The organism is Stenotrophomonas sp. HMSC10F07 (assembly GCF_001807895.1).
Classification (GTDB): Bacteria; Pseudomonadota; Gammaproteobacteria; order Xanthomonadales; family Xanthomonadaceae; genus Stenotrophomonas; species Stenotrophomonas sepilia.
Genome location: NZ_KV791446.1, coordinates 124,881 through 172,967 on the forward strand (window position 1 = coordinate 124,881; position 48,087 = coordinate 172,967).

Consider the following 48,087-nt stretch of genomic DNA (forward strand, 5'->3'; position numbering starts at 1 on the left):
CGGTGGCAAACGCGCCCATCGGCGTATTGACCGCGGCGCCGAGCAGCATGTTGGTGTACTGGGAACCGTTGGCGACTTGCAGGCCACCATACAGGGTCAGCCAATTGTTGATGCCTCTCTGGTACGTGCCCTCAAAGAAGGACATCGTGCTCTGGTTGAGGCTCGGATAATAGACTTGCCCCGCTGTCACTGCCCAGCGACCGACGCCGGGCCGAAGCAGCATCGGCACAGCAGAGAACGGCACAACAAAGGAGTGCGTATTGCCATTCGCCTCAAAGACGGTGACGGTGATGTCCCCGCCATAGCTGGTCGAGTAAAGGTCGTCAATAACGAACGGACCCGGCGCTACGGTGGTCTCGTAAATGAGCATACCGTTCTGGCGCAGCTCCACCCGCGCGCGCGTATTGGCCACGCCCCGTACAACTGGCGCGAACCCCTGCATGGAGTCCGGCAGCATGCGGTCATCGGAATATAGCGTCGCCCCACGAAATGGCGTGCTGTCGAAGATGATGCCTTGTGTGGCGGATTGGCCCAACGTCGCTTGTGCTTTGAGCGCCGTCACATCGTGCGACGCAGTAGAGCCAATGTTCGTCCACAGCGCACGGCCACTCTGTTGATCCCAGACGAGGTTACCCTGACTGCGCAAGCGCCAACCTCCTGCATTCAACCCCATGTTCAGACCGAGGTAGGCATTGACATTGTCGTATCCTCCACCGGAGCGAGCCGCCGTGAAACTACCAGGCCGCACCGGAACGTACCGCCCATCAGGGCTCAGCATGAAGCCACCGTTGTTGCTGGGCACGTATGTGCCGTCACTTCCCAAACGGAAGTAAGTCCCGTTCTGCACAGACACCGGCGCTCCATCGGGGCCAATCGCCTGGCCGCCGCTCGTGGAACCGCCCGCATATCGCTGATTCACCGAGTAAACGTTGAAGTTATAGCCCAACAGTAGGGCGGACTGGCCCTGGTCCCACAACTGCGGATCCACATAACCGCGGGCGCGGCGCACCATCGTCGCTTGAGGAATCGAGACATCCAAACGCAACGCGTTCACGTCCATTCGGGCGCTTGCATCGGGTTCGATGTCCTGAAGTGAAATGCACGTGCTCTGGGGGCCGACAGGGTGCTGGTCAAGCTTGTTTAGATTAATGCCCATCTGCAGCAGCATGTCGTACGTGAAGCAAGGTTGCGCAGCATCCTTTCCGGCAACCGTACGAAACACGATCGCAGGGCGCGCGATAAACTCCTCATTGACGAACAGGTCAACGCTGTACGTTCCCGGCAACACCGGGTTGCCTCGCTCGTAGCGCGAAATATCCATCTTTGACGTCGTCGTGGGGCCAAGAAAAGCCGTGTTGAATTCGACGTACGCCCCCGCAGCTGCCACTGCCTCGGGCTCGGCGAGGCTCGGCGCCGGAATCAGACCGAGCGCCCATGCTGCCGACCAAGCAAGCACGTGCGGTCGAAGTACCACACGCGGGGGCTGGGGCGAGCTGCAAGAAGCCAGACGATGACGCGGAGTGCTCCTTTTCATGTGCTTCTCAAATCAAGTCATAACAAGATTCAGCTCGTCACGGTCGAGAGACGCCCTGCCACGCGAACGCGGCGTCAATCAGGATGAAAGCGGAACGTTGGAGAGTCGCTCACGCGCGACGAAGAGGCGCGCGGGACCGAGCGTTAGGGGGAGAAAGTCGCTTCGTACGGAACGAATGCACCGTAGTCATTGACCACGGTGAGCACCAGTTGACCTGCGGCCGCGTTCGGGGAACCTGGCACTGGAAATTCCGCCACGCCCTTTGCGGGGCACATCCCGCCTTTGGAAACGCTCATGTTGGGCGGTGCATTCTTGAACGACACGTCGCTAAAAGACACATTGAACGGCGTGCCATTGGTGCACTCTAGAATGGACGCTCCACCGCGGCTACGCAGATGCCATACTAAATTCTTCACCGCCGTCTCAGGCGTACCTACCAACCCCTTGGGTCGGTAAAACAGCTTGATGCGTGTGCGGACCGCCATCTGCACATAGTTTTGTGGCGCGCCGCCATCGGCCTGCCTGGGCTTGGGCGGGATCTCCAATACATTCAGCCAATACACGCTCTCGCGATCCTGTGGAAGTGTTGCGTCCGACAGCATGATGCGTAGCGTTTGACCCTTGCCAGGATCGACTCGCGACATGGGCGGCGTAACGAGGAAAGGGGCCTTACTGTTTTCGGGGCGCTCGCTGATGTCGCCAGAATCGATCCACGCCTGCACCAAGCGCGCGTCGCTCCCATTGTTGACCATGCTCAACGATGCCTCGCGTTCACCTGCGGAATACACCACGCGTGTGGCGTTGAGTTGAATGCCCGCGTGCGCGACATCCGCCGTGATCATGGCCACGACCAGCGCGCACAGCATGTGGCAAAAAGTCTTCATCACATATTCTCGGCTTGCAAACAACTGCAAAGAGGAAAATGAAACACATGGGCAAGCCGACCTTGCGGCTTGCCCATGCGAAGGTCACAGGGACGATCAGTTGTACTGCATCGAATAGGTCAACGCGGTCTGCACGTTGCCTGCCGTGACGGACCCGGCCGCACCGGTGTTCACGTACTGGGCGATATACTTCAGCGTTGCGGTATTTCCCGCGATTGTGGCGGCAGGCTGGTTATTGCTCAGCACCGTCGCACCCGTAGTTACCACGGCGGGCTGACCCAGCTTGATCTGCTGGTTGGTATTACCGTTCAGCAGCTGCACCTGCACGTTCGAGCCGCCCACGGCCTGGTTCTTCAGATTGTTGGTGGTGGTATCCAAAGCGGCCGTGGACGCGGTTTCGACCCACATCGCGGCCGTCTGGCCGTTGGTGCAATTCGCTCCGCTCAATTTCAGCGCGAACGGGGTCTGCCCCGCAGTCGAATTGGCAGCCTGCAGCGCTTGCGTCGACACGGTTCCCATGGCGACCGTGATCGCCCCGTTCGTACCGGAGGCGCCGCTGGTACCATCGATGACGCAGCTGGCTGCGCTGATCTTGCCGTTGAACGTGATGGTGCCGTCAGCAGCTTGCGCCGACGATACGCCCAGTGTACTCACTGCACAAACTGCGGCAAGGACAGCAGGAAGAAGCATCTGCTTCATGATCATTACCTTTTCATGATTGAATTCCAGCGATCACCTGGAGGGTTGTTATTCGCCTGTTGATCGAAAGCCTCGGAGGCTGCAGAGCGTGCGTTCGGCGACCAGAGTCCACCTGAAAGCACGTAAGAGATTAAGCTCCCATTTTTCGCCCGACTATCAGGCGCGTCTGAAAGTGCACATCGTGCACGGCAGTCTGGACCATGTGCCTGCGTCGAGATAACAGCTATCCGGCGGTGTTGCGCCCCATCTCCCATCGCCAGGTACCACATAACGCAACGTCGAACGTGAAGACGACACGCGGCCTCCGAACAGAGGAAAGGACGTTGCCAACTGGAACGGGTATCCCATGAGTGCGCGCACAAAGAAAAGGGCGGCCCATGAAGGGGCCGCCCTGGGTACCTAGCGTGACAGGCAAATACTTACCAAGCGTATTTCACTGCCAATTGCGCCTTGCCGGCTGAGTAACCTTGCGAGCCCGATTCGAAGCCCAAGCTGCCGTACGCGGACAAGCGCTTGGTGATCTGTCCCTGGACACCCAGCTTGCCCTCGAACCGGTCGCGGGGCAGAGCGTCGGTTACCACGTCGGCATTGAAGCGCATGCTCTGCGCTCCCTTGCCGTGCCACCAGTTCACTTCGGCAAAGGGCTGAAGCACCGGAGCCGCATTGCTGTCCGAGGCATGTCCATGCACACGCACGCCCAAGCGGGTTGTGACACTCGATACCCCTTGGTTGCTCACGATCGTATTGCCCGCTTCCGTGTGATCGCCAGCGTTGTACCTGGTGTAGAGCAACTGCGCCTGCGGCTCTACAAACAGGCGGGTATGACCATTGTCAAAGACCGGGAGCGAGTATCCCGTTTCCAGAGAGGTATTCCATACCCCCGAGCGATATGACTCGGTCGCCAAGCCGCCCCCACCCACGGTGTTTCGGAAACCACCATAGGCTAACCACGCATCCACGTACGGACCGCTGAGCTGATCCTTATGTCCGAACCACGTCGCATACGCACCAGCGCTGTAGCCTTCCACCGTGCCCCGGGCCGAGCCAAGCGTGGTCTTGGACCAGTTGGTCGCACTGCCATAGGCGCCCATCACGCCGGCACGCACACTCCCTTGCGCCCCAACGTCCCAGCGCGCCAAGTCGCTACCCACGTGGATCAAGCGTCGTGCGTCGTCCAAACGCAAGCCTCCGTCGCTAGAACGGCGGCTTTCGGTACCGACGATACGTGCCCATCCGGTACCCTCGCCTCCGGCTTGAGCACTGGCAGCATAAGGGTCGGTGGCCTGCCCCTGTCGATCTCGCAGGGTATGTTGCATGAGTGTCTGGGCGGCGTAACGGTTGCCGAAATAGGCACCCACCTCCGGGCGAACGGGCGATGTCGGCGCGATAGGATCCGGGGCCGGCGTTGCTCCCGACTCGCCTTCACCAGGCGAGGACGGATCCTCCGGCGGCGGCACGTTGCTGGCAGACACGAGATACCAGTCGTCCGATGGTGCGCCTGTACGCGTGGTCGGCACCGATGCGGTGCCGCGCTGAAGTGCATAATCGTACGCGCCGGCGGCCAACGTGCCCTTGCCCTGACGGTAACCATCCGACCTCGGATCGAGCGTGAATGCGCCCGCATCCGTTGTGCCGCCGTTGACCGCCTCCACCACCCGTATGCCTTGTTGGGTCTGTGCCCCACCACCGCCAGTCTGAAGAACCACCAAGCCGGTCGTGCCGGATGCATGACCGCCATCGATCACCAACTTGTCCGTCGGTGATGTGTCATCCCCCATATACGTATTCAGCACAATCGTACCGTTCTGGCCCACGTAGTCGCCGCGAACCGTCAACGTCTTGGGACCGGCGTCTCCGGGCGATGCAAATGCCGCCGTTCCCGCCAGGTGCAAGTTGGTCATATCCGAATTGCCGGTGATCAGCCACCGGCTCGTCGAGTCGACACTCATCGTGTTACCGTTGCGCATCGCCCCTTGCAGTAGCGATCCATCAGCCAGATCGAGATTGATGAGGCTGCCTGTGGTGGCGATCACGTCGCCTCCAACGATAACGTTGCCGCGAGCCGAGACATCAAGCTGCCCCGGCACGCCACCCGGCCCACTGGTCACATTGATCGCCGTGGCCGTGCCACCGGCGATGACGGAACCATCTGTCAGCGCAATCTGCGACACGCCACCGACAGACCGGATGGCCTCGGCTTGCCCGCTATACACAGAGGTGCCTGCGAGGGTAACCTTGTTGGAAAACTGCATGTCTCCGCCACCCAGCAGAATGCCGGCGGCATCGTCGCCGTCACTCTGCAGCGAGCTTTGCGAGAGCACGACCTGGGCACCGTTGTGGACCCGAAGCGCTGCGGCGCCTTGGCCCGACGTAGCGACCTGAATGGTATCGGCCTGGATGCTAGCCCCGCTATTGACGGCGTACAGGCCATAAGCTTTCTCTCCCGACGTATTAACCGTTACCTGGCTAAGATTGACGCCGACCGCCGGGGACACACCTGCTGTCGCGGTAACATTCTCGGTCACGCAGGTATCTCCGGAACCCGCCTGCAAGCTGCATGCTTGCACACCGTAGGCCCCAGCACCGGAGGTGCTCACACGAATCAGTCCGTTGGTACCATCTGCGATCAACGTGGTCGGAGACATGGTGGCCCCGCCAGCCTGCGAGAGTAAGCCGATCGCGGAGTTTCCACTCGTCACCACGTCGCTGTTACCTGTCAATGTCAGCGCACCACCAAACTCCGCGACCACGCCCACCGCGGCAGTGCCGTCTGCGGCCAGCGCTCCACTGGTTTTGACGATGACATTGTTTGCGTTCAGCGACGCCTGCACTCCATTCGCGTCCAGGCCGTACGCGCCATTGCCCGACGTCTCCACTTGTACTGTGTCTAGGGACGCGGTGCCCTGCGTGACTCGCACGCCAGATGACTCACCGCCTTGAGTCGAGACCGTGGCATTTGCAAGCGATGCACTGCCGCCTTGATTGACGTTGAGTCCAGCAGCGAATGCGCCAGTCGTGGCCAATTGGCTGTTGGCAATCCGAAGTTCGCCGGCGTACGTTTGCGCGCCAGCCGCACCATCGCCACTGGTGCTCACATACAATCCGGAGGCATCGACGAGCGCGCCATTGCCATATGATTCCACGCCCGAAGCGTTGGCTCCTTGCGTCTGAATTGCCGTCGTGCCGCGCGCGGTGATTGCTGCGGGCACGGCACTGTCGTCAGTCTGTGCATACAGACCCACCGCGTGTTCACCGCTCGTCTCAATGGTGTTCGTACCATTCAGCATAACGGTACCGCCAAACTCGGCGACTACCGCGGCCGAATCTTGCATCAGCGAACCGTTTGTATAGACGCCACCCGCCGTCTTTATGGTGACGTTGTTCGCATTAATGCTGCCGCCATTTCTTGCATCGAGGCCCGTAGGAGCCGTCTGCATGGGTCTGAACGGAAGAATCGCTAATCGAGACGACGCTGGGACCTGCTGTCCCGGCTGAAGTGACGCCATTGCTATTGATGCCAGCGGTCTCAATAGACGAATTGTCGATCTGGATGGATCCGCCGCTGACGAGTATGCCCGTAGCACCTTTGCCGCCCGTAGTAATCGTGGATCCATCGATGCTGCCGCTGGATCCGCTGTCGACCAGTTGGACACCATGAGAACTCGCTCCCTGTGTGCTGATCGTAGTGTTCTGGGCAGTCAGGGTGGAAGCGCCGTTAACGGCCACACCTCGTGCACTTGAGCCATGGGTGAAAATCTGAGTGTCGCTCAGGAAGAGGTCGGAGTGGTTGAACACGCCAGCACCAGTTGCGTTAGCACCGTTGGTTTCAATGCGTCCGCTTTCCATCCCTACCACCCCGTAGGTATCCCCATATAGACCAACGCCATACGTCCCGCGAGTCAAAATCCTGCTATTCGACAAAAAAAGGTTGCCGCCATTTTCGGCCACGGCCCCCATAGATGACAGCGTGCCGGTCCGGTCTCCGAGAGTCAGAATTCCAACGTTACTGCCCTGAATCACCCCCCCGTTGTCGGCTAACAGACCGTACGACGACGCCCCTTGAGTGAAAATGGCGACCGATTGCGGAGTCGAACCACGTGAGTCGGCGTCCAGGAAGATACGCGCGCCGACGCCATTGGCGACCACCGCACCCGCGTTTACGCCTCCCGTACTGTAAGCACCACCATTGATGCTTAGATCGGTAAATCCTCCAGCGCCGGTTACCAGCACTGCCTCCGAACCATATCCAGTCGTAGTCGCTGTGACGCCGGTGAGCGTCGAGCTCACACCCAGTGGCGCCGAAAATGCCGGAGTGAAGTCGGTTGCCGTCGAGAGCTGCTCGTCATGCAGGTCTAGAGCAAAGGCAGACGAAGTAACACCCAATGCCGCAGCAACCGCACCGACGACCAAGCAGCGCTTGCCCGACGTCCTCACGCTTCGCTTGGCGATTTCGGGAACAACGACCCATCCGTGTAATGCGGTATTCCAAACAAGATTGTAAATTCGATTCATTAATCTGCTTCTCAGAGTTTTTTCCGCCTTAAAGGCAGCGTGCTAGAAATCCGAAGGTTTCGGTAGGCAGGTGATCGCCCTGATCCAGAGGAGGGACGATCACGCGCCTGTTGAACGAAAGAAACGAGAGCTCGTCGTTTCGCGCACTGCGAGTCGCAGGCGCGTGATACCCACTACGGGGTATCAAGGAGGACGGCCGCCCCCCCTACGGCGGAAGTGGGCGAGTGAAACTTCAGGATGAAAAGGATATGGGCAGGACACGACCCTGGCTATCAGGCGCGCCTGAAAACGCGTGCAAATGGGGAGCGCATGTGCTGCCAGGCCATCGTTATGCCCAAGGAGGGACATCGCCTAACAGCGCTGCTCCCTGTCTCGACTACCGGACGCGGCTGTACACACGTGGACGGTCGTCTGCACGCGCAGGTGCATGAAGGGGCCTCATGCGAGGCGCACAAGGCTGCCCCAATCCAACAGCGCGAGTGAGTGAGCGTTCCTGATCACCGGTTTGCCGTTTGTCGTCACCTACTCGAGGACAGCCAGCCAACGCATGTCCAGCGGCGCGCCGCCATGGCAGAACGGGGAACGGGATGCTGGCGAGCCGTGACCTGACACAGTTGGGCATTTGTTCTCGGGACCGCGTGCGCAAAGTCGTTCCCCAAAGCCAACGATAAATCCCGTGTACCCAACCAACATTGACGGCCTATCGCATGCCGGACTTGCAGCGAGCGAGCACCGACATTGACCATGCCGATCCCGCATTCGACACGGCCAGCTCATCGCGCTTGTGTTCCATGCATCCCCATACGATGGAGCTTAGATTCTGTAGCCTTAGGTCAGCAGGAACTCATCCGGATCCTTGTTCTTCATCCACGCCGGGGGTCTTCCACGCCCTGTCCAGGTTCGCCCCGAGACCGGGTCCATATACTTGACCGCTGCCTTGCGACTACGTTTGCGCAGTTTCCCCTTGGGCATCGCGTGCCGGATCTGCGACAGATCAATGTCGTACTCGGTCATCGTCCGTACGATGAGCGCCAATGCATCCCCGAGGGCACGCTGGCGCGCCTCGGCAACACGCTGCTCTAGTACGTGGTATTCGCGCAGTAGTTCGAGGTAAGTTTTTCGGACATCCGGCTCCCCGTTATCATCACTGGCTGTACGCTGTTCTTTCATATCGCCTCCTGCGTTAAAAATGCCTTCCGTGGCTTACGCTGATGTCGTTCCTACACTACTTAAACCAACGCGGCGCCACCGCAGCACGGTAAGAAGGCGCCTGTTCTTGATGATGAAAGAAAGCCGCCAGACAGAAGGCGGATGTCAGGAAGAAGTTCAAGTGGTGGCGCCCTAGGGCCTCGAAGCAATTCCCACATCACGAATGAGCGACCCTCGCGCCGCGGAAACAACGCTTCACTATTGTCTTGAGCAAGTCTTCGTTAGTCCGAGGTTCCGTGCCTGCCAATCGCGCCAGATACACTCAAGTAAGCATCGGGGTCGAAAGGCCGATCGTGAAAGCGTCAAACTCGTGCTAGATATAGGAAGTCAGCCCCTCAACTTGCCGAATAGTGTTCGCTCATAGTCATCCTCCTCCCCCTCGATCGGACCTTGAGTGAAAAAGAGAATCCAGCGGCCATGCTGAACACCCAGCGCATGTAGAGTCTGCAGTTGCTGTTGACTCCAATCGGAGCCCACCCTTACTTGGGGAGGTGAACCCTTCCCAGGCGCTAACAGCCGATAGAACCCCAAGGCCACACCTACCTGATAGGCAGAGAGGGCTTGGTCATCGCCGTGGCATCGCCAGTTGTTTTTGTGTGATTTCGCCAGACCGCGGCACGCCGCAAAGATCGCTTCAGCCTGTAATAAGCAACACTGCGCCCAGCTGACGCCATCGGCAGGCGGCAAGCGTCGGGGGTGCATTAACATCAAACTCTGGAGGCATGCTTGGATTGAGGCCACCCTGGCCGCTGTTAGAACGCAAGCTGGATCCTTTCGCCTATGTTTCACGAGTGATCTCCCTAGGTGCTCTGTGACGACTTCTTGCGGACCAACTTTGGGGGTGGCCCCTCAACGGGAGTGAGTCAGATCAGCCAGTGAAAGAACCGCCGCCAAACCTTGCCATACGGCCTCAATGCACACCCTCTCAGAAATTATCCGCAGCTCCCCCAAGAGGGTATGTCGCTCCATGACTATCAGATTCGATCGCACTCGACATGAGCTCGCTAGATGCATGCGCGTGCTGAGACCGGCATCCGATTCGCCTCTCTGCAGAAAGTCTGGTTTTCTATGATGTTTTTCAAACAATTGGCATGCAATAAGACGCGTCTGATTTTTTGGTCCCCGGTAGCGGAGCGGTCTCTTGCGCAGATAGCTGCGCTTGCGGCTCGCGTTAAGCGGGTCGCACCTCACAATCCGGCGATTTTTAGGATTCGCCTGATACTCGCGAGGCAGATGAGTCCGGATACTGTTCAAGGCTAGCTTTAATATCCACTCGGAGCCTCGATGATCACCCTGTCGCCCGTTCAAAGGCTTCGCAACCTCCAGGTCGCACTGCGGACGTTGGCAGCCAAGTACGATGAAAGAATTGAGAGCCTTTCGCGTGTCGACCCAACCAATCCGCGCCTTCCGGAAATGCGACAGCGGGCGGCTCAACTGAGACGGTCGACAGAGAAAGAACTGTGAAGACTTAGCTGGAACGTTCATTCTCAGCAACATCTTCCACAGAACACTGCCAGCGTGTAGATATCGCAAAGGCCACTTCCAGACCCCGAAAGACGATGTCACTGAGAGGGGCGGGATGCAGTTCCCTTTAGATGCCATGACTACTCGTGTGTGCAGTCAGCGATGACAATCAAGCACCATGCCAGGCTCAGGCGTCAACCGAGGCAATGCTTGCGACGGCAGCCGGCCTGTTCGGCAAGAGACTTCACACCAAGCTCCCACGAGGGCGCGCGCCTGCTAGCCCTAGAATTCAGATTTGCCTGATGTACACCACACATGTCGGCCTGCACACTATCGAAGCAGCACCATAGAAACTTACTTGCAGCCGATGAAGCATCTCAATCTCCACTCGCCAAATCGCGCGACGCAAAAAGATCGGACTCAATTGCGGTGGTTGCTGCGAAGCATTGGCACGGTCTCGGTTGCGCTGTCCGTCAGCATTCAAATGCTTGGCGTACAAGGTGCCTCCGTAAAGGCCTTTGCTGCCGTGCTGGCCTGTTACGGCGTAGTCTATTGCGTGCTGAGCCTGTTGAGGGGTAAGCCGACTCTCATTGATTGTATGCTGACACTTTTCAGTATCGCTAACTTGCTTTGGCTCATTGGATAGTTCGAGCGGCATCCAGAGAATGCAGCTCTTCCGTTCAAGCCGTTTTCAGCTGAAAGTCCTGTACGTACGACCTCCGACTTTTGTTTGCCCGTGTCCAGAACGCTGCTGCTCTGCGCTCGATGCCGCAGAGCGCACTTCGGTGACTGCGTATCACACAGTGGTCGCACGAAAAGCTCCACTGCGGTTTTGGCAGACTCCCTTGAACGTCAAGCGGCGGACGCGGAATCGGACCGTCAAAACATTGCAACACGCTAAGATCCTCGCCGAGTACGACCAAGGCTATGACGCAGTGCATGTGTAGCCGCACGATCTGCCGGCATCAATCGCTCCTCGATCAGGGTTCGTCCGTTCGGTCGCGCCGGATCAATGTCGACGATCCCGTACATGAATCATTCCACGTGCGTGTTCTGTCGCAATCTGCTACTCAGCGTCGAAGTCGCGCAGCGACTCACTGCCCACCCTGGCGCGCGTGGGCAAATTTCTCGGTGACGAGTCCTCTCCATCTATGGTGCGATGCTGGACTTAGCCCAAGAGCAGCTACTCTGATCAATGACTGTTTGCATCCGTAATGAGGACATCCGCAATGGCGATGAGCCGTTCGATAGCGGTTTTCGGCAGCGTTCTGCTCGGCGGCGGCTTCGTGGCGATAGGCCTTATCCTCCGGCGGATTCCATCAAAGCTTCGAAGTGACGCACATCTCGACCACCAGGGAAGAGAGCCGCATGTTGAGCAACGCCCATTGTTGCGGGACCGAGCGCCGTTGCTATTGATAGCTGCAGTTGCGGTTATCATTGGTATTACCTTGATATTTTCGTCTGTGCAAGCCGGCGAGCTCAGGTCCTGCGCAATGTCGCCTATCAACGAATGCCCACGGTGTCGAACGTGGGAGCACGATCGTGCCCGCATTCACCAGCGCGGACGCCCAGTTCGACCAAGAATGCCGGCAGCTTCCGCTGGCGCGCCACAAAGTCAAAATCCTCCTCGCTGACAGTCTCCAGCTCGGGAAAAGCCGCCAAGCAAGTGTGAAAGGCTCCCCAGACCATTTCGATGAAAGCAATTTCAGATTTGTCTGATGTCCCGCTTCGGATATGCAAGCTATACACTATTCAATGCGTCCCAGCGACCTTCTTGTAGCTCCATTTAGCAATGCACAGCCATCCACAGTGGCGGGAGCAGTGCGTTGCCTTACGTCATTGGCATTCCATGGCGATCCGGCCGGCACAGCAGTAGCGCCATCGCACTATCCCATGGCATATCGGAGGAGCTGACTTAATCCGTCGCTTTCCCCGAGGCATTTTTCGCTAGCGTTACTGTCGATGGGTGAGCCACACCTAGTTCCAGGCTCCTCGTCCCATCGGCTTACAAGAAGTAGGTCAGCGTTGCTAGCTGCTAGCAGTCTCGATCTACCGCAACGCGGCTTGGCCATGCAAAGGGCCGACGATACGCGTCAGGCCTATATATCGTCGAGTTCAGTCCGCTCTCTATCGAATGTCCTCGCCTATCGTACGGTCTTCGGGCCGTTTTCAGAGAAGTGGTTGCCATGGAGTTGCGGCACCTGAGGTACTTTGCTCGCTTGGCTGAAGAGTTGCACTTCACACGGGCAGCAGAGCGCCTTCACATTGAGCAGCCTCCCTTATCCCGGGCCATCAAGGAACTGGAGGGCGAATTGGGCGTAGTGCTATTTAATCGAGATCGGCGAGGAACCCAATTGACACCCGCCGGCTTGGCGCTCTTGCAAGACGTTCGCAGGCTATTTGCGCTGCTAGAACAGACCCGAGAGAACGTCAGGGCAGTAGCTGAGGGTCTGCGAGGTAGCGTGCGCCTGGCCATTTCTGACGGTGCATTCGATCGGCGGCTGTCTTCCTTCCTAGCGCATTGCCGAGAGGAGGAGCCAGATATTGAGGTGCGATTATCAGAGGTGTCATTGGCCGAACAATTGAAAGGACTACGATCAGGGTATTTCTTGGCCGGGCTTGCTCATACTGCGGAAGTTGGCGACGAAATCCTCGCGCAACCCTTGTGGCAGGCCCCTTTGATCGTGGCAATGCCCCAGCGGCATCCTCTACTTGCCAACAAGCGGGTCCCCCTTATCGAGCTCACGTGCTATCCGCTCGTGCTGTACGACCCGCATATGTTCGAGGGATATTATCGAGAGTTGGATCGCTTGCTGCATTCGCTGGAATGGAATTCAAGGGGCGTCGAACACGCGTCATCATTGGACATGATGCTTACGTTGGTGAGCGCGGGGTACGGGATCGGTTTCACCACGGCCGCAAGAATGGCGGTCAGTCAACGACCGGACATTGTTGTGCGGCCTTTGGCTCTGGATTCGGCGATGATCACTACCTACTTGCTTCAGCGGCGCAGCGGGCGTCCTCACCCTACGTTGGAAAGGTTAGTCGTCCGACTGCGTTCACAAGACGTTGCCTAGATGCTCCGCCCCATGGAATGCTGTTCTGCATGAATCAGAACGAGAATTCTAGGACTCATCTGTAGAGCCACGAGTCGCGTGACGACAAGTTATGACACTCGCAGGCAAGCCGTCGCAATAGTCCTCTTCCGGCGCAGGTTGCGCAGCAACCCCGACGAACGGCTCCGTCTTAGACATGCAGACGCCATTGATGACTCGGATGATTGCTGGCACGTTGGTCGGCGTGACCGCATCAATGGCCGCTCGATCACCCAGGTCGGGGTGCGGCTGGGTCAGCATGCGGTACAGGTCCCACGAATCCGCGTGCGGGCACTGGTTCATGAGCACTTGGGCCAGCTTGTGCTTGAGCGGCACCAGTTGCCAGTCGGGAACCCGCTGCCCCCGGTTGCCCAGGCTGATGGACAACAGCTTGCCCGCTTTCAGCTCGCGGCTGATCTGGTCCTTGGACTTCCCGGCCAGTTTGCCGAACAGCGGGACCGGCAGATTGTTCGGCGACTCGTAGATGGCCAGTATTTCCTCACGCTCGCGCTGGATGGCGGACACTTCCGGCTCTGGGGCATGCACCGGAGGCGGCGGCACCTGCGACAGCCGTTGGAACGTGACTCCACCGCTGTTCGGGGTCACGACGATGGGCGTGGCCACCACGGGCGGCAAGCCAGGGACAGCGGGCTCGGCAACCGCGGGGACCGCGCCCACCGCTTCCTCCGCTTCCGCCATCGCAGGCACCCCGTCGATGCGGATGGTCAGGTGCGCGCCCGCCGCTTCCACTTCGCCCTGTTCGAGCAAGTCGAGGCGATCGGCCCAGTCCTGCATCATCCGGCGGCGCGGCTCCACGTACTTCGCGTGGTTGTAGGCCGAGCTGACCTTGTTCGGGTCGGAGTGCGAAAGCTGCGCATCCACCCAAATCTTTGGGTAGCCGATCTCGTTGAGCGCCGTCGAGATGGTGCCGCGGATGCCGTGGCCCGTCAGGCGCCCCTCGTAGCCCATGAGCTGCACCGCCTTGTTGAGGGTGTTCTCGCTGATGCGCTTCTTGAGTTCGCTGCGATGCGACAGCAGGTACTTCTGCGCCGGCCGCATCACGCCCAAGAGATAGCGGACGATCTCGATGGCTTGCAGGGACAGGGGCACGATGTAGGGCGGCACGTCCTGCGGCCGCTTGCCGGCCTTGCGCATTTCGTCCTGGAGCTGCTTGACGACCTGCGGCGGGATGATCCACAAGCCGCGATCGAGGTCGAACTGCTCGGGTTCGGCCAGCCGCAACTCGCCCGTGCGCACCCCCGTCAAGAACAGCAGCCGGACGCCAAGCTGGGTCTGCCAACCGCGGGGGTTGTAGAGCCGGAGCTTCTGAAGGAACTCGGGTAGCTCGGGCAGGTGCAGGTAGGGATTGTGGGCCACCGGGGGCTTGGGCTCGGCCACCACGTCCAGATCCGCGGCCGGGTTGACTTCCAGCCCCTCGGCGATGACCAGGGCATAGCGGAACATCTGGTTGAGCCAGGTGCGCACCTTCTCGGCGGTGGTGAACGCCTTGCGCTTCTCGATCGCCGCCACGACGCCCACAAGCTGGGGCCGGCGAATGTCGTAGATCGACATCTTTCCCAGGGTGGGCAGTACGTCCTTGTTGAAGATGCGCAGGATCTGCGAAAGCGTGCTCTGGCGGCCTTCCTTGAGTTCCTTGCGGCGATGCTCGACCCAGGCATCAAAGACGTTCTTGAAGGTGTATTCGCCGGCCAGCTTGGCTGCGTGCCGGCGCTGGTCGCGTTCGATTTGGGGATCGATCCCCCTGGCGAGCAGGGCTTGGGCCTTGTCCCGCTCGGCGCGGGCCTCGCGCAGACTGAGGGCGGGATAGCCGCCCAGGGACATCCGCTTCTGCTTGCCCAGCCAGTAGTAGCGGAAGATCCACGACTTGCCGCCTGCGGCAGAGACCATCAGGCCCAGGCAGTCGTTGTCGGCGAGGGTGTAGCGCTTGCCGGTGGTCCTTGCCTGCCGGACGGTCAGATCAGAGAGTGCCATTTCGAGGCTCCTAAGTTATGACTTAGGCCTAATGCTCGTCATGGTTCCCGCTCAGCCCCAGCAACTATCCGGTAGCCGTCCCAACCGCATTCTTGTGCCTCAATTGGTCACTTAAAAACGGTAGCTGTGGGTGGATTTCCGTGGCGCTCGCTGGAATGAAAAAAGGGGCCGAAGCCCCTCTTTTCAACGACTTACAGACGTCAGTGGAAGTCTGTAGATCATAACTTGGAGCGGGAAACGAGACTCGAACTCGCGACCTCAACCTTGGCAAGGTTGCGCTCTACCAACTGAGCTATTCCCGCTTGGGAGGCGAAATTCTACCTATTCTGGGAATGGCGTCAAGCGGTTTTTTCGGGGCCTGCGAGGCGCCTTGCACCGCGTATCCACGCATGGCGTGGATCTACTACAGCATCCTCGCACACCGTTGGATCCGCATCATCCGTGGATGCAGCATTTCCAGTAGATCCACGCCATGCGTGGATGGCAGCAACCGTGGGGTCAGAGCCCTTTCCTGCGGAAAGGGATCCGACCCCGGGGCTCAGTTGCCCAGCTTCTTCTGCCGTGCACGCTCGCGCGCGGCGCGCTCGTCATCGCGCAGGCTCGGCCAGGCGGCGTGCAGGTACTGCAGGCCCGACCACAGGGTCAGTACCGCGGCAATCGCCAAAGTCCAGTCACCGATGTGGAACACCGGCCAGCCCATCCAGATGTCTTCCACCGGCACGTTGGGGGCCACCGAATACAGCAGGCACAGCAGCGCGACCATCTGCGCGGTGGTCTTGATCTTGCCGATCATCGCCACGCGCACCTTGGCGCGCTGGCCCAGCTCGGCCATCCACTCTCGCAGCGCCGATACCGCGATCTCGCGGCCGACGATCACTGCCGCCCAGAACGCCATCCACGGCGTCGGATGGCCCTGCACGATCAGGAACAGCGCTACTGCCACCATCAGCTTGTCCGCGACCGGGTCGAGGAACGCACCGAAGGCCGACTCCAGCTGGTAACGGCGTGCGATCCAGCCGTCGAGCCAGTCGGTGATCGCGGCCAGGCCGAAGATCGCCGCCGAAGCGAAGTTGGTCCAGGTGTAGGGCAGGTAGAACACCAGCACCAGCACCGGGATCATCACGATCCGCAACAACGTCAGCCAGGTGGGCAGGGTCAACTTCATGCTTGCGTGCTTCTCTCTCTACTCGGCCGCATCAGGCGTGGCCAACCCGTGCAGGTTAGCGTAGATACGTGCCGCGAGGGCGTCATTGATGCCTTCCACCTTGGCGATTTCCGCTTCGCCAGCGGCTTTCAGGCCCACAAGACCGCCGAAATGCTTGAGCAGGCTGGCGCGGCGGCGCGGCCCGATGCCGGGGATATCCTCCAGCTTGCTGGTCATCCGCGCCTTCTGGCGGCGCCCCCTGTGGCCGGTGATGGCAAAGCGATGCGCCTCGTCGCGCACCTGCTGGATGAACTGCAGCGCCGGGTTGGCCGCGCCCGGGCGCAGCTCGCGGCCATCGGGCATCACCAGCGCTTCGTGGCCGGCGCGGCGCTCCACGCCTTTGGCCACGCCCACCAGCAGCACGCCTTCCACGCCCAGGTCGGCCAGCGCGGCCTGCGCCTGCGCCAGCTGACCGGCACCACCGTCGATCAGCAGTACGTCCGGCAGCACGCCCTGCTCTTCCACCGCACGGCGGAAGCGCCGATCGATGGCCTGGCGCATCGCGGCGTAGTCGTCGCCCGGCTCGATGCCGCTGATGTTGAAGCGGCGGTACTGCGCGCGTACCGGACCGGCGGCGTCGAACACCACGCACGAGGCCACAGTGGCCTCGCCCAGCGTATGGCTGATATCGAAGCACTCGACCCGCTTGACCGGCTCGGCCAGGCCCAGCATCTCGCGCAGTGCATCGCTGCGCGCATGCTGCGCATTGCGGCTGTTGAGTTCAGTGGCCAGGGTGAGCTGCGCGTTGCGGCTGGCCAGCTCCACATAGCCGGCGCGCTCGCCGCGCACGTTCCACTTCAGCTGCACCTTGCGCTCGGCCGAGGCCGACAGCGCCGCGACCAGCAGGTCAGCATCGGGAATCTCGCGATCCAGCAGGATCTCGCGCGGCGGCTCGAATTCGATGTAGTACTGCGAGACGAACGCGGCCAGCACTTCCTCCGGACTCTCCTCGCCATTGGTGCGCGGGAAGAACGGGCGGGTGCCGAGGTTGCGGCCATCGCGGAAGGCCAGCAGCAGCACGCAGGCCTGCGAACCCTGCATGGCCACCGCCAGCACGTCCAGGTCGGCGGCGCGGCCGTCCACGTACTGGCGCGTCTGCATGCTGCGCAGCGAGGAGATCAGGTCGCGCAGGCGCGCGGCCTGCTCGAACTCCAGGGCCTCGCTGGCGGCCTGCATCTGCTCGCCCAGCTCGCGGGTCAGCTCGTCGCTCTTGCCTTCCAGGAACAGCGCAGCACGGCGCACCGATTCGGCGTAGTCCGCGGCCGGCACCAGCTCCACGCAGGGCGCGCTGCAGCGGCCGATCTGGTATTGCAGGCACGGCCGCGAGCGGTTGCGGAACACGCTGTCCTCGCAACTGCGCAGCTTGAACAACTTGTGCATCAGGTTCAGCGTTTCGCGCACTGCGGTCACGCCCGGATACGGCCCGAAATAGCGGCCGGGAATGGCGCGCGGGCCCCGATGCAGGGCGATGCGCGGCCAGTCCTCGCGGGTCAGCAGCACATGCGGGTAGGTCTTGTCGTCGCGCAGCGAGACGTTGTAGCGCGGCGACAGCGACTTGATCAGCTGATTCTCCAGCAGCAACGCCTCGGCTTCCGAGCGCGTCACGGTCACGTCCATGCGCGTGATCTGCGAGATCATCGACATGATCCGCGCGTTCTTCGGGCTGCCGTTGAAATAGCTGCCGACGCGGTTGCGCAGCGCGCGCGCCTTGCCCACGTACAGCAGGGTGTCGTCGGCCGCGTACATGCGGTACACGCCGGGGGCGGTGCTGAGCTGGGCCGCGAAGGCCTTGCCGTCGAAGGCCGGGGCGGGAACGTCGGTCATTCGCTGATCGGGACTTCGCTGAGCACGCCGCTGTCGGGGTCGAATCGCAGCACGGCATGGGCGTCGGTCTCGGCGATCCACACCGCACCTGCGCCCACGGCCAGGCCAGCCGGGCCGTGCAGGCGGCGCGGCAGCGGCTGGGTGGTCAGTTCACCGCCGCCCAGGCGCAGCGTGCGCAGGCGACCGTTGCCGGTGTCGGCGATCCACAGCAGCGGGGCGTCCGCGCCCAGTGCGATCGCCTGCGGGAACTGCAGGCTGGCCTGCGCGCGCGGGCCGTCTTCACTGCCGAAGCGCCACGGCCCCTGCCCGACCAGTGTCTGCACCAGGTCACCACGCAGTTGCAGTGCACGGATCGAGGATCCCAACGCATCGGCGACGTACAGCACCTGCTGCACCACGGCCAGCGCGGTCGGTTGCGCGAAGGCAGCCAGATGGCCACTGCCATCACGCTCGTCGATGGAACCACTGCCGGCGCGCCATTGCAGGCTGCGCTGGCCCAGGTGGTAGCTCCAGATGCGGTTGTCGCCGGCCATTGCGATGTGCAGCTGGTTGTCGGCGATGGCCAGGCCAACCGGATGGTCCAGCGAGACCTGCCGCGCCTGCGCCACCGGGCCCTCCACCGGCGCGCCGGGTCGCCCGTTGCCGCACAGCGTGTCGACGATGCCGGTCAGCAGATTGATGCGGCGCACGGCATGGTTGCCGGTATCGGCGACGTACAGCGAATCGCGCTCCAGCACCAGCGCCTGCGGGCGGTGGAACGCTGCTTCGGCGAGATTGCCATCCATGAAATCGGCGGTGCCGAGGCCGAACTGACGAAGGATGCGGCCGCCATGGCTGCATTCGAGAATGCGGTGATGGCCGCTGTCGGCGATGTACAGGCGTTCGGTGCTGACCGCCAGGCCCTGCGGGAAGCGCAGGGCCTGGCGCGGTTCCGGATGCAGTTCGCTGCCGCCACGCGGCGGCGCCGAAGGTGCACCCTGGCACAGCGCGTTCAAGGCGCGCTCCAGTTCACCGGGCGCGCCCTGCCCGACCAGCCGTTGCTGTTCGCGGCCCTGCGCGTCCAGCAGCACCATCGTCGGCCAGGCGGTAACGCCGAAGCGGCGCCAGCCATCCCAGTCGGCATCGAGCAGCACGGGCATGCTCAGGCCCTGACGGCGCAGCAGCTTCAGTGCGGCCGTGGCATCGCGTTCGAAATCAAAACGCGGCACCTGCAGCACCAGCGGCTGCAGCTTGCCCGGGTGGCGCGACATCCATTGACCGAACTCGGCCAGGCGTTGCGCACTCCAGGCGGAGGCCGCATTGACGAACAGCAGCGCGACCGGCCGGCCGCGCAGTTCGGTCAGGGTGCAGGGGGTGGCATTGAGCCAGGTGGCGAATTCGGGCAGGTCCGGGACGGGCTGGACGTTCATGACCTGATTATGCCGGAGTCGGCGTCATGCAACAGTCGTGCCACCGCACGTTTTGCAGCATCGTCGACCAGCGACCAGACCTGTTCGAAATGATCGCTGCCGCCGGTGTAGGGGTCAGGGATGGCTACCCGCCCCTGCCCGCCGGACCAGGGCAGGTACAACGCCAGCCGTTCACGCTGGGTCGCCGACGCCAGGCGCCCGGCATCACGCAGGTTGGTCTCGTCGGCACACAGGATCCAGTCGAAACGGTCGAAATCCACCGCCTGCAGCTGACGTGCGCGCAGGCCGCCAATGTCCACGCCGTGTCCGGCCGCGCAGGCGATCGCGCGGCGGTCCGGCGGCTCGCCCACGTGCCAGTCGCCCGTACCGGCCGAATCGACCTGCACCCGCCCGGCCAGCGGCGAGGCATCCAGGCGTGCGCGCAGCGCCCCTTCGGCCATCGGCGAACGGCAGATGTTGCCGAGGCAGACGACCAGCAGCCTCATCGCGCGGCCATCGCCTGCAGCAGCCCCTCGGCGCGCTCCAGGTCCTCGGGCGTATCGATGCCCGGCGGGAACGGCTCGGGCGAGATCGCCACGCTGATCGGGTAGCCCGCTTCCAGCACGCGCAGCTGCTCCAGCGATTCGACCTGCTCCAGCTGGCCAGGCGGCATCGCCGCGAACTGCTGCAGGAAGCCGGCGCGATAGCCATAGATGCCGATGTGGCGCAGCCAGTGATGGCCGTCCGGCAGCGTGTCGCGGCTGCGTGCGAAGCCGTCGCGGTGCCAGGCGATCGGCGCGCGGCTGAAGTACATCGCCTCGTTGCGCACGTTGCGCACCAGCTTCACGACGTTCGGGTCGAACAGGGTGTGCGCGTCCTCGACGGTCGTGGCGAGAGTCGACATCGGCGCAGTGCCAGCGACCAGAGCATCGGCCACCGCGCGGATGCCGGTCGCCGGCGCGAACGGTTCGTCGCCCTGCAGGTTGACCACCACCGTGTCATCGGCCCAGCCGGCAATGCGTGCGCACTCGGCCAGGCGATCGGTGCCCGAGGCATGCGTGGTCGCGGTCATCGCCACCTTCACCTCGGCCAACCCGGACAGCGCATCGGAAATGCGTTGGTCGTCGGTCGCCACCCAGACCTCGCGGGCACCGGCCTGCAGCGCGCGGCGCGCCACATGCAGCACCAGCGGCTCACCGCCCAGCGGGCGCAGCGGCTTGCCCGGCAGCCGCGAGGCGGCAAAGCGGGCCGGAATGGCGACGACGAATTCGGTCATGCGGGCGGTTCTCGGCAGGCTCGTTACAACGGGAATGCGGCCAGCGGCGCGTGAATGCAAGCGCCGCCGCGCCACTCAGTTCGGTCGCAGCTTGTCCAGGCGATCGGTCAACGCCACCCAGAACGCGGCGGGCAACTCGGCACGCAGCGGAACCGCGTAGTGCCAGTCGTTGCCGAACGCCCGGCATTTCACCGCATCCTTTTCGGTCATCAGTACCGGCAACTGGCTGCCGAAGGACAGGTCCTGCGGCTGGTAGGCCTGGTGGTCGGCAAACGCATGCGGCACCACGCCGATCCCGCGCGCGCGCAGCATGTCGAAGAAGCGCTGTGGATGGGCGATGCCGGCCACCGCGTGCACGCGCTGGCCCTTGAAGTACGCCAGCGGGCGCGCGCGGCCACCGGCCAGCGGCTGCGCACTGTCGATGTGCAGGGACATTGGCCACTGGCCGAAGCCACAGGCCTGTGCCGCGGTCTCCTCATCGGCCTGGCCGAGGTTGACCACGCGGAAATCGCACTCGCTCGCGCGGCTGACCGGCTCGCGCAACGGCCCGGCCGGGATCATCCGGCCATTGCCATAGCGACGCTGGGCATCGACCACTTCGATCTCGATGTCGCGCGCCAGCCGGTAGTGCTGCAAACCGTCGTCGCAGACGATCACATCGCAGCCGGCCTCGATCAGCGCCTTGCCGGCGGCGACACGGTCACGGTCCACGCGCACCGGCACGCCGGACTTCCAGGCGATCAGCACCGGTTCGTCACCGCCCTTCGCGGTTGGCGTATCGGCCTGCACCCACAGCGGCTTGTCGGCGTCTTCGCGACCATAGCCGCGGCTGGCCACGCCCGGCTTCCAGCCGGCCGCGCGCAGGCGCTCGACCAGGGCAATCGTCAGCGGCGTCTTGCCGGTACCACCGGCGGTGATGTTGCCGACCACGATGACCGGCACCGGCAGCGAGTGGCGCTTGCGCCAGCCACGCCGATAGGCGCGCCGGCGCAGTGCGGTGACACCTGCGTACAGCGGCGCCAGCAGCCGCATCGCCCACGGAACCGGGGTGCCGTCATACCAGTACGGCGGGGTCTGGGTGCCCTTGCCGGCCATCAGTCCTGCCTTTCGCGGAACTGCATGCTGTGCAGATGCTGGTACAGGCCGCCCAGTTCGAGCAGCTCCTTGTGCGTGCCGCGTTCAACGATGCGGCCATGATCCATGACCAGTACCTGGTCGGCATGCTCGATGGTCGACAGCCGGTGCGCGATGACCAGCGTGGTGCGTTCGGGCATCAGGCGCTGCAGCGCGTCCTGCACCAGGCGCTCGGATTCGTTGTCCAGCGCCGCAGTGGCTTCGTCGAGGATCAGGATCGGGGCGTCGCGCAGGATCGCGCGGGCAATCGCCAGGCGCTGGCGCTGGCCACCGGACAGCAGCGCGCCATTCTCGCCCACCGGGGTCTGCAGCTGCTGCGGCATGCGTGCGATGAACTCCCACGCGTTGGCGGCCTCGGCCGCCGCGCGGATCTGCTCGTCGGTCGCTTCCATGCCATAGGCGATGTTGGCAGCGATGGTGTCATCGAACAGCATGACCTTCTGCCCGACCATTGCCACCTGCCGGCGCAGGTCGGCCAGCGGGTAGTCGTCCAGTGCCACGCCGTCGAGGGTGATGACACCGCCGCTGGGCTCGTAGAAGCGTGGCACCAGCCGGATCAGGCTGGTCTTGCCACTGCCGGAACGGCCGACAATGGCCGTCACCGTGCCTGGCCTGGCAACGAAGCTGATGTCATCCAGGGCGATGCCGCTGTCCTCGCGGTAACGCAGCATGACGTGGTCGAACGCCAGTTCGCCCCGCACGCGCTGCACGTGTCGCTGCCCCTGGTCGCGCTCCACTGGCATGTCGAGAATGCCGAACAGGCGCTCGGCAGCAGAGACACCGCGCGAAATCGACGTCTGTACGCTGGTCAGGCGGCGCAGCGATGGAATGATGGCCATCATCGAGGTCATCAGGCCCATGAACTGGCCGGCATTGAGCCGGCCCGCCAGGGCCTCGCGGGTCGATACCCAGACGATCACCGCCAGCGCCAGTGCGGCCAGGAACTGCACCACGCTGGAGGCGGCGGCGCGGGTGACCTCGACCTTCATGTTCAGCGCCAGCATGCGGTTGGCCAGGCGCGAGTAGCGCGAGATCTCATGCTGCTGGGTGCCGTGCACCTTCACTTCCTGCTGCGCGGCCAGCGACTGCTCGGCAGTCTGCGCCATGGTGCCCATGCCGTCCTGGATGCCGCGGCTGATGCGGCGGTAGCGCTTGCCCACGTAGGACACGATGCCACCGATCAGCGGCACCACCAGCAGCATTGCCAAGGTCACCTTGACGCTCATCTGCAGCATCACCGCCAGCATCGCGATGATGGTGAGGGTGTCGGCCACCACGGTCTTCAGCGCGTCGGCGCTGGCCTGGGTGACCTGCTCGGTATCGAAGTTCAGGCGGCTGACCATCACCGGCGTCGCTTCGGTATCGAAGTGCGACGACGGCAGGTGCAGGTACTTCTGCAGCACCTGCTCACGCAGGTCGCGGACCACGCTGCGGCCAGTCTTGGCCAGCGTGTAGTCACTGACCCAGGTGGCCACGCTACGCATCAGGAACAGGCCGAGGATGGTGAGCGGCAGCACCACGGCCGCGCGCGGCTGCGGGTCGACGAAACCTTCGTTGACCAGCGGCTCCATCAGCTTGGTGAAGTGGTAGCCGGCCAGGGCCTCGACCACCATGGCGATGACCGCGCCCACCATGAACACCCAGTAGGTGCGGGTGTAGCCCAGCAGACGTTTGTAGATCGGCCACACCGGCGCGTGATGGGAACTCATGGACGCACCTCTGGCGCAGTTGCAATGGCGATACGACGGAAACCGAGTTGACCGAGCGCGTCCTGCGCGGTCACCACGGCCTGGTAGGGAGTGCGTGCGTCGGCGCGCAGCAGCACGGGCTGGCTGCGGTCACTGCCGGCCACGGACGCGATGGTCTGCTTGACCGACTCGACGTCGCTGCGCAGCACTTCCTGGTCATTGATGAAATAGCGGCCTTCGGCGTTGATCAGCACGCTGAGCGAACGCGGCGGCTCGTTGTTGGGCTGCTGGCTGGCGGTAGGCAGCTGCACCTGCAGCGTCGAGCGCGCATCGAAGGTGGTGGTGACCACGAAGAAGATGATCAGCACCAGGATGACGTCGATCAGCGGAACCAGATCGATATGCGGCTCATCCTGGGAGCGGTCATTGCCGATACGCATCGATCAGGCCTTCGCCGTCGCGGCGTTGGCCGGTCGCGCCGGCGCGGCCGGGTTCATCACCCCGGGGCGACCGTCGAGCGTGTCCAGCAGGGCACTGGCTTCCTGCTCCATTTCCACCACGTAGCCGTGGATGCGGCCCTTGAAGTAGCGATGGAACATCAGTGCCGGAATGGCCACGATCATGCCCGTGGCGGTGCACACCAGCGCCTTGCCGATACCGCCGGCCAGCTGGTTCACGTCGCCCACCCCATGGTCGAGGATGCCCAGGAACATCTGGATCATGCCGATCACCGTGCCCAGCAGGCCCAGCAGCGGGCCGGCCGAGGCAATGGTGCCCAGCGCGTTGAGGAAACGTTCCATGCGGTGCACCAGATGGCGGCCGGTGTCCTCGATGCGCTCGCGGATCTGGTCGCGCGGACGATTGCGGGCTTCCAGCGCGGCCGCCAGCAATGCCCCCAGCGGCGAGTTGGCACGCAGGGTCTGCAGGTGCGCCGGGTCAAGCTTGCCGCGTGCGGCCCAGTTGCGCACTTCCTGGCCGAGGCCGGGCGGCAGCACTTCAGTCCGCCGCAGGGACCAGAAACGCTCCAGGATGATCGCCAAAGCCAGTACGCCCAACAGCAGCAGCGGCACCATCGGCCAGCCACCGGCCTTGACCAGTTCCCACACGTTTCAACCCTCTGGCCCAACGGCCGCTTGTTTGATCGGCGATAGGATAACAGCCGACCGCGCCCGCCCAGCGGCATCCCACCACCGGGATGCATGGATACGCTGTTCACGCAGCTGCAGCCCTTGTGCGCCAAGCCATACGCGGATCGCCCCGGACTCCGCAGTGGACACCACCTCGGCTCCCTGCGCCTGCCAGCGCCGGACCACGTCCCGGCGCGGGTGGCCGAAGCGGTTCTGGTGCCCGGCCGAAACCAGCGCCAGCCGGGCTGACACCGCCGCCACCCAGGGCGCGCTGGAGCTGCCGCCGCTGCCATGGTGCGGCACCAGCACCACATCCGCCTTCAGCGCCGCCGGAGACGCCCGCAGCAGCGCCTGTTCGGCCGGGCGGCCGATGTCCCCGGGCAACAGGACCCCACCATGCGCGCTGGCCACGCGCAGCACGCAGCTGTCCTCGTTTTCAGCCCGCTGGCTGCCGGCATCCGGGTGCAGTACCTGGAAGTCGACGCCGTCCCAGCGCCAGCGCAGGCCGCGTTGGCAGCGCCCGGCCCCGGCGATCGTGCTGCCCGGCGGCGCCAACAGGGGCAGCTCCGGCAACTGAAGGCGCAGGCTCGGCAGGTTGCCGGCATGATCGAGATCGTCGTGACTGATCAGCACGCGGTCGGGCCGTGCCTGCCCCAGCGCCCGCAATGACGGAACCAGGACCCGCTCGCTGCCCTCACCCCCGATCGGCGGTCCCACGTCGTACCAGAGCGCATGCCGCGCGGTACGCAGCAATACCGCCGTGCCCTGCCCGACGTCGTGCACCAGCAGCTCCAGCTCTCCCTCGGCCGGCCGCTCGCGCAACGGCCACAGCAGCGGCAGGCACAGCAGGAGGCCAGCCAGCCCGCCCCCGGCACCGCGTGGCAGCAGCCACCAGAACACGCCCAGCAGCGCCGCCGGCACTGCCCAGGCCGGTGCCTCGGCCAACCACCACATCGCCTGTGGATGCGCCGCCAGTGGCTGCAGGGCCTGCCAGCTGGTTTCGAACAACCACGCCGCTGCGCGCCACGCCCAGCGCCCGGCGCCGTCATGCAGCACCTGCAGGGCGGTGCCGAGCAGCGACAAGGGCACCACCAGCAATGTCCACCACGGGATGACCGGCAGGTTCACCAGCGGCCCCAGCCAGGCGGTGCCACCGAACAAGGCGATGCCCAGCGGCAACAGGCCGACGCTGGCCACCCCTTGTGCGGCCAGGAACCCGCGCAGGTTTGCGACCACCCCACGCGGACGTCCCTGCGGCAGGCACCAGACCAGCCACAGGACGCCGCCGAAGCTGAGCCAGAAGCCCGCGGAGAGCACTGACAGGGGCGCCGGCAGCAGCAGCGCCAGCGCCGCCAGTGCAAGCCCCTGCACGAGACCCAGTGGGCGCCGCCCGCTACGCGCCAGCGCCACCAGCCCGATCATCAGTGCAGTGCGCACGGTCGGCAATTCACCGCCGGCCAGCACCGCATAGCCCGCTGCGGACAGGGCCGCGGCGCAGGCCGCCGCCTGGGGGCGTGGCCAATGCCGGGCCAGCAGCGGGCACAGCCACCACAGCCCTCGACACAGCAACGCCCCCAGCCCGGCCACTACCCCGACATGGAATCCGGAAATGGCCACCAGATGGGTCAGGCCCAGCGCCCGCAGCTGATCCCAATCGGCGTCGGACAGGCCACGCGTATCGCCCAAGGCAAGTGCCTGCACGAAGCGCGCGGCTGGATGGGCCACCTGCGCGGCGATGGCGGCGCTGGTGCGTTCACGCCATGCCGGCAGGCCATGCGCGGCCTGAAGCTCGCGCGCGCTGGCCGGCGCCCGCACCGTGCCGTTGCCGGACACGCCGCGCAGCAGCGCGTGGCGTTCACCGTCGAAACCACCGGGATTGATCCGCGAACGCGGCGCCCGCACGCGCAAGGCCAGATGCCACTGCGCGCCGGCCAGGACCTGATGGCGCCCACGCCCGGCGTCGGTGGCGTCAGCGGCACGCCAGGCATCGTTCCAGGTGACCTGCAGGCGCTTGCCGCGCAGCGATGGCAGTTCGCTGCTCTCGCTGACCTGCAGCAGGAAGCGGGTGTGCGCGGCTCCATGGTCCGGCAGATCGATGACCCGTCCACTGACCACCACATCCCGTGCTGGCTGGCCTGGCGGCAGCTGTTCCTGCATTGCCCAGTGCCCATGCATCGCCGTCCATCCGGCGCCCAGCAGCACGACCGCGGGCAGGCGCCCCCGCCAACGCAGGCCCCACCCCGCCATGCCAAGCACGATCATCACCGTGCAGACCCACAGCGGCGGCAGCCGCGGCAGCTGCACGCAGGCCAGCGCCCCCAGTGTCAGCGCCGCAGCGGCGCCACTGCCCAGCAAGGGAGACGGGGAAAGCTGGACGGCCATGGGTCCAGCCTGCCGCTACCGGCGGCAGCTTGCCTATCGGGACTTGCCCCGCAAACGCGTCAGCGCCGGACGCTACCGCGATGGAAATTGACCCGGAAGCTTGCGCCGCCTCCCGCAGCCTCACCGACACTGACCGAGCCACCGTGGTGCTGCACGATCTCCTTCACCAGGTGCAGGCCCAGGCCACTGCCGCTGCCCGCCGCGCGCAGGCGATGGAACGGCTCGAAGATCGCCTCGCGGTCGCTCACTGGAATGCCCGCACCCTGATCGCTGACCTCCAGCAAGCCGCGCGCATCCAACCGCACGCAGATGGTGCCACGGCCACCACCATGCACGATCGCGTTGTGCACCAGGTTGGCAATCACCCGCCCCAGCGCCAGACTGTCGCCGTGGATCCACACCGAAGATTCCGGCGCGTCCACTTCGAATCCATAGCCGGCGCCCACCACCAACGGCGCCAGGTCCGCGGCTGCCTCACGCACCAGCAGGGCCAGGTCCAGCCGCTGCAGTGCGCCGACATTGCGGTCAAGGCGCTGCAGATCGAGCAGGTGCTCGGCAACATTGCCCAGCCGCGCCACGTCGGTCAGCAACTGCGACTTCAGCTCGCCCTGCGGCAGCTGAGACAGTCTCGCCTGCACCACGGCGATCGGCACGCGCAATTCGTGCGCCGCGTCGGCGAGGAACTTGTCGCGCGCTGCATAGCCCTGCTGCACCTTGTCGATGGCATCGTTGAAGGCTTCCACCAGCGGCGCCACTTCCGTGGAGACCAGCCGCGCATCCAGCCGCGCACCGGGCTGGCCGATATCCAGTTCCTTGGCCTGCTGCGCAGAACGGCGCACGCCGCGCATGGCACGGTGGATCACGGTCGGCATCACAAGCAGGGTGACCACGATCAGTGGCAGGAAGAACCACAGGCCGATCAGGCGCAGCACCATCAGCGCGCCATCCAGCAGCCCCCCCTTGGGCGCGCCACCGACCATCACGGTGATGCGGCGCCCGTCCTCGTTGCGGATCATCACCCGCGCCACGTCCAGATAGGGGGGCACCAGCGAGCCCAGTTCCGTGGCGCCCACGGTCGGCAGCCGCGCGAGCATCGGCGCGTGGATGGCTGGGATGGTGCCGCGCTCGAGCCACATGCCCTTGTCATCCACCGCGGCGAACCAGAGATTTCCCCCGGCGTTGGCATCGAGCTTGTCCCAGCGCGCCTGGTCCAGCACCAGGCGCCCGCCTTCGCTGTGCACCGCCTTGGCCACCGCCTCGGCAACGAACATGTCCATGCCCCAGGAGTCCTTGTCACCCCAGGTCAGGATCAATGCGACCACCGCGAACAGTACGGTGAAGGCCTGCGCCAGGAAGAGGCGCCAAGCCAGGCCAAGGGTGATCGAACGGATCGGACGGGCCATCTCAGGCCTCCGCCAGCAGGTAGCCGACGCCGCGGATCACATGGATCTCCACCCCCGCCCCGGCCTGCTGCAGCGCTTTGCGCAGCTTGGAGATATGCGCATCGAGCGCATTGGATTGGATCTCATCATCGAACCCGTACACTGCAGCCTCCAGGGCACTGCGGGTAACCGTGCGGCCCTGCCGCATCGCCAACGCCTGCAGCACCAGCACCTGCCGACGTGGCAATGCCAGGGGCTGGCCCTCCACCTGTGCCTGCAGCGATTCGAAATCGAACTCGAGCCGCCCCAGCCGCAGGCTCGGCGTCACCATCGCCGAAGGCCTGCGCGATACAGCGCGGATGCGTGCCATCAGTTCCTCGATCGCCACCGGCTTGACCAGATAGTCATCGGCACCGACGTCCAGGCCTTCGACCTTGTCCGACAGCGTCCCCTTGGCGGTGAGCATGATCACCGCCAGGTTCGGCCGCAGCGCACGCGCCGAGGCGACGAATCCGGCGCCATCGCCATCGGGCAGCTGGCGATCGAGCAGCAGCAGCTGGTGCACCGGTTCGCGCAACGCGAGCGCGGCCTCGGCCAGGCTGCCGACCACATCGGCGACCACGCCCTGCCGCTCCAGGCCCGATTGCAGGGCGCGGGACAGATCAGGATCGTCTTCGACCAGGAGGATGCGCATCAGGGACTCGTCAACCGGAAACGCTGCCGATCATAGTGCCTGGCGCTATGGTTTTGCGCCCATGCATGCCAGCGGTTGCAGGCGCAATGTTCTGACAATGTTGCCCCTTCAGCATGCGCAGCCATCACCCGCAATGTGGCCGAACGATGCTGTCGCTGCCCCTGACAAGGACCCCCATGGCCTCCGTCTCCCCCACCGCAGAAGCCCACGCGATCCTGCGTGCACCGGACCTGGACAGCGCAGAACGCGCCTATCTGGGATTGATGCCCGACCTTGAACATGTGAATGCACTGGCCCGCCGTGCAGTGGGCCTGTCACGCGTTGCCGACGCGGCACGCGGCTATGCGTTGTCGATGACTCTGGTCGGACTGCGCCTGCAGGAGCTGGAGATGGGCGAGCCAACGGCCAGGGAACATCGCCAGGCCACCCTGCGCAGCCTGCGCCAGGCCTTCAGCGCCTGACAGCACCCGCACAGGCACTGCCGCCGCACTGGCGGCAGCGGGAGTGATCGGGTCAGCAGGTCCCGCCACCCGGCAGGCCCGGCGCGGCAGCGTCATTCAGCGCAGCGTGGTCCACGCCAGCAGCGCGCTCAGGATTGCGACCCAGATCACTGCCTTGAACGTGCCTTCCAGCATGTTGCCGCCGAACAGGCGTTCCATGAGCGGATTGGGCCTGGACACCGGGACGTGATCACTCATGCGGCAGTTCCTTGCAGTAATCGCGCAGTTGCGCAGTAGCGCCGAGTCTACGCCTGCGCGGCCCGGATTCATCGCCATCTGCCTGCCTTTGGCGGCCCAATCCCCGCCTTCGTCGCAGGCCGGCTGCGGTGCCCGGCCGACCATGCCAGCCTGCACGCACTTTCCCGCTGGAGCACCGTGCCATGCCGATGCTTGCCCTGATCCTGCTGTTCTCCAGCCTGTTCGGCGACGGCTGCGGGCCCACCGAGGATGCCCTGCGCAGCCAGATCCTGCGCACCGAGGATCGGCAGGCCATGCATGAAGCGCAGCCCCTTCAGCTCTATCACCTGCGCCAGGACCGCGTGCTGCGGCTGGGCAGCCAGCAATCGACAGACGACACTGGCGCCAGCCCTCATCCTGCGCTGGCCCGGGTAGGTGTGGCGCAGCTGTGGGAACGCGTCGACGGCCAGTGGCGCATCCAGCGTTCGATCAGCATTACCCACTGATTTCATTCCACTGAACCGGCACGGATGCAGCTTCGCGGGAACGCCAGGCTCCCCGGAACGAAAAAAGCCGGCCCCGGGGCCGGCTTTCATCGTTTCCACCACTTCACCGGCAACGCCGGGAGCAGGTGGTGGGCGGTACAGGGTTCGAACCTGTGACCCCTACCATGTCAAGGTAGTGCTCTACCGCTGAGCTAACCGCCCATCTTGTTCTTGCCGCCCGAAGGCTGGCCTTGTTACGTAAAAACCCGGCGCCAGGGCCGGGCTTTGCAGTTCACGACAGCCCTCTTCCGAGGACTTCGTGGTGGGCGGTACAGGGTTCGAACCTGTGACCCCTACCATGTCAAGGTAGTGCTCTACCGCTGAGCTAACCGCCCGTTTTGCTTCTGCATTTCCGCGATTGCGTCGGTGCAGGCCGCGTATATTACGGATGCGGGCCGTGAAGCGCAACACTTTTGTGAAGATGATGCTGCACTGCCACGTTCAGCCCAGGCTGGCTTCCTTCAGCTGCCGGATCTGGTCACGCACCCGTGCGGCATCTTCGAATTCCAGGTCCTTGGCGTGCTGGTACATCTGTTGTTCCAGCGCCTTGAGACGGGTCGCCAGCTGCGCCGGAGACAGCGAACGATAGTCGGCCGCTTCTTCGGCCACACTCGCCCGGCCCTTGCCCTTACCCTTCTTGGCTTCCTTCTCGGCGGCATCCGAACGCGCGCCTTCGAGGACATCGACGATCGGGCGCGCCACCGAGCGCGGCACGATGCCATGTTCTTCGTTGTACTCGACCTGCTTGGCACGGCGCCGGTCGGTCTCATCGATCGCCGCCTGCATCGAGCGGGTGATCTTGTCGGCGTACAGGATCGCCTTGCCGCGCACGTTGCGTGCGGCGCGGCCGATGGTCTGGATCAGCGAGCCGGTGGAGCGCAGGAAGCCTTCCTTGTCGGCATCGAGGATCGCCACCAGCGATACCTCGGGCATGTCCAGGCCTTCACGCAGCAGGTTGATGCCGACCAGCACGTCGAACTTGCCCAGGCGCAGGTCGCGGATGATCTCCACGCGCTCGACCGTATCCACGTCCGAGTGCAGGTAGCGCACGCGGATACCGTGTTCGGTGAGGTACTCGGTGAGGTTTTCAGCCATGCGCTTGGTCAGCGTGGTGACCAGCACGCGGTCGCCCGCCTTGATGCGCGCGTTGGCCTCGCTCATCAGGTCGTCGACCTGGGTACCGACCGGCCGGATCTCCACCACCGGGTCGATCAGGCCGGTTGGGCGCACCACCAGTTCGGTGATCTCGTCACCGGCTTCACGCAGTTCATAGGGCCCGGGCGTGGCCGACACGTAGATGCTGCGCGGGCAGCGCTCCTCCCATTCCTCGAAGCGCAGCGGGCGGTTGTCCAGCGCCGACGGCAGGCGGAAACCGAACTCAACCAGGGTTTCCTTGCGCGAGCGGTCACCCTTGAACATGGCGCCGATCTGCGGAATGGTCACATGCGATTCGTCGATCACCAGCAGCGCATCCGGCGGCAGGTAGTCGAACAGGGTCGGTGGCGGCTCGCCGGCATTCTTGCCGGTCAGGTGCCGCGAGTAGTTCTCGATGCCGTTGCAGTAACCGACCTCGGCCATCATTTCCAGGTCGAACTGCGTGCGCTGCGCCAGGCGCTGCGCCTCCACCAGCTTGTTCTGCGCGTAGAGCTGCTCCAGCCGCTCCTTCAGCTCTACCTTGATCGTCTCGATCGCCGCCAGCACGCGCTCGCGCGTGGTCGCATAGTGGGTCTTCGGGTAGACCGTGAAGCGCTGCATGTTGCGCAGCGTCTCGCCGGTGAGCGGATCGAACAGGGTGATCTTCTCGACCTCGCCATCGAACAGTTCGAGGCGCAGTGCTTCGCTGTCCGACTCGGCCGGGAACACGTCGATCACTTCGCCGCGCACGCGGAAGGTACCGCGCTGCAGCTCGTACTCATTGCGCGTGTACTGCAGCTGGGTCAGGTGGTTGATCAGGTCGCGCTGGTCAATGCGCTCGCCCTTGGACAGGATCAGGCGCAGTGAAAGGTAGTCTTCCGGCGCACCCAGGCCATAGATCGCGGACACCGTGGCCACCACGATCGCGTCCGGGCGCGACAGCAGGGTCTTGGTCGCGGCCAGCCGCATCTGCTCGATGTGTTCGTTGATCGAACTGTCCTTCTCGATGAAGGTGTCCGACGACGGCACGTAGGCTTCGGGCTGGTAGTAGTCGTAATAACTGACGAAGTACTCCACCGCGTTGTGCGGGAAGAACGCCTTGAACTCGCCATACAGCTGCGCCGCCAGCGTCTTGTTCGGTGCCATGATCAGCGTCGGCTTCTGAACGTTCTGGATGACGTTGGCGATGGTGTAGGTCTTGCCCGAGCCGGTCACGCCCAGCAGGGTCTGCTTGGCGATGCCGGCCTCGAAGTTGCTGGTCAGCTTCGCGATGGCGTTGGGCTGGTCGCCCGCCGGCGAATACGGCGAGACAAGTTCAAAACTGTCGCTCATGGTGTTGCCAGTTCCCGGGAAGGGTCAGTATACGGGGCGAGGGGTGACGGCCGGCTGAGGGGTCTCCGGGCAGACCGCTACGGGGATTCCCGATGGCGGCCGCACAGCCGGGCGCGGAGGCTGGATGCATGCGCACTGCCCAAGCCCCCTGCCCGCTCGGCCCCCGCTCTGCGCGGGGCGTGCACCTGACCGAACTGCTGGTGGTCATCACTGTGCTGGCGGTGCTGCTGGCCGCGTCCTGGCCGGCGCTGCAGCCCCTGCTGCTGCGGCAACGCGCCGATGCACTGCAACTGACCCTGCATGCCAGCCTGTCCGGCGCACGCAGCGAGGCCGTGCGCAGACGGGAGCTGATCGGCCTCTGCGCCAGTGTCGACGGCCGGCACTGCAGTGACGACTGGAGCGCCGGCTGGATCATCTACCGCAGCGGCGACCAGCGCGGGGAGCCTGCCTCGCCGGAGGCGATCCTGAGCCACCACACCGGGCGCTCGGACGTCTCGATCCTTGCCCAGGCCAGCAGCGGGCGTCCGCTGCTGTTCTTCCAGGCAGATGGACGCAGCCCGGGGGCCAACCTGACCCTGCGCATCTGCGCGGGCAACCAGCTGCATGGCGCATTGATCGTCAACAATGGCGGCCGCGTCCGGAGTGAGCGCGTGAACCGCGATACGCCCTGCTGAATGCCTGCGCAGAAAAGCAGAAGCCGCGATTTCTCGCGGCTTCTGCAGTATCTGGCGCCCGAAGTTGGACTCGAACCAACGACCCCCTGATTAACAGTCAAGTGCTCTAACCGGCTGAGCTATTCGGGCGGGGAGGCGCATTGTACTGGTCGATTACAGGAAGATCAACACCTGTTTCACCAGCAGCTGGCAACGCCACCGTCGGCCGTCTTGCGGTTGGCCTGGTCCACGCTCAACTTGCCACAGCTGTCCTTGGCCTGCGTGCCCTGCGGGGTGGCGGTGATGGTGAAGCTGGTGCCGTCTCCCTTGTAATCCAGGTTGTAGCGCGCAGTCCCTCCATCACGCGGCGACACCTTGGTCGGCAGTGCGTAGCCGGTGTAGGAGTTGTTGCTGGTGTGGTAGCGCTCCGCACGCTGCGCATACTCGGCCAGGTCCGCCTTCACCACGGCGCGATGCGATCGGCGCACGTACTCCTGGTAAGACGGAATGGCGATCGCCGCCAGGATGCCGATGACGATCACCACGATCATCAATTCAATGAGCGTGAAGCCAGCCGCGCGGCGAGGCATGGGAGTGTGCAACATGGGCGTGGATCCTCGCACTTGGGTTACTGGAGCTGGCGCCAGGACTGGCGACCGCACGGGTAAGGCAGATACAGCGACTGGCTGCCCGCAGCACCCACCGCCATCCAGCAGGAGCTGCCACCAGGCGGTGCCTTGTTGTCCGTCGGACGTGGCAACACCGACAGCGAAACGTCACGCACCGGCGCGGTTCCTCCTGTCTTCAATGCAATGGCCGCGGTGCCGGAGGCGGGTCGGCTGCCGGTCGGCGAGCCATAACGGACGTTCTCCAGCATTGGCAGGCCGCTGATCGACGACAACCCGAACAGCCAGTTCGAACCACTGGTCGAACAGCCAACCGTTTCCATGTTGGGTACATAGGTCGGCATGAAGACAATGCCACTGACCAGGATCGGGTTACCTACTGCGCGTTCACCGTTGCCGGCAGGCAGCTGGATCATCCAGCCGCGGGCGTTGGCCGGCGCCGCACCCGCGGTGATCTTGCGCTCATCAACGCCTGCAGCGGCGGCCGCGGCCGTGTACGGTACCAGGTTGGCAGCGGTCACCGTCGAGGTCACCGTCTTGCCCGACAGATCGTTCACGGCGTACAGCGCCTGCTGCGACTTGTCATCCTTGTCGCTGGTGAAGGAGAAGCTGCCGGTGCCGAAGTAAAGCATCACGCCGCCCGAAGGACCGGTCGCGGCGGTCATGCCACCGGTGATCGGCTGACGGTAGGTCCTGTTGGAGGAGTCCTGGGCAACCTGGCTGGTGAACATCGGCACGGTCAACGTGGTATTCGCACTGCTGGTCAGGTCGAACTTCCACACGGCGCCACGCTGATCGGCGGCATAGACGGTGTCGGCCAGGCCATCACGACCGCGCGCATCCTGGTTGGTACCGGTCCAACGATCGACAACGACCACATTGCCCAATCCGTTGTCACCGGAGATGCCAGCGCCCGAGGTACCCTCGACGGCTTCGATCATCCGGATGTCGCCACTGGCCATATCGACCACGAACAACACCGCCTTGCCGTTGGCGCTGCCGTAGCCATTACCGAAGATCGCCTTCCAGGCCACGCCGGTGCCACTCTTCACCGGCACGATCACCGGCTTGCCCAGCACGAAACCGATGTTGTTGCGCACCTCATCCCGCAGCGACGAATTGATGTCACTGATTTCCCACAGCACGTTGCCGGTGCCGAAGCTGCCCGGCGTGGTGACGTCCAGTGCGAACACCGAACGGCCACCCGCACCCGTGGTGCCTACCAGGCTGGTCTGCCAGGCGGTGCCGTTGAACGTATCGGACACCGTCACCGGACCATCGACGTAGTAACGATGACGGAAGGTCTGGTCGGCCGTGTCGGACTTGTAGGGGAACAGCAGGTTGGCCATGTGGCCCAGCGCGGTGGCCGGGATGTAGGCAAAGCTCTCCGTGCCACCGGTGCCGTCCTGCTTGGCATCGGCCTTCATGCCGCCGTCGAAGGCGTGCAGCATGCCGTCATTGGCGCCGACATAGACCATGTACCGCTGCGACTTGGCCTTGGTGGCCAGGTAGTCCGTATAGCTCTTTGCGTAGGTGCCACCCAACTGGCGGTAACCGTAGTCGTCCAGCGGCGAGCTCACCACCGGCGCCGAATTGACGATGTCACCCAGCGGCGTGGTGCGGTCACGATACTTGCCACCGTTGCGGACTTCGGTCGAGCTGTCGGCACTGAGATAGTTGATCGCGCTGGCCAGATCAGCCTTGATCGCCGTCAGCTTGTCGGTGGAGCACACCAGCATCGTCGCGTACTTGCCGTCAGGCTTGCTGCACAGGTCCTGCAGGCTGATGCGGGCGCTGTTGAAATCCACGGGCGAACCCAGCTTGTTGGCGACGATCCGGCGGCCGGACGATGTCAGGCGGCTGGAGGCTTCCCACACCTCGGTGAGCTCGGCCACCTGGTTGGCGTTGACCTTGACGCTGGACGCGGTCAGCTTGCTCGACCAATCAGTGCCGCTGTTGGTGATGTCATAACGCGGGGTGACCGCCAACGAGCCGGTACCGATGCGTGCACCACTGATACCGATCGTGCCTGAAGGCGACGCACCACCGGTGATCGAGGACAGTACCCGGCGCATGGCCTCGGTGACGTCGGCCGGCGTCTGCGCATTGATGAACTCGCCACGGCTGTTGACGGCCGCGTGCCACAGTTCATCGATGACCGTACCGTCGTCGACATTCAGCGGGTTGCCGTTGCCAGCCCAGTTCGGCGGGTTCTTGTAGGGATCGTCGGTCGCTGCCTGGTTGACGCCATAGATCTTGCCCTGCGCGCCCAGGGTCACGCCGTAGAAGTTCATGTGCAGGTCGGTCTGGCAGTCCAGGCGCTTCCAGTCCGGGCTGCTCTTGTCCAGCGAACTGCACTTGTCACTGACCGGCACCTGGCCGGCCGGGAAGCTGGTGCCGGTGCGCAGGGGTGTGCGGGCGCCGGCATAGGCCGCCGCCGCGATGTCGGCGATGGTATTGCTGTAGCCATCGGCGAACGGAATGGACGGCAGGTGCGTGGAATTCACCGAGTCCGCATCACCGAACGATCCGTTGGGTGCATTGCCGGAGTTGGTGTAGCCGTCGGTGAACAGCATGCCGCCATTGCGCTGGCAGGCCAGCTGCACGGGGGCGTCGGCATCGGTACGACGGAACTGGTCGACCAGATATTCAACCGCGCGGCGGTTGGGCGTGCCGCCATTGCCGGTGAGCGTGTAGATCTGCTTGTAGAGATCGGCACGATTGGTGACCATGTCATACATGGTCGCGTTGCTGAGCTTGTTGATGGTGAAGTAGCCCACGCGCATCGTATCGACGCTCACCAGGGCGGCAGTCGACGAACCGACGATGGCCAGCACGCGATTGCGGTGATACTGGAACCAGTTGGAGAAATTCTGGATCGCGGCGTTGTAGGCGGCCGGGCTCGAGTAGTTGCCCGACTTGATCTGGTAGCGGCGCATGTCGCAGCCCGGACCACAGGCACCCTTGATCACCGGGCGACTGGCGTCGTCGGTCTTGTATCCGTCCGGTGCAGGCGCTGCGGCCGGCAGGTAGAAGGTGGCCGGGAAGTAGCTGATCGCGTATGTGGTATTGCCGGTGTTGCTGATCGCAGCGGTCTTCCACCCGCCATCCCACCAGCTGTCGACATAGTATTCATTGCCGGTGCCGGAAAGGTCGGGAATCCGCATGCCGCTGACGAACTGGAACTTCTCCGACGTCTCGGCGCGATTGACGGTCATGTTGTACACGGCATTGTAGCCGCGCTGCCCGGACCGGGGATCGGCGCGGGTCTGGGTGATCGAGGCATTCGGCCACAGCGTGCCGTCGGCATTGGTCCACGGCCGGTAGGTCACTGCCGGGTTGAAGTAGCTGGCGTTGTAGACATGGGAACGGGCAAAGCCGTAGATGTCCAGCGGCGGAATGGCGCGACCCGGCGAATATTCCTTGTTGAATTCCGCGTGCGGGTACAGGTAGAGGTAGCAGTCCGCCGAACTGGTCGAACACGCCGAACCGACACTGAAGAAGCTTCCGTCATTGTTGAAGAAGCTTCCGGTGCTGGTGTTCCAGCGCATGCGGCCGTCACCACCGGGGAACATGCGCTCGAAGTTCATCGAACCCGAATCGTCCACCGCCATGATGAACGCCGGTGTCGCGCGGGTCTGCACGTTCATCGGCTCCTGTGCCAGCACGCCCTGCGCCTGTGCGGCAAACAAGGTATGCGCCAGATAGCCGCCAGCGGCCAACACGGCAAGGCCAACGCCTGCCAGGATCCTGCGGTTGCGAGTGTTCATGGGTTCCCCACCCTCACAGCTTGAATACGGTATCGATCGCCGCACGCGACGTCGCATCACTGGTGGTATCACCGGCATAGGTCGTGATCTGGTAGACCGGCGTTGGCTTCTCCACCGACTTGCCCATGTCCAGCGCACCCTCCCCCTGGATGCAACCCTGGATCTCACGGACATAGATGGCCGGCTTGCTGCCCAGCTTGGTTTTCGCGACCCAGGCCGACGGATCGAAGCCGTCATCGCACTGCTGGCTGATGTCGGCGGACGCTACGGCCGGATTGGCACCGGCATCCTTGCGATTGGCGATGTTCTCCACCGCGTTCTCGGCGCTGCGCGCCGCGCCTTCGGCGTTCTGGAACGCCATGTTGGTCGCCCGGTAGCCGGCCGCCATGCGCTCCTGCATGCCGGCCACCTGCATGCCGATGACGCCCAGCAGGGCCAGCAGCACCAGCATGATCAGCGCGACGTAGAGAACGGCACCCTGCTGTCGTGCCTGGGCAACGAAGGGACGGCGTCGGGAGGAAGGATGAGTGCGCATGGTCGTCAGTTCCCGAACAAGCGGTTGCGCAGCGCAACGGACGCTTCATAGGCGCCCCGATGGCGCTGGTCATAAGGATCGGCCGGGGCAAAGCCCACCCCGAGGATGGCCGGATAGGTGGCCGCGCTGCCCGGCGCCTCGGCCGACGCACGCTGCGGGCTGCGCGCCAGCAGGCCGACCTGCACCATGCCGACGCGGCGCCACTGCCCTGCGGCGGTGGCATCGGTACCGGTGCTGACCGCACTGGCCACGCGCTGGTCGACGATGCGACCGGTCGGCGGTGTGGGCAGGGCGATATCCGGGGTGGCATCCAGTCCGTACAGGAACTGCATGTTCTCGATGCCTTCCACCAGCTCCTCGCCATCGGCGTAGCCGCCGGCGCCATTCGCGCGTGCCCGGTAAAGCGCCGGCTCGCCATTGGGATTGGTCGCGATGTAGTACGCCATGCCATCGGCGCGATACAGCATGGTCATCGCGTTGTTGATCGAATAGTTGCTCAGGTCGACCTTGTCCACCTTCACCGTCGAACCGCTGATGGTGGCCGGGAACACGTCGGCACGGGTGCAGTCGGCTATGCCGAAGACCGTCGGCGCACCTGCGGCGTTGGCCTTCAGCCGGGCCATGCCATCACTGGAGACGGTCAGCGTGGTCGCGCCCGCGGCCACGGAGATGCCGGTCACCACGGCCCCTTCCGGACTCATCAGGCGCAGCACCAGGATGTCGCTGCCCGGCAGTGGCGCCGGCTTGAGGTTGGCGATGCTCTTCGGCACCGACTGCGCCGCGCTCCACGCGCGGCCTAGAGTCAGGGTGGCGCCCGGCGCCGTACCTGCCGCCTCATACCCCTGCACCGGAACCGAGAAATCCTGCGGGTCGCCACTGCCCGAGCTGATGCCCAGGTGATAACCGACATCGCCGGTGTTCTTGACCACATGAGCCTGGTCGTTGACGCAGCCGAAGTGGCCGGCCATGCGCAGGTCACGCTGCAGGAAGTCCAGCGCGAAGCGCGCGTTCTCCTGGGTACGGGCCGCACCTTCGGACAGGCGCGATGCCGCACGCGAGGCGATGAAGATCTGGGTGACGCCCAGCATCAGGACCAGGCCGATGACCATGGCGATCATCAGTTCGATCAGCGACAGGCCTCGGGTGCGCGAAATTGGACTCATGGGCATGTTCACAGGAAGGTCGTCAGGCCGAAGGTGGTAAGGCTGTCGGGGTCCTTCGGATCCCAGCGCTGGTCACCCCAGCTGATGGCCACGGTGACCTCGCCGGTGCTCTGCACGAAGGTCACCTGTGCGCTGGCCTTCTCGCCCAGCGTGCGTGCGACCTCGCACTGCCAGCGCGCGACGTTCGCCTGCGGCGTCACGGCGGCGCCGGTCGGCCAGGCGCAGGCGCCGCTGGGCTTCACCGAGCCGGCCGAGAACGAGGCCGAGGAATAGGCGCCACCGGCCAGGGTGTCGGTGCGCTGCGCGCGCATCAGTTCGATCAGGTCGTTGGCCAGGTTGGTCGCCTGGGTGCGGTAGTTCGCGCTCTGCACGAAGCGGACGTTGGTGGTCTGCAGCAGGGCGAAGCCCAGCAGCCCGAATGCCAGGATCAGCACCGCCACCATCACTTCGATCAGGCTGAAGCCCCCCTGCGACGAACGCGGGCGGGCCAGGTTGCGGCGGCTCATGAGCAGGTTCCCTTGGTCACCCGGACCTGGCCGGATTGGTTGATCGTCAAGGTGCTTTTCGATTCGCCGGCCTTGCACGCATCCGGCGACAGCACCAGCGTCTGATCGGCGACCGCCCTGCGCCGGCCGCGCCCGTCGAAGGCGATGACCGCACCCGGCGGGCCAACTACGCTCAGCTGCGGATTGCCCTGTGAAAAGCGCAGCGCGACGTCATTGCTGCCCATCTGGCCGTCGCCATCCAGGTCCGACCAGGCCAGTACCCCCTTGGACCAGTCGCCATCACAGGCTTTGCCATCGGCGCTGCCACAGACGCCGCCACCGTTGCTGTTGCGGATGCCTTCGCTGCGGGCCAGGTTGGCCAGCGCGATCAGCTCGTTGTTGGCGGTCGCCAGCCGGTTCGAGCGGATCATGCCGCGGAAGCTCGGATAGGCGATCGACGCCAGGACCACGAAGACGGCCAGCGTGACCATCAGTTCAACCAGCGTGAAGCCGTTGTGCCGGCGCAAAGACATTGGACGCTCCCCAGCGTGTTGGTGGCCACGATGGGCCATCGCCCCGCCACCGGCAAGCGGCGGCAGGATGAACGGTCAATCCGGGGCGACGGGCGTCAAAGGCTTGACGACCCGCCCTTCCCTGCCAGTGCCGGCGCGATCCCCATCGCGCCGGCCCGGGTTCAGGCCAGCACCTGGTAGCAGGGCTGGTACTCGCCGGAGATCTTCATCCGGCGCTGTTCGACGAAGGCGCGCAGCAGCGCATCCAGCGCCTGCATCATGTCCGGGTCGCCGTGGATCTGGAACGGCCCGAACTGCTCGATGCGGCGCATGCCGTCTTCCTTCACGTTGCCGGCGACGATGCCCGAGAACGCGCGGCGCAGGTCGGCCGCCAGCGCGTGCGGGGCACGCCCGTGGTGCAGGTCCAACGCCGCCATCGCTTCGTGGGTGGGTACGAACGGCTGCTGGTACTCCCACGGAATCTCGATCGACCAGTTGAAGAAGAACGAGTCCTTCTGCGCCAGGCGGTGCTCGCGCACGCGCTTGATGCCAGTGGCCATCTTCTTCGCAACCGCCACCGGGTCGCCGATGATGATCTCGTAGCGCTCGGCAGCCGCATCGCCCAGGGTCAGGCGGATGAAGCGATCAATCTGCTCGAAGTACGGTGCCGCTACCGTCGGGCCGGTCAGGATCAGCGGGAACGGCAGGTCCTTGTTCTCCTCGCGCAGCAGGATGCCGAGCAGGTACAGGATCTCTTCGGCGGTGCCGACGCCACCGGCGAACACGATGATGCCGTGCCCGATGCGGACGAAGGCCTCAAGGCGCTTCTCGATGTCCGGCATGATCACCAGGTGGTTGACGATCGGGTTCGGCGACTCGGCGGCGATGATGCCCGGCTCGGTCAGGCCGATGTAACGCGTCACGGTGCGGCGCTGCTTGGCGTGGGCGATGGTGGCACCCTTCATCGGGCCCTTCATCGCGCCCGGGCCACAGCCGGTGCAGATGTCCAGGCCGCGCAGGCCCAGTTCATAGCCCACTTGCTTGGTGTACAGGTATTCGTCGCGCGAGATCGAGTGTCCGCCCCAGCACACCACCAGGTTCGGATCACCCGGATTGAGGATGCGCGCGTTGCGCAGCAGGCCGAACACCGCGTTGGTGATGCCCTCGGATGACTCCAGCTCGGCCGCGTAGGCCGGGCCCATTTCGATGGCCATGTAGGCCAGGTCGCGCACGACGGCGAACAGCAGTTCGGCGACGCCGCGGATGATCTCGCCGTCGACGAAGGCCATCGCCGGCGCGTTGACCAGATCGATGCGCACGCCACGATCCTGCTGCGCCACCTGGATGTCGAAATCAGGGTAGAGATCGCGCGCGGCGCGCGGATCGTCCGAGGCGCTGCCGCTGGTCAGCACGGCCAGCGCGCAGCGGCGCAGCAGCTCATGCATGCCGCCGGCGGAGGCATCGCGCAGGCGTGCCACCTCGGCCCGCGACAGCACATCCAGCCCACCGCGCGGGTAGATCCGGGCATCCTGCACCGGCAGTGCACGGGCCGATTTTTCGTTCGTGGTCATATCCAATTTTTCGCTTCCTTCAAGGTTTCCGACTGTACTGCCGCCCCCTTAAAAAGCAAAACGGCCGGGAAACCCGACCGTTGGATGTGTGCCACCCGCGTCCGCCATTCCGGGACCGCATCGGCGGCGTTGGCACCGCGCACATTTCTGGATGCTACGCCGTTGCCCCACGCCCTGCAAGGACTTTCGCCTGAACGGGAAACGGCCGGGTTTCCCCGGCCGTTTCCACTTACCGCTTCAAGCGCTGATGGATCAGAACTTGTACTTCAGGGTCAGCTGCATCGACCAACGCGACACGGCGGTGTTGCCCTTGTCGTTGTTGTTTTCCTGCACCGACGGGTTGTCGGTCGAACCAGTGAAGGAGTACACGTACTTGCCGGTGGCCGGATCGATACCTGCGTAGTTGGCAACGCGACGGGTCGAGTAGAAGCCGTAGTCGTCGATCAGGCCCCACTTCTTGTTCAGCAGGTTGCCGACATTCATGATGTCCAGGGCGACTTCACCCTTGTGACCCTTCATGAAGCCCGGGAATTCCTGGCTGACGCGGACGTCGAAGCTGTTGACCCACGAGGCGCGGTGGCGGTTGGCCGGGACCACGCTGCCACGGTAGGCATCGAGTTCCGGGTTCTGCGCCAGCCAGTCGAAGAACTGCTTCTCCATTGCGGCACCGCCGGTGAACAGCACGTCGCCCGGACCCTTCGGCACGTAGAACAGGTCGTTGGTGGTGGCACCGTCGCCGTTGGCATCGTTGTAGAAGATGTAGCTGTACGGACGGCCCGAACGGCCTTCGTAGAACAGGCCGACGCGGGTGGCGTTGTCACCGAAGAAGTTGTGCTTCCACTCCAGGGTGCCGGTGACGCGGTCCTTCATCGCATAACGCGAGTTGTAGGCCACGTTCTCGTTGGCATTGAAGATCAGCGTGTTGTTCCAGTTCGAGGTGTTCTGCGAGCTGGACAGCGGGCTGACTTCGGTGGACTTGGTGTAGGTGTAACCCAGCGACCAGCCCCAGTTCTCGGTCAGCGGCTTGGCCAGCGAGAAGGTGGCCTGGGTGCCGCGGCCCTTGTCGGTGTTGCGCAGGACCAGAACGTCGCCGATATCCTTCGGACGGTTGAAACGATCAACTGCATTTTTGGTACCGGTGGAGATGCCGTAGTCGACACCCTTATCGATGCGAGTATTCGCCGAGTTGCGTCCGGCATCGTTCCAGTAGATCGCGCGGCCATCCTGACCGAAGGCGGTCGGCGCCGATACGTCCAGACGGTCGAAGTAGATGCCGTCCTTGACCTTGGTGAACAGCACTTCGGCCGACGCGACGATGCCGTACCACGGCAGCTCATGGTCGAACGCCAGGTTGGCCTTCCACACCGACGGCAGGCGGGTGCCCGGCGCGATGATGTCGACGTTCTGACGGGCCGAAGCCGGGCCACCGGCCGGGATGTACGGGTTGTTGCCGTCCGGAGTGAAGGCACCGGCCGGGATGCTGCGCTCGTCGTACTCGATGTAGTTCAGGCCGGTGTTCTGGTAGGCACCTGCCAGCCACACGTTCGGGGCGGCGCCGCCGAACAGGCCCACGCCACCGCGCAGCTGGGTCGGGCGATCGCTGTCGAAGGTGTAGTTGAAGCCGACGCGCGGCTGCACCAGGTTCTTGTCGACCAGCTTGGTGTTGTTGAAGCCGTACAGCTGCTCGATGCGCGGGTTGTACAGGCGCTGGGTGCTGAAGTCAGGCATGTCGATGCGCACGCCGAACATCAGGTTCAGGTTGTAGTTGATCGCCCAGGTATCCTGCACGAACACGCCGGTGTTCTTCAGGGTGAAGTCGGCCGGGATGTCGCTGCGGCTGCCATCGGCGCGCGGAGCACGCAGCTGGTAGCGCGAAGCCTTGCCCGCCAGGAAATCGTTGACGCTGTTGAATTCGTACACGCCGTTGAGGTTGCGGCCGTAGAAGTTCATCAGGTCATTCTTCGAGTAATCGAAGCCGAACTTGACGGTGTGGTCACCGATGTACCAGGTACCGGCACCAAAGGCGCTCAGTTCCTTCGACTCGACGATGTTGACGTGGGTGTTCTGTTCGGTACCGACGTACAGCGAATCGTTGCCCGACTTGATGCGGATCTGCGGCATGTCGACCAGCGGGACGCGGTTGGCCGAGTAATCCTTGTGCGAGACCTTGAACTCGGTCGAGAAGTTCTCGGACCAGTCACTGAACAGTTCGCCCATCCAGGTTTCGTACTGGGTCGGCTGCTGGTACCAGAAGTTGCTCAGCGAGATGGCGCTGCTGCTGACCTGCGGGAAGCGAACGACGTTCTGCTCCATCTTGTTGTAGCGCAGGGCCGCACGGTGGTTCTCGTTGATGTTCCAGTCCAGCTTGACCGCATACTCTTCGATCTCGGTCTTGCTGTTCGGCGCCGCCAGGCTGCCCGGGTCGTAGCCCAGCTTGCCCAGGAAGTTCTGGACGTCGGTGATCTGCTGCTGGGTGATGGTGCCACGGCCGATCGGCGTGTCGCTCAGGGCGACGCCGGCAGCCGAGCGCTCGTACTTTTCATAGTTGGTGAAGAAGAACAGCTTGTCCTTGACGATCGGACCGCCGAAGGTCATGCCGTAGGTCTTCTCGTCCTCGAAGCCGTTGAAGTCCTGCTTGTCACCTTCCAGGCGCGAGCGGACCATGTCCTTGTCGCGGTACGAACCGTACACGGTGCCGTGGAATTCATTGGTACCCGACTTGGTCACGGCGTTGATCACCGCGCCGGTGCCACCGGCGATGGTGGTGTCGTAGTTGGCCAGGTCGATGTTGATTTCCTGGATGGCGTCCATCGACACCGGCTGACGCTCGGTCGGCAGGTTGTTGGAACCCAGGCCGAACGGATCGGAGGCGCTGATGCCGTCGATGCGGATGGCGTTGTAACGGGTGTTCTGGCCGCCGGCCGAGATCGCGCCGTCCGCCTTGCTGACCTGCGAGATGCGCGGGTCGAGACGCACGTAGTCCTGGATGTTGCGGCTGGCCGACGGCAGCGCATCCATCGTTTCGCGGGTCACGTTGGTGCCGGTGCCCATCTTGTTGGCACTGAACAGGTCCAGGCCGCCGGCGGTGGCAACAACGTTCACCGCGTCCAGGTTGGTTGCAGCCAGGTCACCGCCCAGGTTGGCGTTGACGGTGTTGACCTGGTTCAGGTTCAGGTACACACCTTCCTCGGTCTTGGTGCCTTCACCGGACTTGGTGATGGTGATGGTGTACGGACCACCCACGCGCAGGCCGCGCGCGTTGTATCGGCCCGACGCATCGGTGGTGGCACGCGAAACAGTGCCCGACTCGGTGTGCGTGATGGTGACTTCAGCGCCAGCGACAGGCTGGCCTGCAGCGGACATCACCTGGCCGCCGACACCGGCGGAGGTGCTGCTCTGGGCGAAGGCGGGAGCGGCAGCAAGTGCAGCCACGAGACCAAGGGTGAGCTTGGACATCCGGAGTGGGTGGGTCATTTTTCGGTAGCCTCGATGCGAGTTGGCGATGGCGGAAAAAAAGCGCATCCAAGCAGCCCTGCGGGTGGCTGATCGGAGAGTTATCTGGGGTTCCCTACCGCTCGGCTGAAGGCAGCCCTAACGGTTAACACTAGATTAACACGCTACGCCATCAATGTGACGGTTGTGCGACAAACGGCACCGGTTCGCAACGCAATCGTGACGGGTTCTTCACTCCGCCTTTCCACGGGACTCACTTTTCCCGGGGCATCCCACTGGCGTCGAGAATCTGCCCGCGCCAGGTGCTCCCAGCGGCGGACAGCAGGGTCACCGCCGCGGCCGCCGCGGCTTCCGGGCCTTGCGCAGCCGGGTCCTGGTCGATGGAATAGGCACGTGCCCGCAGCGCCGTGCGCAGGGGGCCGGGGTACAGGCCGCTGACCCGGACGGGACTGCGGCCCAGTTCATCGTGCAGGCTGGCGATCAGGCCACGCAGGCCGTGCTGGGCCACGCCGTACCCGCCCCAATAGGCCTGCCCCACCCGGTCGGGGGCATCGACCGCGAACACCAAGGCGGCATCCTCGCGCTGCCGCAGCAGCGGCAGGCAGGCCTGGGCCAGCCAGGCCGGGGCCGTCAGGGTGACATGGACCGCGCGGGCGAAACTGGCCGGGTCAGCCAGTTCAAACGGAGTCAGCCCGGGGAAATGCGCGGCGCAGACCAGTAGTCCATCCAGCCGCCCCAGCTCGCGCTGCAGGGCCTGGGCCAGTTCGGCATAGTCATCGGGGCCGGCGCCTTCCAGGTCCAGCGGGTACAGAAGAGGTTCCGGACCGACCACCTGGACCTGGGCATAGACCCGGTCCAGCCGGCGCGGCTTGCGTCCCAGCAGTACCACGGTGGCCCCGGCTGCCGCTGCGGCGACCGCCGCGGCACTGCCCAGCCCGCCCCCGGCGCCGGCGACCAGTACGACGCGATCCTGCAACGGACGGCCATCAATCGCCCCGTCAGTCGGTGACGTCGACGGCCAGGCACTCATCCCTGGGTCGCCTCTTCGACGATGCGCTTGAGCTCGCCGGATTCAAACAGTTCCATGACGATGTCGCAGCCGCCGATCAACTCACCGTTGATGAACAGCTGCGGGAAGGTCGGCAGATTGGAAAAGCGCGGCAGGTTGGCGCGGATCTCCGGCTCTTCGAGCACGTTGACTGTGCGCAGGGTGACGGCGCCGGCTGCCATCAACGCCTGCACGGCGCGACTGGAAAAGCCGCACATCGGGTATTGCGGGGTGCCCTTCATGAACAGCACGAGCGGGTAACGATCGACCTCGGCCTGGATTTGCTGCATTACCGCCACAACCACACTCCTTGCTTCGCCGGACAAACCGACCGTGATGGTCGGCTAGACTGCCCACGGTAGCCGCCATTGTAAGCGGATGGAACAGGCTGCCGCCGTCCCCCTGGCCACGAACCTGTCCATGCCCGTCGAATTGCCTGCCCTGCCCTACCTCCCCGGCTCCCTGCAGCCCCACCTGTCCGCGCAGACCGTTGAGTTGCATCACGGCCGCCACCACCGCGCCTACGTCGACGCGGTCAACGCCGGCACTCTCGGCACCGAGTGGGAGGAGGCGTCACTGGAAGAGATCGTGCGCCATGCCCAGGGCACGCTGTTCGATGCGGCCGCCCAGGCCTGGAACCACGGGTTCTACTGGCAGTGCCTGCGCCCGCGCGGCGGCGGCGAGCCGCAGGGCCGGCTGGGCGAGCTGGTCAAGCGCCAGTTCGGTGATGCGCAGCGCCTGCGCGAGGAATTCAACCGCACCGCGCTGGGCCTGTTCGGCTCGGGCTGGGTGTGGCTGGTGCAGCACCCCGGTGGCCAGCTCGGCATCCAGGCCACCCGCAACGCCGGCACGCCACTGACCGGCGAAAGCACCCCGCTGCTGTGCTGCGATGTCTGGGAGCACGCCTACTACACCGATTACCAGAATGATCGCGCGCGTTACCTGGATGCCTTCTGGCAGATGGTCAACTGGGAATTCGCCGAGAGCCAGCTGCGCTGAGGCAGCGGCTCGGTCACAGGGTAGTGCCGGCCGCTGGCCGGCAACCCACTGGACGTACAAGGATGCCGGGGTTGCCGGCCAGCGGCCGGCACTACC

At 64.2% G+C, this 48,087-nt stretch carries 37 protein-coding genes and 4 tRNA genes (1 of these 41 cut by a window edge); 5 read left to right on the forward strand and 36 right to left on the reverse strand.

Features of this window, described 5'->3' with window-relative positions:
• The 7 genes from HMPREF3114_RS18435 to HMPREF3114_RS18460 form a co-directional block, all read right to left on the reverse strand.
• On the reverse strand, positions 1-1,534 hold the 5' portion of the coding sequence (locus HMPREF3114_RS18435; protein WP_083297616.1) for a fimbria/pilus outer membrane usher protein. 1,304 nt of this gene lie to the left of the window's left edge; 1,534 of the gene's 2,838 nt are visible here — the first part of the coding sequence; it begins with the start codon at positions 1,532-1,534; the stop codon falls past the left edge of the window.
• A gap of 143 nt (positions 1,535-1,677) precedes the next feature.
• Complete coding sequence (locus HMPREF3114_RS18440) at positions 1,678-2,418, reverse strand: fimbrial biogenesis chaperone (RefSeq protein WP_070490350.1); 741 nt, start codon at positions 2,416-2,418, stop codon at positions 1,678-1,680.
• Between the two features lie 96 nt (positions 2,419-2,514).
• The gene (locus HMPREF3114_RS18445; protein ID WP_083297622.1) at positions 2,515-3,117 is read right to left on the reverse strand and encodes a fimbrial protein; all 603 of its coding nucleotides are present in this window, start codon (positions 3,115-3,117) and stop codon (positions 2,515-2,517) included.
• Between the two features lie 419 nt (positions 3,118-3,536).
• Positions 3,537-6,554: an autotransporter family protein gene (locus HMPREF3114_RS18450; RefSeq protein WP_176746394.1), complete on the reverse strand. Its 3,018-nt coding sequence runs from the start codon at positions 6,552-6,554 to the stop codon at positions 3,537-3,539.
• Positions 6,505-7,629 carry an ESPR domain-containing protein gene (locus HMPREF3114_RS20755; protein WP_083297618.1) on the reverse strand — a complete coding sequence of 375 codons (1,125 nt, stop codon included), beginning with the start codon at positions 7,627-7,629 and terminating at the stop codon, positions 6,505-6,507. Before HMPREF3114_RS20755 ends, HMPREF3114_RS18450 begins: the two co-directional genes overlap by 50 nt.
• A gap of 828 nt (positions 7,630-8,457) precedes the next feature.
• Complete coding sequence (locus HMPREF3114_RS18455) at positions 8,458-8,799, reverse strand: H-NS histone family protein (protein ID WP_083297619.1); 342 nt, start codon at positions 8,797-8,799, stop codon at positions 8,458-8,460.
• A 3,006-nt stretch (positions 8,800-11,805) separates the two neighbouring features.
• Entirely contained in the window at positions 11,806-12,051 is a 246-nt protein-coding gene (locus tag HMPREF3114_RS18460; RefSeq protein WP_141750850.1) for a hypothetical protein, read from the reverse strand.
• Between the two features lie 437 nt (positions 12,052-12,488).
• Here HMPREF3114_RS18460 and HMPREF3114_RS18465 point away from each other — a divergent pair, with 437 nt between their 5' ends.
• Positions 12,489-13,379 carry a LysR family transcriptional regulator gene (locus HMPREF3114_RS18465; protein WP_070490357.1) on the forward strand — a complete coding sequence of 297 codons (891 nt, stop codon included), beginning with the start codon at positions 12,489-12,491 and terminating at the stop codon, positions 13,377-13,379.
• A 48-nt stretch (positions 13,380-13,427) separates the two neighbouring features.
• On the opposite strand, the gene HMPREF3114_RS18470 is transcribed toward HMPREF3114_RS18465, so the two are convergent.
• The 14 genes from HMPREF3114_RS18470 to HMPREF3114_RS18535 all read right to left on the reverse strand — a co-directional run bounded on the left by HMPREF3114_RS18470 (position 13,428) and on the right by HMPREF3114_RS18535 (position 29,488).
• Positions 13,428-15,389, reverse strand: coding sequence for a tyrosine-type recombinase/integrase (locus HMPREF3114_RS18470; RefSeq protein ID WP_256337657.1), 1,962 nt, complete (start codon positions 15,387-15,389; stop codon positions 13,428-13,430).
• Positions 15,390-15,615: 226 nt separating this feature from the next.
• Positions 15,616-15,691, reverse strand: a tRNA-Gly gene (locus tag HMPREF3114_RS18475).
• A 236-nt stretch (positions 15,692-15,927) separates the two neighbouring features.
• Positions 15,928-16,554 carry a CDP-diacylglycerol--glycerol-3-phosphate 3-phosphatidyltransferase gene (gene pgsA, locus HMPREF3114_RS18480; protein ID WP_005412825.1) on the reverse strand — a complete coding sequence of 209 codons (627 nt, stop codon included), beginning with the start codon at positions 16,552-16,554 and terminating at the stop codon, positions 15,928-15,930.
• An 18-nt stretch (positions 16,555-16,572) separates the two neighbouring features.
• Positions 16,573-18,417: an excinuclease ABC subunit UvrC gene (uvrC, locus tag HMPREF3114_RS18485; protein WP_053500510.1), complete on the reverse strand. Its 1,845-nt coding sequence runs from the start codon at positions 18,415-18,417 to the stop codon at positions 16,573-16,575.
• Positions 18,414-19,826, reverse strand: coding sequence for a hypothetical protein (locus tag HMPREF3114_RS18490; RefSeq protein ID WP_053500512.1), 1,413 nt, complete (start codon positions 19,824-19,826; stop codon positions 18,414-18,416). Before HMPREF3114_RS18490 ends, uvrC begins: the two co-directional genes overlap by 4 nt.
• The gene (locus tag HMPREF3114_RS18495; RefSeq protein WP_053500514.1) at positions 19,823-20,311 is read right to left on the reverse strand and encodes a low molecular weight protein-tyrosine-phosphatase; all 489 of its coding nucleotides are present in this window, start codon (positions 20,309-20,311) and stop codon (positions 19,823-19,825) included. Before HMPREF3114_RS18495 ends, HMPREF3114_RS18490 begins: the two co-directional genes overlap by 4 nt.
• Positions 20,308-21,081 carry a 3-deoxy-manno-octulosonate cytidylyltransferase gene (gene kdsB / locus HMPREF3114_RS18500; RefSeq protein ID WP_053500516.1) on the reverse strand — a complete coding sequence of 258 codons (774 nt, stop codon included), beginning with the start codon at positions 21,079-21,081 and terminating at the stop codon, positions 20,308-20,310. Before kdsB ends, HMPREF3114_RS18495 begins: the two co-directional genes overlap by 4 nt.
• A 75-nt stretch (positions 21,082-21,156) precedes the next feature.
• A complete protein-coding gene (gene lpxK, locus HMPREF3114_RS18505; protein WP_053500518.1) occupies positions 21,157-22,176 on the reverse strand; it encodes a tetraacyldisaccharide 4'-kinase in 1,020 nt (339 codons plus the stop codon).
• Positions 22,176-23,924, reverse strand: coding sequence for a lipid A export permease/ATP-binding protein MsbA (gene msbA, locus HMPREF3114_RS18510; protein ID WP_053500520.1), 1,749 nt, complete (start codon positions 23,922-23,924; stop codon positions 22,176-22,178). Before msbA ends, lpxK begins: the two co-directional genes overlap by 1 nt.
• A complete protein-coding gene (locus HMPREF3114_RS18515) occupies positions 23,921-24,343 on the reverse strand; it encodes an ExbD/TolR family protein (protein ID WP_005415977.1) in 423 nt (140 codons plus the stop codon). Before HMPREF3114_RS18515 ends, msbA begins: the two co-directional genes overlap by 4 nt.
• A 3-nt stretch (positions 24,344-24,346) precedes the next feature.
• Positions 24,347-25,009, reverse strand: coding sequence for a MotA/TolQ/ExbB proton channel family protein (locus tag HMPREF3114_RS18520; protein WP_005415976.1), 663 nt, complete (start codon positions 25,007-25,009; stop codon positions 24,347-24,349).
• A gap of 3 nt (positions 25,010-25,012) precedes the next feature.
• Positions 25,013-27,412: a DNA internalization-related competence protein ComEC/Rec2 gene (locus HMPREF3114_RS18525; RefSeq protein WP_053500522.1), complete on the reverse strand. Its 2,400-nt coding sequence runs from the start codon at positions 27,410-27,412 to the stop codon at positions 25,013-25,015.
• Positions 27,413-27,471: 59 nt separating this feature from the next.
• The gene (locus tag HMPREF3114_RS18530) at positions 27,472-28,815 is read right to left on the reverse strand and encodes a sensor histidine kinase (protein WP_005415974.1); all 1,344 of its coding nucleotides are present in this window, start codon (positions 28,813-28,815) and stop codon (positions 27,472-27,474) included.
• Between the two features lies 1 nt (position 28,816).
• Entirely contained in the window at positions 28,817-29,488 is a 672-nt protein-coding gene (locus tag HMPREF3114_RS18535; RefSeq protein ID WP_049415866.1) for a response regulator transcription factor, read from the reverse strand.
• A 176-nt stretch (positions 29,489-29,664) separates the two neighbouring features.
• On the opposite strand from HMPREF3114_RS18535, the gene HMPREF3114_RS18540 reads away from it, so the two are divergent.
• Positions 29,665-29,949 carry a hypothetical protein gene (locus tag HMPREF3114_RS18540; RefSeq protein WP_053500526.1) on the forward strand — a complete coding sequence of 95 codons (285 nt, stop codon included), beginning with the start codon at positions 29,665-29,667 and terminating at the stop codon, positions 29,947-29,949.
• Between the two features lie 96 nt (positions 29,950-30,045).
• Here the strand turns inward: HMPREF3114_RS18540 and HMPREF3114_RS21250 are convergent, their stop codons facing one another.
• Positions 30,046-30,186: a hypothetical protein gene (locus HMPREF3114_RS21250; RefSeq protein ID WP_171955946.1), complete on the reverse strand. Its 141-nt coding sequence runs from the start codon at positions 30,184-30,186 to the stop codon at positions 30,046-30,048.
• A 182-nt stretch (positions 30,187-30,368) separates the two neighbouring features.
• Here HMPREF3114_RS21250 and HMPREF3114_RS18545 point away from each other — a divergent pair, with 182 nt between their 5' ends.
• Positions 30,369-30,671, forward strand: coding sequence for a hypothetical protein (locus HMPREF3114_RS18545; RefSeq protein ID WP_053500528.1), 303 nt, complete (start codon positions 30,369-30,371; stop codon positions 30,669-30,671).
• Between the two features lie 126 nt (positions 30,672-30,797).
• On the opposite strand, the gene HMPREF3114_RS18550 is transcribed toward HMPREF3114_RS18545, so the two are convergent.
• The 3 genes from HMPREF3114_RS18550 to uvrB form a co-directional block, all read right to left on the reverse strand.
• Positions 30,798-30,872: transfer RNA gene (locus tag HMPREF3114_RS18550), tRNA-Val, on the reverse strand.
• A 98-nt stretch (positions 30,873-30,970) separates the two neighbouring features.
• Positions 30,971-31,045: transfer RNA gene (locus HMPREF3114_RS18555), tRNA-Val, on the reverse strand.
• A 106-nt stretch (positions 31,046-31,151) separates the two neighbouring features.
• Positions 31,152-33,176: an excinuclease ABC subunit UvrB gene (gene uvrB / locus HMPREF3114_RS18560; protein WP_005415968.1), complete on the reverse strand. Its 2,025-nt coding sequence runs from the start codon at positions 33,174-33,176 to the stop codon at positions 31,152-31,154.
• 128 nt (positions 33,177-33,304) lie between these two features.
• Between uvrB and HMPREF3114_RS18565 the strand changes: the two genes are divergently transcribed.
• A complete protein-coding gene (locus tag HMPREF3114_RS18565) occupies positions 33,305-33,850 on the forward strand; it encodes a GspH/FimT family pseudopilin (RefSeq protein WP_005415967.1) in 546 nt (181 codons plus the stop codon).
• 52 nt (positions 33,851-33,902) lie between these two features.
• On the opposite strand, the gene HMPREF3114_RS18570 is transcribed toward HMPREF3114_RS18565, so the two are convergent.
• The 11 genes from HMPREF3114_RS18570 to grxD all read right to left on the reverse strand — a co-directional run bounded on the left by HMPREF3114_RS18570 (position 33,903) and on the right by grxD (position 47,291).
• Positions 33,903-33,979: transfer RNA gene (locus tag HMPREF3114_RS18570), tRNA-Asn, on the reverse strand.
• A gap of 47 nt (positions 33,980-34,026) precedes the next feature.
• Entirely contained in the window at positions 34,027-34,434 is a 408-nt protein-coding gene (locus tag HMPREF3114_RS18575; protein ID WP_005415966.1) for a type IV pilin protein, read from the reverse strand.
• Positions 34,435-34,457: 23 nt separating this feature from the next.
• Positions 34,458-38,225 carry a pilus assembly protein gene (locus HMPREF3114_RS18580; protein ID WP_053500314.1) on the reverse strand — a complete coding sequence of 1,256 codons (3,768 nt, stop codon included), beginning with the start codon at positions 38,223-38,225 and terminating at the stop codon, positions 34,458-34,460.
• 13 nt (positions 38,226-38,238) lie between these two features.
• Positions 38,239-38,760, reverse strand: a complete 522-nt coding sequence (locus HMPREF3114_RS18585) for a pilus assembly PilX family protein (protein WP_032954069.1) — start codon at positions 38,758-38,760, stop codon at positions 38,239-38,241.
• A gap of 5 nt (positions 38,761-38,765) precedes the next feature.
• Positions 38,766-39,923, reverse strand: a complete 1,158-nt coding sequence (locus HMPREF3114_RS18590) for a PilW family protein (protein ID WP_005415963.1) — start codon at positions 39,921-39,923, stop codon at positions 38,766-38,768.
• Between the two features lie 8 nt (positions 39,924-39,931).
• Positions 39,932-40,429: a type IV pilus modification protein PilV gene (gene pilV / locus HMPREF3114_RS18595; RefSeq protein WP_005415962.1), complete on the reverse strand. Its 498-nt coding sequence runs from the start codon at positions 40,427-40,429 to the stop codon at positions 39,932-39,934.
• The gene (locus HMPREF3114_RS18600; protein WP_053500312.1) at positions 40,426-40,941 is read right to left on the reverse strand and encodes a pilus assembly FimT family protein; all 516 of its coding nucleotides are present in this window, start codon (positions 40,939-40,941) and stop codon (positions 40,426-40,428) included. Before HMPREF3114_RS18600 ends, pilV begins: the two co-directional genes overlap by 4 nt.
• Before the next feature lie 161 nt (positions 40,942-41,102).
• Entirely contained in the window at positions 41,103-42,491 is a 1,389-nt protein-coding gene (ppnN, locus tag HMPREF3114_RS18605; protein WP_019659018.1) for a nucleotide 5'-monophosphate nucleosidase PpnN, read from the reverse strand.
• A gap of 252 nt (positions 42,492-42,743) precedes the next feature.
• Entirely contained in the window at positions 42,744-45,965 is a 3,222-nt protein-coding gene (locus HMPREF3114_RS18610) for a TonB-dependent receptor (RefSeq protein WP_083297620.1), read from the reverse strand.
• A gap of 232 nt (positions 45,966-46,197) precedes the next feature.
• Complete coding sequence (locus tag HMPREF3114_RS18615; RefSeq protein ID WP_070490361.1) at positions 46,198-46,974, reverse strand: SDR family NAD(P)-dependent oxidoreductase; 777 nt, start codon at positions 46,972-46,974, stop codon at positions 46,198-46,200.
• Positions 46,971-47,291, reverse strand: coding sequence for a Grx4 family monothiol glutaredoxin (gene grxD, locus HMPREF3114_RS18620; protein WP_005415957.1), 321 nt, complete (start codon positions 47,289-47,291; stop codon positions 46,971-46,973). Before grxD ends, HMPREF3114_RS18615 begins: the two co-directional genes overlap by 4 nt.
• Before the next feature lie 121 nt (positions 47,292-47,412).
• Here grxD and HMPREF3114_RS18625 point away from each other — a divergent pair, with 121 nt between their 5' ends.
• Positions 47,413-47,991, forward strand: coding sequence for a superoxide dismutase (locus HMPREF3114_RS18625; RefSeq protein WP_032954072.1), 579 nt, complete (start codon positions 47,413-47,415; stop codon positions 47,989-47,991).
• Positions 47,992-48,087: the final 96 nt, after the last annotated feature.

Coding starts and splice junctions, on each gene's coding strand:
- HMPREF3114_RS18440 (WP_070490350.1), bottom strand. CDS start 2,418: ATGAAGACTTTTTGCCACATGCTGTGCGCGCTGGTCGTGGCCATGATC.
- HMPREF3114_RS18445 (WP_083297622.1), bottom strand. CDS start 3,117: ATGAAGCAGATGCTTCTTCCTGCTGTCCTTGCCGCAGTTTGTGCAGTG.
- HMPREF3114_RS18450 (WP_176746394.1), bottom strand. CDS start 6,554: ATGCAGACGGCTCCTACGGGCCTCGATGCAAGAAATGGCGGCAGCATT.
- HMPREF3114_RS20755 (WP_083297618.1), bottom strand. CDS start 7,629: ATGAATCGAATTTACAATCTTGTTTGGAATACCGCATTACACGGATGG.
- HMPREF3114_RS18455 (WP_083297619.1), bottom strand. CDS start 8,799: ATGAAAGAACAGCGTACAGCCAGTGATGATAACGGGGAGCCGGATGTC.
- HMPREF3114_RS18465 (WP_070490357.1), top strand. CDS start 12,489: ATGGAGTTGCGGCACCTGAGGTACTTTGCTCGCTTGGCTGAAGAGTTG.
- HMPREF3114_RS18470 (WP_256337657.1), bottom strand. CDS start 15,389: ATGGCACTCTCTGATCTGACCGTCCGGCAGGCAAGGACCACCGGCAAG.
- pgsA (WP_005412825.1), bottom strand. CDS start 16,554: ATGAAGTTGACCCTGCCCACCTGGCTGACGTTGTTGCGGATCGTGATG.
- uvrC (WP_053500510.1), bottom strand. CDS start 18,417: ATGACCGACGTTCCCGCCCCGGCCTTCGACGGCAAGGCCTTCGCGGCC.
- HMPREF3114_RS18490 (WP_053500512.1), bottom strand. CDS start 19,826: ATGAACGTCCAGCCCGTCCCGGACCTGCCCGAATTCGCCACCTGGCTC.
- HMPREF3114_RS18495 (WP_053500514.1), bottom strand. CDS start 20,311: ATGAGGCTGCTGGTCGTCTGCCTCGGCAACATCTGCCGTTCGCCGATG.
- kdsB (WP_053500516.1), bottom strand. CDS start 21,081: ATGACCGAATTCGTCGTCGCCATTCCGGCCCGCTTTGCCGCCTCGCGG.
- lpxK (WP_053500518.1), bottom strand. CDS start 22,176: ATGGCCGGCAAGGGCACCCAGACCCCGCCGTACTGGTATGACGGCACC.
- msbA (WP_053500520.1), bottom strand. CDS start 23,924: ATGAGTTCCCATCACGCGCCGGTGTGGCCGATCTACAAACGTCTGCTG.
- HMPREF3114_RS18515 (WP_005415977.1), bottom strand. CDS start 24,343: ATGCGTATCGGCAATGACCGCTCCCAGGATGAGCCGCATATCGATCTG.
- HMPREF3114_RS18525 (WP_053500522.1), bottom strand. CDS start 27,412: ATGGCCGTCCAGCTTTCCCCGTCTCCCTTGCTGGGCAGTGGCGCCGCT.
- HMPREF3114_RS18530 (WP_005415974.1), bottom strand. CDS start 28,815: ATGGCCCGTCCGATCCGTTCGATCACCCTTGGCCTGGCTTGGCGCCTC.
- HMPREF3114_RS18535 (WP_049415866.1), bottom strand. CDS start 29,488: ATGCGCATCCTCCTGGTCGAAGACGATCCTGATCTGTCCCGCGCCCTG.
- HMPREF3114_RS18540 (WP_053500526.1), top strand. CDS start 29,665: ATGGCCTCCGTCTCCCCCACCGCAGAAGCCCACGCGATCCTGCGTGCA.
- HMPREF3114_RS21250 (WP_171955946.1), bottom strand. CDS start 30,186: ATGAGTGATCACGTCCCGGTGTCCAGGCCCAATCCGCTCATGGAACGC.
- HMPREF3114_RS18545 (WP_053500528.1), top strand. CDS start 30,369: ATGCCGATGCTTGCCCTGATCCTGCTGTTCTCCAGCCTGTTCGGCGAC.
- uvrB (WP_005415968.1), bottom strand. CDS start 33,176: ATGAGCGACAGTTTTGAACTTGTCTCGCCGTATTCGCCGGCGGGCGAC.
- HMPREF3114_RS18565 (WP_005415967.1), top strand. CDS start 33,305: ATGCGCACTGCCCAAGCCCCCTGCCCGCTCGGCCCCCGCTCTGCGCGG.
- HMPREF3114_RS18575 (WP_005415966.1), bottom strand. CDS start 34,434: ATGTTGCACACTCCCATGCCTCGCCGCGCGGCTGGCTTCACGCTCATT.
- HMPREF3114_RS18580 (WP_053500314.1), bottom strand. CDS start 38,225: ATGAACACTCGCAACCGCAGGATCCTGGCAGGCGTTGGCCTTGCCGTG.
- HMPREF3114_RS18585 (WP_032954069.1), bottom strand. CDS start 38,760: ATGCGCACTCATCCTTCCTCCCGACGCCGTCCCTTCGTTGCCCAGGCA.
- HMPREF3114_RS18590 (WP_005415963.1), bottom strand. CDS start 39,923: ATGAGTCCAATTTCGCGCACCCGAGGCCTGTCGCTGATCGAACTGATG.
- pilV (WP_005415962.1), bottom strand. CDS start 40,429: ATGAGCCGCCGCAACCTGGCCCGCCCGCGTTCGTCGCAGGGGGGCTTC.
- HMPREF3114_RS18600 (WP_053500312.1), bottom strand. CDS start 40,941: ATGTCTTTGCGCCGGCACAACGGCTTCACGCTGGTTGAACTGATGGTC.
- ppnN (WP_019659018.1), bottom strand. CDS start 42,491: ATGACCACGAACGAAAAATCGGCCCGTGCACTGCCGGTGCAGGATGCC.
- HMPREF3114_RS18610 (WP_083297620.1), bottom strand. CDS start 45,965: ATGACCCACCCACTCCGGATGTCCAAGCTCACCCTTGGTCTCGTGGCT.
- HMPREF3114_RS18615 (WP_070490361.1), bottom strand. CDS start 46,974: ATGAGTGCCTGGCCGTCGACGTCACCGACTGACGGGGCGATTGATGGC.
- HMPREF3114_RS18625 (WP_032954072.1), top strand. CDS start 47,413: ATGCCCGTCGAATTGCCTGCCCTGCCCTACCTCCCCGGCTCCCTGCAG.